At 53.7% G+C, this 57,671-nt stretch carries 56 protein-coding genes and 3 pseudogenes (2 of these 59 only partly in view); 35 read left to right on the forward strand and 24 right to left on the reverse strand.

Features of this window, described 5'->3' with window-relative positions:
* The 6 genes from BMY01_RS11155 to BMY01_RS11180 all read left to right on the forward strand — a co-directional run.
* Positions 1 to 285 carry the 3' portion of a response regulator gene (locus BMY01_RS11155; protein ID WP_074747170.1) on the forward strand. Its footprint begins 135 nt before the window's first position, so 285 of the gene's 420 nt are visible here — the last part of the coding sequence; the start codon falls outside the window, past its left edge; the stop codon is at positions 283 to 285.
* Positions 286 to 630: 345 nt separating this feature from the next.
* Entirely contained in the window at positions 631 to 954 is a 324-nt protein-coding gene (locus tag BMY01_RS11160; RefSeq protein WP_074747173.1) for a hypothetical protein, read from the forward strand.
* A 247-nt stretch (positions 955 to 1,201) separates the two neighbouring features.
* Positions 1,202 to 1,744 (forward strand): chorismate--pyruvate lyase family protein, encoded by a 543-nt coding sequence (locus BMY01_RS11165; RefSeq protein WP_074747175.1) that lies wholly within the window; start codon positions 1,202 to 1,204, stop codon positions 1,742 to 1,744.
* Complete coding sequence (ubiA, locus tag BMY01_RS11170; RefSeq protein WP_074747178.1) at positions 1,741 to 2,613, forward strand: 4-hydroxybenzoate octaprenyltransferase; 873 nt, start codon at positions 1,741 to 1,743, stop codon at positions 2,611 to 2,613. The genes BMY01_RS11165 and ubiA overlap by 4 nt, the downstream gene beginning before the upstream one ends.
* Before the next feature lie 38 nt (positions 2,614 to 2,651).
* On the forward strand, positions 2,652 to 4,115 hold the full coding sequence (gene ubiD / locus BMY01_RS11175) for a 4-hydroxy-3-polyprenylbenzoate decarboxylase (RefSeq protein WP_074747180.1): 1,464 nt from the start codon (positions 2,652 to 2,654) through the stop codon (positions 4,113 to 4,115).
* Positions 4,116 to 4,397: 282 nt separating this feature from the next.
* Entirely contained in the window at positions 4,398 to 5,336 is a 939-nt protein-coding gene (locus tag BMY01_RS11180; RefSeq protein WP_081353888.1) for a DNA-methyltransferase, read from the forward strand.
* A gap of 81 nt (positions 5,337 to 5,417) precedes the next feature.
* Here BMY01_RS11180 and BMY01_RS17460 read toward each other — a convergent pair whose 3' ends face one another.
* The 9 genes from BMY01_RS17460 to BMY01_RS11215 all read right to left on the reverse strand — a co-directional run bounded on the left by BMY01_RS17460 (position 5,418) and on the right by BMY01_RS11215 (position 13,282).
* On the reverse strand, positions 5,418 to 6,272 hold the full coding sequence (locus BMY01_RS17460; RefSeq protein ID WP_368086238.1) for an O-methyltransferase: 855 nt from the start codon (positions 6,270 to 6,272) through the stop codon (positions 5,418 to 5,420).
* Positions 6,273 to 6,370: 98 nt separating this feature from the next.
* Complete coding sequence (locus BMY01_RS11190; RefSeq protein WP_074747184.1) at positions 6,371 to 7,711, reverse strand: ATP-binding protein; 1,341 nt, start codon at positions 7,709 to 7,711, stop codon at positions 6,371 to 6,373.
* Between the two features lie 329 nt (positions 7,712 to 8,040).
* Positions 8,041 to 9,492, reverse strand: a complete 1,452-nt coding sequence (locus BMY01_RS11195; protein WP_217638658.1) for a putative sulfate exporter family transporter — start codon at positions 9,490 to 9,492, stop codon at positions 8,041 to 8,043.
* Between the two features lie 27 nt (positions 9,493 to 9,519).
* Positions 9,520 to 9,798 (reverse strand): DUF5395 domain-containing protein, encoded by a 279-nt coding sequence (locus tag BMY01_RS11200; RefSeq protein WP_074747188.1) that lies wholly within the window; start codon positions 9,796 to 9,798, stop codon positions 9,520 to 9,522.
* Positions 9,799 to 9,803: 5 nt separating this feature from the next.
* Positions 9,804 to 10,001, reverse strand: a complete 198-nt coding sequence (locus BMY01_RS11205; protein ID WP_074747342.1) for a hypothetical protein — start codon at positions 9,999 to 10,001, stop codon at positions 9,804 to 9,806.
* 470 nt (positions 10,002 to 10,471) lie between these two features.
* A complete protein-coding gene (locus tag BMY01_RS18100) occupies positions 10,472 to 10,717 on the reverse strand; it encodes a GtrA family protein (RefSeq protein ID WP_217638659.1) in 246 nt (81 codons plus the stop codon).
* Entirely contained in the window at positions 10,714 to 11,262 is a 549-nt protein-coding gene (locus tag BMY01_RS18105; RefSeq protein ID WP_368086239.1) for a hypothetical protein, read from the reverse strand. Before BMY01_RS18105 ends, BMY01_RS18100 begins: the two co-directional genes overlap by 4 nt.
* Positions 11,263 to 11,278: 16 nt before the next feature.
* Entirely contained in the window at positions 11,279 to 11,623 is a 345-nt protein-coding gene (locus BMY01_RS18110) for a glycosyltransferase (protein ID WP_217638661.1), read from the reverse strand.
* Between the two features lie 6 nt (positions 11,624 to 11,629).
* Complete coding sequence (locus tag BMY01_RS11215; protein ID WP_081353889.1) at positions 11,630 to 13,282, reverse strand: ArnT family glycosyltransferase; 1,653 nt, start codon at positions 13,280 to 13,282, stop codon at positions 11,630 to 11,632.
* Positions 13,283 to 13,487: 205 nt separating this feature from the next.
* On the opposite strand from BMY01_RS11215, the pseudogene BMY01_RS11220 reads away from it, so the two are divergent.
* Together BMY01_RS11220 and BMY01_RS11225 are read left to right on the forward strand one after the other, a co-directional pair.
* A pseudogene (locus tag BMY01_RS11220) lies at positions 13,488 to 13,771 on the forward strand (transposase); the annotation flags it as partial.
* A gap of 94 nt (positions 13,772 to 13,865) precedes the next feature.
* Positions 13,866 to 14,227, forward strand: a pseudogene (locus BMY01_RS11225) (IS5 family transposase); the annotation flags it as partial.
* Positions 14,228 to 14,319: 92 nt separating this feature from the next.
* On the opposite strand, the gene BMY01_RS11230 reads toward BMY01_RS11225, so the two are convergent.
* From BMY01_RS11230 to BMY01_RS11255, 6 genes are all read right to left on the reverse strand, one after another.
* Positions 14,320 to 14,760 carry a YjjA family protein gene (locus BMY01_RS11230; RefSeq protein ID WP_074747192.1) on the reverse strand — a complete coding sequence of 147 codons (441 nt, stop codon included), beginning with the start codon at positions 14,758 to 14,760 and terminating at the stop codon, positions 14,320 to 14,322.
* 175 nt (positions 14,761 to 14,935) lie between these two features.
* Positions 14,936 to 18,061 (reverse strand): error-prone DNA polymerase, encoded by a 3,126-nt coding sequence (locus BMY01_RS11235; protein WP_074747194.1) that lies wholly within the window; start codon positions 18,059 to 18,061, stop codon positions 14,936 to 14,938.
* Positions 18,062 to 18,066: 5 nt separating this feature from the next.
* The gene (locus tag BMY01_RS11240) at positions 18,067 to 19,587 is read right to left on the reverse strand and encodes a Y-family DNA polymerase (protein WP_074747196.1); all 1,521 of its coding nucleotides are present in this window, start codon (positions 19,585 to 19,587) and stop codon (positions 18,067 to 18,069) included.
* Positions 19,588 to 19,597: 10 nt separating this feature from the next.
* On the reverse strand, positions 19,598 to 20,320 hold the full coding sequence (imuA, locus tag BMY01_RS11245) for a translesion DNA synthesis-associated protein ImuA (RefSeq protein ID WP_074747198.1): 723 nt from the start codon (positions 20,318 to 20,320) through the stop codon (positions 19,598 to 19,600).
* Positions 20,321 to 20,341: 21 nt separating this feature from the next.
* Complete coding sequence (locus BMY01_RS11250; RefSeq protein WP_074747200.1) at positions 20,342 to 20,974, reverse strand: LexA family protein; 633 nt, start codon at positions 20,972 to 20,974, stop codon at positions 20,342 to 20,344.
* A gap of 181 nt (positions 20,975 to 21,155) precedes the next feature.
* On the reverse strand, positions 21,156 to 21,869 hold the full coding sequence (locus BMY01_RS11255) for a PEP-CTERM sorting domain-containing protein (RefSeq protein WP_074747202.1): 714 nt from the start codon (positions 21,867 to 21,869) through the stop codon (positions 21,156 to 21,158).
* A gap of 156 nt (positions 21,870 to 22,025) precedes the next feature.
* Between BMY01_RS11255 and BMY01_RS18365 the strand changes: the two genes are divergently transcribed.
* Entirely contained in the window at positions 22,026 to 22,211 is a 186-nt protein-coding gene (locus BMY01_RS18365; protein ID WP_074747204.1) for a response regulator, read from the forward strand.
* Between the two features lie 464 nt (positions 22,212 to 22,675).
* Complete coding sequence (locus BMY01_RS11265; protein WP_175463250.1) at positions 22,676 to 23,113, forward strand: VanZ family protein; 438 nt, start codon at positions 22,676 to 22,678, stop codon at positions 23,111 to 23,113.
* A gap of 23 nt (positions 23,114 to 23,136) precedes the next feature.
* Here the strand turns inward: BMY01_RS11265 and BMY01_RS11270 are convergent.
* A pseudogene (locus tag BMY01_RS11270) lies at positions 23,137 to 23,629 on the reverse strand (IS5 family transposase); the annotation flags it as partial.
* 1,071 nt (positions 23,630 to 24,700) lie between these two features.
* Here BMY01_RS11270 and BMY01_RS11275 point away from each other — a divergent pair.
* Complete coding sequence (locus BMY01_RS11275; protein WP_074747206.1) at positions 24,701 to 24,988, forward strand: filamentous haemagglutinin family protein; 288 nt, start codon at positions 24,701 to 24,703, stop codon at positions 24,986 to 24,988.
* Positions 24,989 to 25,056: 68 nt separating this feature from the next.
* Here BMY01_RS11275 and BMY01_RS11280 read toward each other — a convergent pair whose 3' ends face one another.
* A complete protein-coding gene (locus BMY01_RS11280) occupies positions 25,057 to 25,641 on the reverse strand; it encodes a hypothetical protein (RefSeq protein WP_139176883.1) in 585 nt (194 codons plus the stop codon).
* A gap of 259 nt (positions 25,642 to 25,900) precedes the next feature.
* Positions 25,901 to 26,206 carry a DUF5132 domain-containing protein gene (locus BMY01_RS11285; protein WP_074747210.1) on the reverse strand — a complete coding sequence of 102 codons (306 nt, stop codon included), beginning with the start codon at positions 26,204 to 26,206 and terminating at the stop codon, positions 25,901 to 25,903.
* Between the two features lie 267 nt (positions 26,207 to 26,473).
* On the opposite strand from BMY01_RS11285, the gene BMY01_RS17815 reads away from it, so the two are divergent.
* Positions 26,474 to 26,761 (forward strand): hypothetical protein, encoded by a 288-nt coding sequence (locus BMY01_RS17815; protein ID WP_074747212.1) that lies wholly within the window; start codon positions 26,474 to 26,476, stop codon positions 26,759 to 26,761.
* A gap of 256 nt (positions 26,762 to 27,017) precedes the next feature.
* On the opposite strand, the gene BMY01_RS11295 is transcribed toward BMY01_RS17815, so the two are convergent.
* From BMY01_RS11295 to BMY01_RS11305, 3 genes are all read right to left on the reverse strand, one after another.
* Entirely contained in the window at positions 27,018 to 27,221 is a 204-nt protein-coding gene (locus tag BMY01_RS11295) for a hypothetical protein (protein WP_074975159.1), read from the reverse strand.
* Between the two features lie 385 nt (positions 27,222 to 27,606).
* A complete protein-coding gene (locus tag BMY01_RS11300) occupies positions 27,607 to 29,700 on the reverse strand; it encodes a PhoX family protein (protein ID WP_074747217.1) in 2,094 nt (697 codons plus the stop codon).
* 491 nt (positions 29,701 to 30,191) lie between these two features.
* A complete protein-coding gene (locus BMY01_RS11305) occupies positions 30,192 to 31,517 on the reverse strand; it encodes a glycerophosphodiester phosphodiesterase family protein (protein WP_074747219.1) in 1,326 nt (441 codons plus the stop codon).
* Between the two features lie 228 nt (positions 31,518 to 31,745).
* On the opposite strand from BMY01_RS11305, the gene BMY01_RS11310 reads away from it, so the two are divergent.
* The 18 genes from BMY01_RS11310 to pnp all read left to right on the forward strand — a co-directional run bounded on the left by BMY01_RS11310 (position 31,746) and on the right by pnp (position 50,605).
* Positions 31,746 to 32,489: a DUF2341 domain-containing protein gene (locus BMY01_RS11310; RefSeq protein WP_074747221.1), complete on the forward strand. Its 744-nt coding sequence runs from the start codon at positions 31,746 to 31,748 to the stop codon at positions 32,487 to 32,489.
* Positions 32,420 to 32,806, forward strand: coding sequence for a LamG-like jellyroll fold domain-containing protein (locus BMY01_RS18370; RefSeq protein ID WP_074747223.1), 387 nt, complete (start codon positions 32,420 to 32,422; stop codon positions 32,804 to 32,806). Before BMY01_RS11310 ends, BMY01_RS18370 begins: the two co-directional genes overlap by 70 nt.
* Positions 32,803 to 33,264, forward strand: a complete 462-nt coding sequence (locus tag BMY01_RS11320) for a hypothetical protein (RefSeq protein ID WP_074747225.1) — start codon at positions 32,803 to 32,805, stop codon at positions 33,262 to 33,264. The genes BMY01_RS18370 and BMY01_RS11320 overlap by 4 nt, the downstream gene beginning before the upstream one ends.
* A 67-nt stretch (positions 33,265 to 33,331) precedes the next feature.
* Positions 33,332 to 33,487, forward strand: a complete 156-nt coding sequence (locus BMY01_RS17820) for a hypothetical protein (RefSeq protein ID WP_175463251.1) — start codon at positions 33,332 to 33,334, stop codon at positions 33,485 to 33,487.
* Positions 33,488 to 33,642: 155 nt separating this feature from the next.
* A complete protein-coding gene (locus BMY01_RS11330; RefSeq protein ID WP_074747229.1) occupies positions 33,643 to 34,116 on the forward strand; it encodes a hypothetical protein in 474 nt (157 codons plus the stop codon).
* 297 nt (positions 34,117 to 34,413) lie between these two features.
* Positions 34,414 to 34,977, forward strand: a complete 564-nt coding sequence (locus BMY01_RS11340; protein WP_074747233.1) for an anthranilate synthase component II — start codon at positions 34,414 to 34,416, stop codon at positions 34,975 to 34,977.
* An 85-nt stretch (positions 34,978 to 35,062) separates the two neighbouring features.
* Positions 35,063 to 36,115, forward strand: coding sequence for an anthranilate phosphoribosyltransferase (gene trpD / locus BMY01_RS11345; RefSeq protein WP_074747235.1), 1,053 nt, complete (start codon positions 35,063 to 35,065; stop codon positions 36,113 to 36,115).
* A 2-nt stretch (positions 36,116 to 36,117) separates the two neighbouring features.
* Positions 36,118 to 36,951, forward strand: a complete 834-nt coding sequence (gene trpC, locus BMY01_RS11350; protein WP_074747237.1) for an indole-3-glycerol phosphate synthase TrpC — start codon at positions 36,118 to 36,120, stop codon at positions 36,949 to 36,951.
* Between the two features lie 247 nt (positions 36,952 to 37,198).
* Complete coding sequence (locus BMY01_RS11355; protein WP_074747239.1) at positions 37,199 to 38,491, forward strand: porin; 1,293 nt, start codon at positions 37,199 to 37,201, stop codon at positions 38,489 to 38,491.
* A 191-nt stretch (positions 38,492 to 38,682) separates the two neighbouring features.
* A complete protein-coding gene (locus BMY01_RS17825; protein WP_175463252.1) occupies positions 38,683 to 38,832 on the forward strand; it encodes a hypothetical protein in 150 nt (49 codons plus the stop codon).
* A gap of 167 nt (positions 38,833 to 38,999) precedes the next feature.
* A complete protein-coding gene (hpnH, locus tag BMY01_RS11360) occupies positions 39,000 to 40,109 on the forward strand; it encodes an adenosyl-hopene transferase HpnH (protein WP_074747241.1) in 1,110 nt (369 codons plus the stop codon).
* A 338-nt stretch (positions 40,110 to 40,447) separates the two neighbouring features.
* Complete coding sequence (locus tag BMY01_RS11365; protein WP_074747243.1) at positions 40,448 to 41,077, forward strand: HpnM family protein; 630 nt, start codon at positions 40,448 to 40,450, stop codon at positions 41,075 to 41,077.
* Positions 41,078 to 41,442: 365 nt separating this feature from the next.
* Entirely contained in the window at positions 41,443 to 44,115 is a 2,673-nt protein-coding gene (locus BMY01_RS11370) for an MMPL family transporter (protein WP_074747245.1), read from the forward strand.
* A gap of 123 nt (positions 44,116 to 44,238) precedes the next feature.
* Positions 44,239 to 45,009 carry an MlaA family lipoprotein gene (locus BMY01_RS11375; protein WP_254772707.1) on the forward strand — a complete coding sequence of 257 codons (771 nt, stop codon included), beginning with the start codon at positions 44,239 to 44,241 and terminating at the stop codon, positions 45,007 to 45,009.
* 206 nt (positions 45,010 to 45,215) lie between these two features.
* On the forward strand, positions 45,216 to 47,177 hold the full coding sequence (shc, locus tag BMY01_RS11380; protein WP_074747250.1) for a squalene--hopene cyclase: 1,962 nt from the start codon (positions 45,216 to 45,218) through the stop codon (positions 47,175 to 47,177).
* On the forward strand, positions 47,129 to 47,920 hold the full coding sequence (locus BMY01_RS11385) for a phosphorylase family protein (RefSeq protein ID WP_254772708.1): 792 nt from the start codon (positions 47,129 to 47,131) through the stop codon (positions 47,918 to 47,920). Before shc ends, BMY01_RS11385 begins: the two co-directional genes overlap by 49 nt.
* Before the next feature lie 167 nt (positions 47,921 to 48,087).
* Positions 48,088 to 48,357 (forward strand): 30S ribosomal protein S15, encoded by a 270-nt coding sequence (rpsO, locus tag BMY01_RS11390; RefSeq protein ID WP_074747254.1) that lies wholly within the window; start codon positions 48,088 to 48,090, stop codon positions 48,355 to 48,357.
* Between the two features lie 142 nt (positions 48,358 to 48,499).
* Positions 48,500 to 50,605, forward strand: coding sequence for a polyribonucleotide nucleotidyltransferase (gene pnp, locus BMY01_RS11395; protein WP_074747256.1), 2,106 nt, complete (start codon positions 48,500 to 48,502; stop codon positions 50,603 to 50,605).
* A 224-nt stretch (positions 50,606 to 50,829) separates the two neighbouring features.
* Here the strand turns inward: pnp and dksA are convergent, their stop codons facing one another.
* Complete coding sequence (dksA, locus tag BMY01_RS11400) at positions 50,830 to 51,252, reverse strand: RNA polymerase-binding protein DksA (RefSeq protein ID WP_011381840.1); 423 nt, start codon at positions 51,250 to 51,252, stop codon at positions 50,830 to 50,832.
* A gap of 445 nt (positions 51,253 to 51,697) precedes the next feature.
* Between dksA and BMY01_RS11405 the strand changes: the two genes are divergently transcribed.
* The 5 genes from BMY01_RS11405 to BMY01_RS11425 all read left to right on the forward strand — a co-directional run bounded on the left by BMY01_RS11405 (position 51,698) and on the right by BMY01_RS11425 (position 55,643).
* Positions 51,698 to 52,111: an EF-hand domain-containing protein gene (locus BMY01_RS11405; protein ID WP_074747258.1), complete on the forward strand. Its 414-nt coding sequence runs from the start codon at positions 51,698 to 51,700 to the stop codon at positions 52,109 to 52,111.
* A gap of 6 nt (positions 52,112 to 52,117) precedes the next feature.
* Positions 52,118 to 52,972 (forward strand): HvfB family MNIO-type RiPP peptide maturase, encoded by an 855-nt coding sequence (locus tag BMY01_RS11410; protein WP_074747260.1) that lies wholly within the window; start codon positions 52,118 to 52,120, stop codon positions 52,970 to 52,972.
* On the forward strand, positions 52,953 to 53,711 hold the full coding sequence (locus BMY01_RS11415) for an HvfC family RiPP maturation protein (RefSeq protein ID WP_074747356.1): 759 nt from the start codon (positions 52,953 to 52,955) through the stop codon (positions 53,709 to 53,711). Before BMY01_RS11410 ends, BMY01_RS11415 begins: the two co-directional genes overlap by 20 nt.
* Before the next feature lie 71 nt (positions 53,712 to 53,782).
* Positions 53,783 to 54,424: a class I SAM-dependent methyltransferase gene (locus tag BMY01_RS11420; RefSeq protein WP_074747262.1), complete on the forward strand. Its 642-nt coding sequence runs from the start codon at positions 53,783 to 53,785 to the stop codon at positions 54,422 to 54,424.
* Between the two features lie 34 nt (positions 54,425 to 54,458).
* Positions 54,459 to 55,643, forward strand: coding sequence for a BaiN/RdsA family NAD(P)/FAD-dependent oxidoreductase (locus tag BMY01_RS11425; RefSeq protein WP_081353901.1), 1,185 nt, complete (start codon positions 54,459 to 54,461; stop codon positions 55,641 to 55,643).
* Between the two features lie 375 nt (positions 55,644 to 56,018).
* Here BMY01_RS11425 and hslU read toward each other — a convergent pair whose 3' ends face one another.
* Both hslU and hslV read right to left on the reverse strand, forming a co-directional pair.
* Positions 56,019 to 57,350, reverse strand: coding sequence for an ATP-dependent protease ATPase subunit HslU (hslU, locus tag BMY01_RS11430; protein ID WP_074747264.1), 1,332 nt, complete (start codon positions 57,348 to 57,350; stop codon positions 56,019 to 56,021).
* Between the two features lie 127 nt (positions 57,351 to 57,477).
* Positions 57,478 to 57,671, reverse strand: partial view of an ATP-dependent protease subunit HslV gene (hslV, locus tag BMY01_RS11435; protein ID WP_074747266.1) — the end only. It continues 343 nt past the right edge of the window; only the last 194 of its 537 coding nucleotides appear in the window; the start codon falls outside the window, past its right edge — the gene reads right to left on this strand; it ends in the stop codon at positions 57,478 to 57,480.

A 57,671-nucleotide genomic window follows, 5' to 3' on the forward strand; every position in this document is an offset into this window, starting at 1 on the left:
GAGGGATTGAAGCAACTGCAGGCGCACAGGCTGGATGTGATCGTCAGTGACATCATCATGCCCCACGTCGATGGCTACCAGTTCATCCGGGCCGTGCGCAACCTGCCCGCAGACAAAGGCAGGGATATTCCTGCGATTGCGCTCTCTGTACTGAGTGAGGGAGAGGCGCAAGTCAAGGCGATCAATGCAGGTTTCCAGAAGTATCTTTGCAAGCCTGTCCGGTTCGCCGCGCTGATTGAAACGGTTGCAGCTGTAGCAGGCATCCATCCCAATAATGCCCGTTAATGAGGTCCCGGTGACAAGCACAATCCTGCAAGAGATCAAGGAATTTCCCGCCTTTTCGCCATATCATCCGTTATCGCACCCTCTACTTACTCTATTCATAGATTCTCTCGCGGGTTGCCCCTGGACTTATCACCGCTCCTCTAAGCGTCCTGACGGTTCGCTGACTCGCCTTACTCATAGGTGAGTTTTCCTGAAATTCCTCCGCGCTGATCTACTTTTCATGGTTTTTTATGGTAAAAGACAAATTATGTACTATGGAATGAAAGAGTTTGTGATGACGAGTGCGTGCGGCTTAATTGAGCTTATTGAACAACAAGGGTTGGGAGATTCAGGAGTATTAATGTAATGATGAGACGAGCGTTTATTCCTGCTGTTGTTGCCATACTGGTTACTGGGACTGCCATATCGGGGTTTGCCGCTGTCCTCTATCACAGCCTTTTTTTCTATAAAGCAGATGGAGTTATGTCACGCGAAACCGCAAGACGCTTGGGGCTTATGAAGGATGATGGCGCTCCGTTCCCTGACGAACTGGCATTCAGGAAGAGCGAGACCGGCGGGTATTTCTATAGAGAAGGAGGGATAACTGCCTTCATTGATGAAACAAGCTATACCACTATTGACCTGATTGCTGAATGCGAACGCTTGGGTGGTTGCCAGTTGCGGAAGTGAATACATCACGTCCCCCGGTTGGCCGTACCCATTGCCTGGACTAACCCGCCCAGTGGCGTATTCTGTCGGGATTAGGTTTCGGCAAACATGCGCATGTCGCCTTGATGGCGGATGCCCCGCCTGTCGCATTGGCACGATCCAGTATTGTTCCAAGGGAAAAGTTAAGAGACAAAGGAGGCAAAGGTGGACTGGGGATTCAGCCGGGCTGGATTATGCGGCATAATTCAACCTTTTCAGCTCTTCCGGAATGAATGCTGCCCAGCTATCGGACTGGCATCCTGCACCCTCCTCCATATCGCCCCGCGCCCGGGGCTGGTTGCAAAATCGCGGCTCTCTTACCCAGCTTATTCAACGCCGCTGCTGCGGTGAGTTCAGCGTCAAGCCCGTGTTCCAGTCGCTGGCGACGGTCTGCGACGATGAGCTGGCCGTAATGAATTTACGGCGGGATGAACTGGCCCTGGTGCGGGAAGTGTATTTATATTGCGGCGAGACGCCGGTGGTATTTGCCCATTCCGTGGTGGCACGGAAAGATTTGCGCGGCGCATGGCGCAGTCTGATTGGACTTGGCAACAAGTCATTGGGGACAGTATTGTTTACCAATCCTATCGTCAAGCGTACACCGCTCCGCTTCAAGAAGCTGACTGCAGCTCACCCGCTTTTCATCCGCGCCTGCCGCAAATTGCGGGTACAGCCGGGGAATCTGTGGGCGCGCCGCTCCCTATTCACGCTGCATGGCCAGTCCATATTGGTTACCGAAGTATTCCTTCCTTCCATCCTGGAGCTTGCGTGACACTCACTCAACGTCTCGTGCATTACGAAAAGCTGATGCGGCTGGACAAGCCCATCGGCATTCTGCTGTTGCTGTGGCCCACCCTGTGGGGCTTGTGGCTGGCGGCGGAAGGCGTGCCACGGCTGGATATCCTGTTGATATTCGTGCTGGGCACGGTGCTGATGCGCTCCGCCGGTTGTGTCGTCAACGACTATGCCGATCGCGATTTCGATGGACATGTCGAGCGCACCCGGAACCGCCCTCTGGCGGTTGGAGCAGTGAGCGCCAGGGAAGCGCTGCTGCTGGCAGCGGGCTTGAGCCTCGTGGCGTTCCTGCTGATCCAGCCGCTGAACCGGCTTACCATCGGGCTTTCGTTTGTTGCCCTGTTCCTCGCCGCAAGCTACCCTTTCACCAAGCGGTTTTTCGCCATGCCGCAGGCTTACCTTGGCATTGCCTTCAGCTTCGGCATCCCCATGGCATTTGCCGCTCAGACGGGGGAAGTGCCGTTCCTTGCCTGGTTCCTGATGGGTGCAAACCTCTTGTGGGTGATCGCCTACGATACCGAATATGCGATGGTGGACAAGGTGGATGATCTCAAGATCGGCATCAGAACTTCCGCCATCACGTTCGGACGTTTCGACGTCGCCGGTGTGATGCTGTGCCACGCGGTTTTCCTCGCGGGCATGGTTGCCATCGGCCTGATCCACAATCTCGGTGCCGTTTATTACATTGGTCTTGCAGCAGCGCTGGGGCTGATCCTGTACCAATACGGCCTGATTCACGACCGCGACCGCGGGCGCTGTTTCAAGGCTTTTCTCCACAACAACTGGGTGGGCGCAACGATATTTGCCGGTATCGCGCTGGATTACCTGGCAAGGGCGGCTTATTGAGGCACCGGAGCCGGGGACCCGAAACGTAAAGGGCGTAAATGAAGTACAAGGACCTGCGCGATTTTATGGCGCAACTGGAAAGACAGGGCGAACTGAAGCGTGTAGCGGTTGAAGTCGATCCTCATCTGGAAATGACGGAAATCTGCGACCGTCTGCTGAAAGCGGGTGGTCCGGCCGTGCTGTTCGAAAAAGCCAGGGGGCATGCCATTCCTGTGCTGGGAAATCTGTTCGGCACGCCCAAGCGCGTCGCGATGGGAATGGGGCAGGATTCGGTCGAGGCGCTGCGTGAAGTGGGCAAGCTCCTCGCCTATCTGAAAGAACCCGATCCTCCCAAAGGCTTGAAAGACGCATGGGAGAAATTGCCCGTGCTGAAACAGGTGCTCAATATGGCGCCAAAGGAGCTTTCAAGGGCGTCCTGCCAGGAAATCGTCTGGGAAGGCAAGGACATGGACCTCGGCAAACTGCCGATCCAGACCTGCTGGCCGGGGGATGCAGGCCCGCTGATCACCTGGGGGCTGACCGTTACCAAGGGGCCGCACAAGACCCGCCAGAATCTCGGTATTTATCGCCAGCAGGTGATCGCGCCCAATAAAGTCATCATGCGCTGGCTCGCGCATCGGGGCGGCGCACTGGATTTCCGTGACTTCACTCTCGCCAATCCGGGACAACCCTATCCCATTGCAGTAGCCCTGGGAGCGGACCCGGCAACCATACTCGGCGCGGTCACTCCGGTGCCGGATACTCTGAGCGAATACCAGTTCGCAGGGTTGCTGCGCGGTGCGAAAACGGAAATCGTCAAATGCCTGACGCACGATTTGCAGGTTCCCGCGAGTGCTGAAATCGTGCTGGAAGGATACATCTATCCCGATGAGACAGCAGTGGAAGGTCCTTTCGGCGACCACACCGGCTACTACAACGAACAGGAAACCTTCCCGGTATTCACCATCGAGCGCATCACCATGCGCCGCGATCCGATCTACCACTCCACCTACACTGGCAAGCCGCCGGACGAGCCCGCCATACTTGGCGTGGCGCTCAATGAAGTGTTCGTCCCCCTGCTGCAAAAGCAGTTCACCGAAATCGTCGATTTCTACCTGCCGCCGGAAGGCTGCTCCTATCGCATGGCGGTAGTGAGCATGAAAAAGCAGTATGCCGGCCACGCCAAGCGCGTCATGTTCGGCGTGTGGAGCTTCCTGCGGCAATTCATGTACACCAAATTCATTATCGTCACCGATGATGACGTCAATATCCGTGACTGGAAGGAAGTTATCTGGGCCATCACCACGCGGGTTGACCCCGCGCGGGATACGCTGATCGTCGAAAATACGCCGATTGATTATCTCGATTTCGCCAGCCCTGTATCCGGGCTAGGTGGAAAAATGGGGTTGGATGCCACCAATAAATGGCCGGGTGAAACCAGCCGCGAATGGGGAACACCGATTGTGATGGATGACGAGGTGAAGGCGAAAGTGGAGGAGATATGGAGTGACCTGGGGTTGTGACGGTATTCAGTTTGCACCCGATGGACGACCAGCAATTGTACTTACGTCTATCATAATGACATGTAACGATATGAAGTCACCTATTTATTCTTGGCACCTTTACAGAGACCCTATATTGTCGTCATATGGATGTCCTTAACGACTTAATACTCACATTGCTGTAGGTCGGGAGCGCCTGTCAGAAATAAAAACATTCAGATTGGCCTTGATCCATCCAGTGGAGGCTAGGTCTAACCCGAAAAACCGCTATTGCGCTCACTCTAAGGGGAGCTGCGTCAAAAGATGAATGACCTGATTTTTAAAGACATTGAAACACTCATTACAAGAGTCATTGAGAGTCAGGCCCCAGCTGCCGGACTGTTCGAGGGTGATTGCATTGAGCTTGTTGAACAGCTTCCTAATGAATCGGTTGATCTCACCGTTACTTCTCCCCCTTACTGTATGGGCAAGAAATATGAAGCCTACAGCGACGATATCGAAACCTTTATCTTAGCCCACCGTAGATTACTCCCCGAAATTATCCGTATCACAAAGCCTGGGGGCAGTATCTGCTGGCAAGTTGGTTTTCACGTAAAGAACAATACAGTCATCCCCTTGGATTTTCTTATCTACGATATCCTAAAAGACTTCCAAGAGCTGCAGTTAAGGAACCGTATTGTTTGGACATTTGGTCATGGCTTACATTGTCGTAGCCGGTTCAGTGGTCGTTATGAGATTATTCTCTGGTACACCAAAGGTGCGGCCTATTACTTTGACCTTGATGCTGTGCGAGTTCCTCAGAAATACCCTGGCAAGAGATATTCCAAGGGGCCCCGGAAGGGCGAATTCAGTGGAAACCCCAAAGGAAAGAATCCTAGCGACATTTGGGAAATTCCAAACGTCAAAGCGAATCATGTAGAAAAGACCCAGCATCCTTGCCAGTTTCCCGTCGCCCTAGTCCAGCGATTGGTAAGGGCTTTGACCCAAAAAGAAGGAGTGGTGCTAGATCCGTTTGCCGGCGTTGCTAGTGCAGGCGTAGCGGCTCTTCTAGAGAAAAGACGTTTTGTTGGGGCAGAGCTAGATGAAGGGTACATTAAGACGGCACAGGAGCGATTATTGGATACGTTGCGAGGTACGATTCAAGCTCGCCCTCTAGATCGCGAAATTTATATCCCCAAAACGAACGAAAAAGTTGCAACGAAACCAGACCACTTTTGGACTAATACGTCTCCTGAGATCTGACGGGAACAACTGCTAGATGGAAAATCAGTACTGCTTTTCGCTTAGTCTTCTTCATACTAAAGTATCTAACGTTGTTGTCCCCTACACGATCGTCTCAACGTATCGTGGCAGGTAACGAATTAGATCCTTATAGGTTGCGATTTCCATCTCCTTGAAACCTAGCTTCTTAAGCTGATTGCGCTCAGACGATCTTTTGTTTGGCCGTGTCGCGGCTCGGTCAAATAGTGCCCTCTCGCGTTCAGTGAGATGCAGAGACTTAATCTCATAAAGATCATTACCCTCAGCGCTCAAAAACGGGAGTGCTTTCCTAATACGACGCCTAAAGCCTAAAGCCTGTTCCTCAGTTAACAGTCCCCCGCCCACAGTTATCATTGGCGAGCTATCCGTATATTCAACTTGAAGGAAGGGGATGAACTGGCCGTCCCGACGGACTGAAAAGGCATTGCGAAAAGCAGCAATCAGTACTTTATGAACCGCTGCTGGAAATGAAGACCGCTCGACATCGGCCAGAGAAACGTCACCGGCCACATCGCCGAGTTGATCCTGAAACCAAACAAATCTCGCTTGGTCGTTTTCCCGGTCGAGCACTCTTGGAGGTCCACCAAACAAAGTGACAAAACAGAGATCGCCTACCTGTAATTTAGTTGATAGAGAAGCGATATCGCGAATCACGCGTGGGCTTATCCCTCCATCGTAATCAAGCCAAAGTATTGTTGGAACATTAAAGGTATCTTCATCAATGAAAGCAGTAGCGGTTCTTTCCTGAACATCTATAAAACTGTATGGGCAGTTAAAAACTGCGCGCTTAAACATAATAGGGTCATGTTCAAGACTGATCATATTTGCTATTCCAAGATACTTGTGAATCAGAAGAAAGTCGTAAAATCGATTAGCGCCCATCCCAACGTAGCGTAGTCGGCAATAGGTAAACCGCAATCACTCGCAATCTTTAGAAGGTCGAGGAGAATTCGACGTTCGGATTGTTTCGCAGGTCGGAGGTCATACGAGATGAAATTGGCGGTCGAGCGTCGCATTTAGCTCTCTCCGACTTCGTTACGCAGAAAGTAGTTAAAGGTGTATCTACCTACTTCCGCCCCGCTCATCCCACGGCGACCCAAATATTCCTCAATGCGTTTTACATCATCAACTTTGGCATCAAATTGAATCCTTAGATTTTGGGGTGGAGGACGCTTGGGCGGCTCGAACACTCGTTTTTGCGATACGACCGCGGACATGAGGTTGATTCGGTCTTTGGCAGCTTCCTGTAAATCAGCACTTGCGATTTCCGTACCCTCGTCGGTATACCGACCATCAAGAAAGGAGATCACTCCTCTACCAACGGTAATCATGTACCGTTTGGCTTCCTGCCAGATTGCACTGTCCTCGTTAATGCCAGATTTTGTCGTAGTCCACGGCAGTTTTTCTGCATCTGTAGAAACAAAGAAAACAAAACCGAGAAAGGGTCTATGCTTCGGCTGGAAGATCGGTAGTCCTGTTCCACCCCCACCCCAACCAGTGAGAAGACTTTTGTCTGCGGATATTACGGTACGCCCATTGCAAAATATGAACCATCCGGATGACCTGTCCCTGAAGCTACCTCCCTGCGGAATACCAATCCCAGCAGTGATGGCGCAACTTACATCACCAACTTTAAATTGCTCGAAAGAGTGATTACTGCCAATCTCGATGTTTACACCGCTTATTTTTTCTTCATTCACATAGATGTTAACGAATTTTGAAAGATAAAATGCATACGTCCTACCTATTGCTTCCTTTAACTGGCCCAAAAATACGCCATCCGAAAATCGACGTTTAGAATCTTCATGGAGTTCCGTGACAAGGACCTTAGTGCCAGTTTTATTCTTGGCTGGCTCGCGAGATGTTATAGGAAAGGTCCAAGGCTGTTTTGTATCCTTTGCCCAATCTGAAACATTCAGTTTTAAATCAAAACCGCCATCGGCATGGTCCGATTGTATGATGATCTTGTTTCCAAGTTTGAATATCGCGCGTTTTAGGCCAATCCCGTACACTGACAAACGATCGCCCACGTGCGCTTCATCTGAGGCTTTGCCAAATTTGAAAACTTGTTCCGCAGCTGTTTTGGCCGAGATGCCCAACGCCGTATCTCTAATCTCAACCTCCTCTGGGCTCACGGTTAAAAATATGTCGACTTTCGGTGTTACAGTCTCATCTTGAGAAAGTTTAAGGTAATCTTCGGCTGTAAGCAGTCTATGAGAAGCTGGCTCTACAGCGGCATTAATAGAATTATCAATAAGGTCGAGAAATGCAGCAACAAGAGAAATGTCACGTGTTATCAGGGAAATAAATAGCCGTTTCTCCGGGCTAGCGTCAGCCTCTAACGCTGTTATAGTCATTTGTTATCTCCATTAAAGGGCGGGAGCCATTTCTTTCACGTTTTCTTGTATGTCATTTTATGAATACTCCACAACCGCTGTTGGCTCCCTAATCTACTTGGGCTAACCGAGGGTGGGTATGGCAAAGAGTTCCCTGTAGATTTTACAAAGGTGGGATATGAACTAGAATTGGACTGAAGTACAACTATCCTGCAGAGAATAAGCGACTCGCGTTTCAATCGCTCTGGTTATATTTGCTACTCCTGGTGCCGATAACAAAAACGAACACCCGCAATCCAGCAAATTTAATGCTGAAGTAAACCTGGTTGAAAAGTTGTGCTTCAGCACAGTTAAAGAACCGGCGGCACCATCCCCCTGTGGAATATCCACGCCACCCCATAGGCAATCGGGGCAATGATCCCAAACAAGGCAATCGCATAAAGCAGCGCCAGCCTGCCCATGCCCTTGAGCTTGCTGAAATCGGTTATCGTGCCGATGCTCAGGAAAGTCAGCATGAACATCATGGTACGCATGGAACCTTCCACCGGTTCAGCAGCCTTGTGCAAGGTCCTAGCAATTTCCGGGCCGCTGGAGGCAAGCGCAATATAGGAAAACCAGACGATCAGATAGCCCAGCACAAATTTGGGAAAACGATGCCAGATCTCCGAGAGCCCGATTCTGGATTGCCCTGGCTTGCGCTCCACCTTGTATACCCATACGAGGGCCAGCAGAAAGGCCCAGACGCCGATGAACACATCGATCCAGATTTTGGTGGTTAGCGAGGCCATCAGGATCCAGCCTTCTTTCCACACTATGCCATTAGCCTGGGCATTCGCCCGCATCAGTTCATCGAGTATCGCTCCGGCAGCTGCATCGGCGCCATCGGTTTTGACCGTCAGTCCGAGGGCAGACCCGTTGACGATGGGCTGGGCGGGGGCCACTGCGGCATAAAAGCCGGGCAGGATGATGAGCTCGAACATGGCGAAGATCACCACCAGTATCGAGACGACGACGGGAATGACGGGACGGGCGCGAATAGCGCCGGCGGTAGCAATCGCCGCCGAGACGCCGCAAATGGAAATGCCGGAAGAGAGCACGGCTGAAGCCTCGCGCGACAGCTTGAACCCTTTGCGGGCGAGCGCATAGACGATCGGCCAGAACAGCATGTAGGCAACGAAGGTGGCTGCGATGCCCGTCAGGACCAGTTCACGAATGAAGCTCGCCGCCTCCATGGACATGACGCCGATCTTGATGCCGAGAAACACGATAGCGGTCTTGATGAACCATTCCGGTTTCGCGGCTTCACTCAGAAACGCCGCTGTCCCCTTGAAGAAATTTCCGATAATGAGCCCAGTCGCGAGGGCGAGCAGGTAAGAAAAACCGCCACCAAGAGACAATCCCCAGGATAGGTCATGCTTGGCGAACTCGTGAACAGGTACTTTGAAGTGCGCTTCCTGCCCGATGATCCAGACAACCCAGGTCAGCACAAAAAGCACGGTCCATGCGGCGAAGAATCGCTTTACATCGAGCTTCATCGCCCATGCGGCAATGCAGGTCAGCGTGGTGAATACCAGATAGGTGACCAGCAACGACATGGCGGGATGCAGCGCCACCTTGCCGCTCGGTTTCAATGCCGCCTCGATGGAAAATTTTCCCCATACCCAGGTGCTGGTTTTCGCCATCCAACCAGTGAGATCCCATCCCCAGAGGGAACTCACGCCTGCAAGAAACATGATCAGTCCCAGCCACACGGCCCACCAATCCTCGGTGCTTGCCATGCCCGAATACCATTTTCTGTTCATTTCGCTTATCCCCCTTGTTTGTCCTTGTTATTGCGCTTTTTGCATGGGTGATTTTAGATCCAACCGGATGTAGCGATTGAAATAGTGGTAGGCATATTGCCTTATCCAGGTTGGAATGCAGGTGTAGTCAAAAGCCATGAAGACCATGACCTGATTATTCTGCTGGAAGAGTTGCCGATCGAGCAGGCATCTCGTCACGTCTTCGTCCAGTTCGAGCAAGGTCTTTCCGCACGCCTCAAAGCTGGGGTGGTGCGCTATCCATCTATGACCGTCGTGCGTCAACCGAACTTCGAGATCGGCTTGCATCCGTCTTATTTGGGTAGCAGGAACAAGTCGACCAGAACGCCCAGGATTACCAATCCCGCAATACCGATTCCTATGCTCCACAGGCACAGTTGGGTTTCCCAGCTTTCCCAGGGTTCGGGTTCGCCGAGAATGGATTCGCTGGATAAAAGCGTGCCGGCATTTTCAAGAGACTGATTTTCATTCTCTACGTGATTTATGGTCATGGTTTTCTCCACAAAAACTTCCTTGTTTGCAGAATCTTTGGTTACTGCCCGCTTTTGACGGTGAGCTTCCTCCATGCTATGGCAGATGCTTTGCTTCGCGCTGTCCACTTCTATTATTGGTCAGCCCGTCGCGCCTGATTCAATGTCGAACCCTCGATCGTACGGATCTGCCAGTTATATGCAGGTACACTCTGTTAGAGGTGGCAGATAAAAGATCAGGCAGCTGCGAAGCCATTCGTCAGGCTATAGCTTGAGGAGAGGGCCTTCAAGCTTGTTTTGGAGGGATTTTATGTTATAAGTTGGATGGCGTATAGAACTTCGTACTGGGTTGAAGATCTGGACGATAACTTCCGAGTTTTCGTAACGGTGTTCCCTCAAACGCGTAGTGGAAAGAGGCTCAAGCCCGGTGGCCTCAGGTCGAATGCTCGCAACGGGATGTGCACTAGCTCCGACTTACGGTTCCAGTTGTGCTATTTCGCGCCTCTTAGATTATTCCATGTGTAGATGGATATTACAGCGTAGTTCCATACCGCTCCGACCACAACCCCCGCCAGGGCCGACAAGGCCCATCCCATCGTATTTTCCTTGAAAAGGTAAGTGGCGATGCCAACATTTGAGATTGCTCCAACCGAACAGGCAATCGAGAACGAAAGCCAGCCGGTGACCATTTTCCATCCTTTGAGGCGGTGATCGCGATAGGTTAGCGCATTGTTCATGAAAAATTGGTTGTCATCGCAATCAGGGTCGCTGCACTTTGCCCCACTGCGAAGCTTGTCCCCATTCCCTTGAAGATCACCCAAAGAGCCGTCATGTGTACAGCCACGCCGATGGTGCCGATCAATGTAAAAGGTATAAAACGCACCGGGACATAGCGGCCGACGGTCTTGTCGAGCAACATCATGATGTATTCCCACGCGACCATCGAGTCAAGCTTGCTTTCTCCAGAATGGCGGGGGCGAAAAGTATATCCTCGCTCCTTGAATCGCAAAGGTCTGGGAACGGATGCAAAAATATGGAGCAAGATCTTGAATCCCACTCCCGAAAGATTTCCTATAGCTTCATGCAGCACTTCGCGGCGAAGCATGAAAAAACCGCTCATCGGGTCCTTCAGGTCCGACTTCACCACCAGCCGGGCGAGCTGCGCGGCAAGACGACTCATACGTGCGCGATCCTCCTGCCATTCGCCCGCGCTCCCGTCGTCAACATAACGGCTGCCAACGACAATATCGAGTCCTTCGTCCCCGGCAAAATCAAGATACATTTGCGGCAAAAGTGTTTCATCGTGCTGCAGGTCTGCTGAGGTAGAGTGCGCTCGAGGCCAACATTCCTTCCACACAGGCGGTAGAAAGCCCCCGTCGCCCGATGCGATGAATGATTCGGATATGGATATCTTTTTGGGCCAGATTCCTTACCACCTCAGCCGTGCCATCCGGGGAATTGTCGTCTACAAATACCGCTTCCCATCGCATATCCTTGAGCGCGGCATCAATCCGGCGTACAAGTTCCTCAATGTTGTTCCGTTCATTGAACGTGGGGATTATCACCGATAGTCGAGGCCCCGGTTGCGCTTCGCGCGATGCGTTGCTTGCGACTGGATACGCCGTAGAGAGAGTCCTGTTCAAGAAAGGTTACCTTTGCTTAAGTGTTATGCCAATTCCTACCAATTCCGCGCTCAACGGCTGCGGATTTGCGTCAACCATACCCAAATACTCATATATGACTAGCTCATGATCCGTGTTAGGGTAGTTGGCTTGAGTTGCAATCCGCTGAACTGCCTTGAATCGACTTGTGTCATTCAATAATGCAGTCAACGCTGCCATGGAGGGGAGATCATGCCAGAACCCTGTTTCGGCTACCACATACCGGATTGCATGGCGCTTGAGCAGGCTTTCGATCTTGTTCGCTGTCAGATTGCGATCTTGAACACCCCGCTCCCGCTCGATTGCCACTCGAAGCAGGAGCTTGTCTGCTCGCGCAACACTTACGTCGGTGCGTTCTCCCGCGCGGATGTTGAAGACAAAGCTGCCGTCACGATAACCGGAAAAGAGAACTACGCTGTTTTGCGGAGCTCTTTTCAGCACGAAATCCGCAGCTTCTGAATGACCGGTCACCCAATGAACGGGATAAGCCAGCACGGACCAGGCAACGGACCCGAGTGCAACTGCTCCAGCGAGCGCAAGCCCTGTTTTTTTTAGCCGAGTCTCCGTTATCTTCTTGATCGCCAGCACCGCAAAAATCGGCAGCGGTAATAGCACCATAAGGTCGTGACGAGGTTCGCGAACCATGATATACGAAAAAAAAAGATAGCCAGCGACGAACCATACAATGAGGAATACCATGTGTGGGCGGGGCAATCTCCAATCAGCCCTTACCGTCGCACCGGCCAGGTAAATAATCGAGAGGATTACCGTCGGCCAGCCCAGTTGGCCGGGGAGCTGAGCCGCATAATACGTCCATGCTTCAACCGATGTCCGGGGCAAATCCGAGCGCTGGCTCCCCATCATCGAGCCCATGTTGACCTGGCCGAACTTCAGATGCAGCACGGCGAGCGGAATCACAAGTAGAAGCAGCGTGACTGCCGCACCCCATAACTGCCGATCACGAAGCGCCTGAAGACCCCTCGCAGAGATTAAGCCGGCCAAGAGGGCGAAAAGGACGAATAGGGACGTTTGCTTGGTGTAGAGAGCAGCAACAAACAGGAGTACGGTAAGCCAGAGATAGCGGATTTCACCGCGGTCCATATAGCGCACAAACGTTACTGCCATGAGCGCCAGCCATGCATAAGCAGGAACATCAAGCATCACCTGACGTCCCCAGAACGCGATTTCCGGTGCACTCGCCAGCAGCAAGGAAGCGGCTATCGCGTAACCATGCGGCATCCACCGTCGGGCAAGCATGTAGCCGGCCAATCCTAATATGAGGTGAAAGAATGTTACGGTAGCCTGTGCCACTAGGTGCGAGAATCCAAAGATGGAGTAAGCGATCGCGAGGAATAGGGAGAAGAGCGGTGGATAGAACAAGATGGTCAATGCCGGGTAACGGAGGTAGTAATTCACAGCGTATTGCCGCGGATCTTCCCAAGGCATTGCGATAAAAAAATCACGAACAAACACCCCATTCAGGGCGTGACGAGGAGCGTCGCTCCATGCAAAATCTCCGTTTGTCGGTGCTGTGACAAACATCACCGCAGCGAAGACCGTAAATATGATGACCGCTTCAACGCTCAAACGGAACTTACCCGCCGCGTCATGGTTAGAGGAATTATGGAATTCTTTGCTCATCGGCTGGGCTTGAGAGTGGGAAGGTTTAGGGCTTACGCAGCCTAGAAGAAAGCGACCGTTAACAGTAAAGACACGCAATGAGAACCGGGAAACAGCCAATAAGGAGTGGCAAAAATATAATACTCTAACTCTAGGAGCCTGTCGGACTTTTGGTCATTCACATGAGATAATTACCCATTCAAGTCATTTGACATATCTGTCTGCCATGAGCCATTTTCGTCCGATCGACCGCAAGACTGCCATCTTCTGCCGCCATCAGTTGAGAAATGGCTGCTGGAGGATCACTGGCGCGATTTATTGTCGAGGTGTAGACGGACTGGACTTAAGGCGGCTGGAGCAGGCCTATGGGCCGGGGCAGCGCGGCGTATCACCCTTCGATTGCTGGTTTATGGCTACGCCACGGGTGTATTTTCCAGCCGCAAGATTGAGCGGGCGACCTGTGATTCGGTGGTGTTCCGGTTCATTGCGGGGTGCAGCCATCAGGATCACCCCCCAGCACGTTGTCTCATGGGCACATCGAGAAGATCGAAGCCCACCTCAAAGCCGAGGTACAGGAACTGCTGGCCTTGGCGGAGCAGGGGCCTTGCTGGAACCGCATTTACCCGGACGCAAAGGCGTCTGGGGTGGCATTGCTGAGGACAATCCCCGTTTTATCGGTGCTGTATTCTGGATATTGCGGACAGGAGCGCCGTGGCGTGATCTTCCGCCGGAGTACGGAGGGATGGAGCAACACGCACCGCCGTTTCATATGCTGGCGAGATAAGGATGCCTGGGAGAAGTTACTGGAGATTCTGATTGACGAGCCGGATTACGAGTGGCTGATGATTGACGCGAGCCATTGCAAGGTTCACCCGCACCCTGCTGGAGCCAGAGGGGGGAATCAGGCCCTGGATCGCACAAAAGGGGCTCAACACCAAGATACATCTGGCCGTGGATGCGCGTGGAAAACACCTTTCTATACCTGAAACGCTGGCGAGGCAGGTGAAGTAGCGAAAACCCTTATGAGACTGAAGCAGATTCCATTCTGGATCAGATTTTCAAAGCATGGACTTGCCCTGTTCAAGTATCGTCTCGCACACCTTTTTCACTGCGGAAGCTTTCATGCCCGCCATGCTCAAATCCACGTTCTGGCCAGCACTGCCGCTCACGATACCCTGCGCGCCGTTGATATAGTCGGGATTATTTTGGGCTGGTTGATCTCCGCCGCCGGTAATCTTTCCCATCAATTGATCCCTGACCGAAGAGGCGTTGTCGCCACTCAGATAATTGTTTTTCATGCAGTACTCAATAATTCCTGCGGCATTGCCCGTGCTCCCGGACGTTATGGATGACAGTCCCAATGACGAAGCTGCGCCGCCGAGGCCGCTTCCCGTGATATCTTTCAACTGATCGAAACCCTGAGCTGCAAGGGCACCCGAAAATACGGCGAACCCGATGCCGTAACTCAATAACAAAGGATGACGTCTGAAAATATTCATGGGCTTTCCTCCCGGATTATTTGAACCAAATATCTGAACCAAATATCCCAACTACAATGTAGCACATGATTTATAGCAAATCCTGGTGAAACATGTTTTTGCAAATATTTCCGTCCTTGATTTCCGTCCTTGATGCCCGCAACAAAGTTTCACAAGATTGGAGCTTGATTGAGGCCTAATGAAAATCCCTGCTTTCTACCACAAGGTTGCCCAGCAGATGGCTATGATCCACCAGCCGTTTGGCGATAAGGTGTTTGACGCCGTTTTCGGATTGCCATACGCCATATACCGTCAAGAGCTTTGAGTTCAAGGCTTCGCGGCGGTGCTTCAGGATGATCTGATTCCACAGCACGACGTTCGTTATCCCGGTCTCGTCTTCCAGCGTGATGAACATGACACCACTGGCGGTACCAGGGCGTTGTCTGCAGGTCACGATGCCGGTGGTCCGGACCAACCGCCCAGTAGGGTAATCAGATAACTCCATTGCCGAGCGCAGGTTCATTCTTGCCAGCTTCGGTCGCAGCAGTGCCAGGGGGTGTCTGCGCAGGGTAAGCCTGGTACTGGCGTAATCGGCGATGATTTCCTCTCCCTCTGGCGCGGCTGGAATGACTGGCAACGCTTCCTTCGCCGGAGCATGCCGCATCAGGTCCCGCTGTGTGATATGAGATGCAACTGCCCACAGCGTCTGGCGCCGATGTCCCGACAAGGTTCGCAAGGCATCTGCACGGGCAAGAGCATGAACTTCAGCGGTATTCAAGGAGGCGCGGTTTGCCAGGTCAGTGGGGTGCTCAAAAGGGGCAATTTCTCTTGCTTCAACCATACGGGTGGCGGCTTCCAGTCCTATTCCTTTCACCCTGTTCAAGCCCAGCCGGACAATCGGTTGAAGCGCTTTATCCTCCTGTTCCTCAAGCCTGCACTCCCAATTGCTGATGGTGACGTCTACCGGCTTGATTTGAATCCCATGCCGCTTGGCATCCTGGATCAGTTGTGAGGCACTATAGAAACCCATGGGCAGGCTGTTCAGCATGGCGCAAAGGAAAGCGGCGGGCTCATGGCATTTGAGCCAGGCGGAGACATAAACCAGCAACGCAAAGCTTGCGGCGTGGGATTCTGGAAACCCGTATTCGCCAAAGCCCTCGATCTGTCTGAAGATGCGCTCGGCAAATTGCCGGGAATAACCTCGGCTTGTCATCCCCTCGATCAGCTTCTTCTGGAAAGGACCAAGCCCTCCTTTTCTCTTCCAGGCAGCCATGGAGCGCCTCAACTGGTCTGCTTCGCCTGAAGTGAAGCCGGCGGCAAGCATGGCCACCTGCATCACCTGTTCCTGGAAGATTGGGACGCCATAAGTTCGCTCCAATGCGGTCTTTACTTCGTCACCTGGATAATCGACCTTTTCCACTTCCTGTCTGCGGCGCAGATAAGGATGCACCATGTCGCCCTGAATCGGACCGGGCCGGACAATGGCGACTTCTACTACCAGATCGTAGAAAGTCCGGGGCTTTAAACGCGGTAGCATGGACATCTGCGCACGGGATTCGATCTGAAAGACGCCGATCGTGTCCGCCTTGCAGATCATGTCGAATGTTTCTTTATCTTTTGGCGGGATATCCTGCATCTGAAATGGAATGCCGCGCCGGGTGGAGATCAGGTCGAGGGTACGGCGAATCGCCGACAGCATCCCCAAGGCGAGCACGTCGACTTTCATCAACCCCACCTCCGCCAGGTCGTCCTTATCCCATTGGATGATGCGGCGATTCGGCATGGCGGCATTTTCGATGGGGACAATGCGGCAGAGTTTGTCGCGGGTCAGCACAAACCCGCCCACGTGCTGGGACAAATGGCGCGGATAGCCATACAGGAGAGTGGTCAGCAGAATCAGTTGGTGGATTACCGGGCTGCCGGGATCGAAGCCGTTCTCGCTCAGGCGCTTATTGATATCCGCGCTTTTATCCCACCAGGCAAAGGAGGTGGAGAGGCGTCTGATACGCTCGATATCGAGCCCCAGCGCTTTACCCACATCCTGAACGGCCGAGCGGGTACGATAGGTGATGACAGTTGCGGCAATGGCGGCCCGATCATAGCCATATCTCTGGTAGATGTACTGAATGACTTCCTCGCGACGCTGGTGCTCGAAATCGACATCAATGTCGGGAGGTTCGTTGCGTTCCTTGGAAATAAAGCGTTCGAACAGCAGGTTGCTGCGCTCCGGATCGATCTCGGTAATACCCAGGCAATAGCAGACTGCGGAATTCGCTGCCGATCCACGTCCTTGGCACAAAATCCCTTGTGAGCCGGCGAAGCTTACGATATCGAATACTGTCAGGAAATAAGGTTCATACTTGAGATCAGCAATCAGCTTCAATTCATGCTCGATCTGTTTCCTCACCTTGATTGAGGCGCCTTTGGGAAAACGCCACTTCATGCCATTTTCGACCATGCGCCGCAGATAGTCGGTATAAGTCTCGTCAGTTCCCGTTAATTCATCAGGATATTCATAGCGCAGCTCATTCAGTGAAAAGGTACAGCGCGCGGCAATGGAAAGGGTTTCCTGCAGGAGTTCCAATGGATAGAGTTGTGCCAACTCCAATCGGGTGCGCAGATGCTGTTCTGCATTAGACTGCAACGCATAACCGCATTCCGCCAGCGGTTGGCCCAGCCGAATTGCGGTCATCGTGTCCTGCAAGGGCTTGTGGGCGCGATCGTGCATATGCACATCGCCTGCCGCCACCCGCGGCATGCCGACGGTCTCCGCTGCCTGCCATATTCTTTCGAACAGCACCTCTTCCCCGGCATGAAGCAGCCGTTCGACAGCAGTCCAGCAGCGGCCGGGAAACAGCGACTGCGCCCAGCGCATGTCCTCGACCAAGGAGCCCCCTGCTTGATCCCTGCGAGGAATCAGCAGGATCAGGCAATCGGGCAAGCGCGCAAGGTGAGGCACATTCGTGCAGCTTTCAAAGTCCGCACGCGTAATGCGATAAGTCCCTTTCGCGCTACGTTGCCTTGCCAGCGTGATCAGTTCACACAGATTACCATAGCCTTCCCGGTTCATGGCGAGACCCACCAGCCGCAGCCCATCCTCCAGCACGAATTCGCTGCCGATCAGAAGATGCAATCCCGTTTTTTTGGCTTCCGCATGCGCTCTTACCACCCCTGCCATGGAGCATTCATCCGTGATAGCGAGGGCGCTGTAACCCAGGGTTACGGCACGTTCGACCAGCTCTTCCGGCATGGAAGCGCCCTTGAGGAAGCTGAAGCTGGAACAGCAATGAAGTTCAGCGTAATCCGGAGCAGAAGAAGGCATGGAAGCTATCCAAACAGTCCTTGCAAATACCAGTTTCCGCCTTTGTTCCCCTTATCTTTTTCTACCGGATTGTGTTCGCGGTAAATCCATAACAATTGGCCCTGGTTGTTCTCCGCAATGAAGTAATCCCGAGCGACCGCGACCTCATCCCACCAGCCGGCTTCGATTCGCTCAGGCCCTGCAAGCAGTTTCAGTGGCGACTCATACACCGGCCGGCCACGTTGCACCTTCAGTTCCAGCGGGATTTTCATCAGCCAGGCTGGACGGGGCGATTCCGGCGGAATGATTTGCGAGTTTGCCTCTCGCTTCGAAAAGCAATTCAAGCCGCCCGTTCCTGAAAGTTCCAACCTTTGGCTGTATTCAGGGCGATGATCGGAAATAACCTTTAAACCGGTGATGGCTTCCGGTCCCAGGCGGGAAGAAAGTTTCTCGATGAAGCGATTGAGTGAAGTAGTCCCGGATTGCACGGTGGGGAACAATTCCAGATTGCCGTCTGCTCCCGCCGCTATTTCATCTGCCGTCAGTTCCAGTTCACATACTGGCGCCACTATTTTTGTACGTTCCAGGTGTTCGCGCAGCAACAGCATTAAATGCGCCGGATCGCTGCTTTGCTCGGAAAGGCGTATGTTTACGGATGTGAATTTATGGGGTTGCCGCAGGGAATATTCGTGATGCAGCACGAATGAAAAGGCGGATACCGCCGCATGACGCAAAGCCAGCCAGCCGCACATCTGCTCGACCATTCGTTGCGCAGGAACCAGCAGCAATTCGGCATTTTCAATCAGCCCCATCATTTTTATTTTTTGCTGGAAATCTTCCGGCGCCTCAAACCACTTTTGTGGATCGGGCGAGTCGCCGTAGGCGCGATCGAGTTCTACCGGCAGGTCCGGACCAAATCGACGCGCTACTCCGCTGCGAGGCAATCGTCGCAAATCGGCCAGCGTTTTACAGCCGATGCCGCGAATGACTTCAAGGTGAGGCTGAGCCGATTCCAGCAAACCGACAGGCAGGGCGTCGAGCAATATCCGGAATTCCTCACCCTTTCCATTGATGACAGTGCCCTGCTGGGCGGAACGCGCCAGCAGCCATGCCGCCGTTGCGGTGGGCGCAATCCCGGCGCTGAGTTGCAAACCTTGCGCAGTCACTACCCGATTGAGTGACTGGCAGAGCTTTTTCAGGCTGCCAAACAATTTCAGGCTTCCGGAGACTTCGGCAATCAGGCCGTTGTTCTGCACCGCTATATTGGGTGTAAAGCGTAATGCGGCATACACGGCTTGCTGCAAGGCTTTTCCTTCTTCACGCGGGTCCTGTTCCATGATCACCAGATCCGGGAAAACAGCCAAAGCACTGGCGAGAGGCTGACCGGCCATTACTCCCCGCGCCTGCGCCGGTTTATTGGCTTGTTGAATACAGATCTGGTTCCCTTTGCGGACAGTTACCCCGATTGCGGGAATGAGCGCTTCCGGAAAACGGCGTTCAATCCAGTCAAGCGATAAAGCGGGAAAGTAAAGGGCAATCCACAGCATGGATTCAGCTTCAGCAGTAAGAGTGGATGGGAGGGGATTTCAATTCAGCGGAGCGGGAAAAGACGGCAGCTTGAGGCAGGGGGATGCGAATAGGCAGGACGAACGGAGCGCCACGGCGTTTCAACAGATACAAGGAAAGCGTGTGGGAATGCCCTCGCACGGGACTGAGCAGTATCCTCAGCGGGGCTGCGGAGGGTTCGAATCGCGCTCTCGCCGGCCTGAAGAGAAAAACGAGGCTTGCCGCAGTCCGGGAAAGAATTTGCAGCTTTCGCGTTGCCTGCTGACTTGCTTCCGGTAGCCAGCCGATAATGGTCCCAAAGGCGGCACTCCTGATGCCCTGTTCAAGCGTCCATAATCGCTCGGCAGGCTTGCAAGCTCTTACCATCACGATATGGCGCCCATCGATTCCCAGATGCTCCCAGGCATGCATATAGGGAATATAAGGTGGCGCGATCAGCAGGATATTTCTTTCGCTTCGGGTAATCTCCTCCAGGGCGTAGCTCAACAGCCTTATTTCCCCCAGCCCCTCTGTCGGTAACAGCAGTTCCGTCAGGTTGCGGGTAGGCCAGCCTCCTCCGGGCAACTCCTTATCCAGTCCCTGAAAGCCGCTGGAAATGACCGGATCATCGGAGGCGCCCAATGCATCCCCTCGCCATATCCTGTTCCTGAAGCGGGTTTCGATTTGCGAAAGCGATAAGGGCGCCGGGGACCCTGAAGGCGGAGAAGCAGGCATGGAAAGGCACGCCCCATTGATTCAGCGGTCCAAACCAGGGTGATGGAGGCGGGGTGCTGGAACCTGGGCTTTCCGGAACAGGCCTACATAAAATCCGTAGATTTCCAGTTTCTGCTGAGGCCGGATAGGCGGATATTCCTTGCTTCGTGCTTCGTTGCGCGCTTCCAGGTAGTAGCCCTCCTTATCCCTGGCGAGGACCTTGAGCGTGAATTCGTTGTCCACAATCGCCAGTACCACTTCGCCAGGCGAAGCCGAACTGCTGCGTTCAATGATCACCATGTCGCCCTCAAGTATTCCCAGATCGATCATGGAATCGCCTTTGACTGGAAACAGAATGGTCTGAGAAGGTTTTTCGATCAGGTAATCGTCTATACGCAACAGTTCAGGCTGGACGTCGGCAGTCTGTTGCGGCCTTCCCGCCCGAACCCCGGGTCCCACCGTCCGTTCGAAAAAGCGGGGTCCGGGGCGAAGACGGCTGCCAGGTGCATTTTCAAGAAAATTTTCTTCTTTTAAACGCTGAACGATCTGATGCGTCCAGGAGCGCGCTTTCACATTCCATAGCATGGATAACTGCGTGGTGGAGGGAATGATTTTTTCCCTCGCATAGTAATCCTGAAGCCTGCCAAGGTAAGAGGAAATGTCGAGCGGTTGCATGACCGGGGGTAAAACTGAGAGCAGTTGTTCTTATTATAGAGAACGAATGTTCTGAATTCAAGCCGGCTCATATCAGTGCGCTTTCCAGCGGTGGCGTGCGGAACATTGATTTCGGGGCCAGTCAGTTTTTCAAAAAACAAACCCGCTTGAAGCGGGTTTGTGGCATACAAAAAACGGGAAGTTACTTCTTGCGTTTACGTATCCACGTAAGAGAGGCCATCCCCAGGCCCAGCAATGCGAGTGTCACTGGCTCCGGAACTGTTTCCGGATCCTCCTGCGGGGGAGTGGTGCCTTCGCTGCCAACGTATTTCAAAGAACCCGATCCTCCCGGCCCGGCACCTATCTGCTGGATATGCACCATTGCAAGCGAAGCGGGTTTATCGCCACCGTCACTCGCATTAACCAGAACTGCAAAATCGCTAACCAGAACAGCTGATACACCGTCTGCCGCACTGACCGTCCATGTGCTGTATTCGCCATCGGTAAACCGGAGCGTGGGGTTGTTGTTGCTCGTGGGATAGTCCAAGTCCAGGTAAAAATCGTAACCTGCATCTTTTCCCGGGGGATTTATTCCGAAATCAGCGGCAGCTACCAGTTGCGTCCCGCCGAAATTCCAAAACGAACCACTATTAAGTGCAGGTGAGCCATCGTAGGAGAACAACAGGCCGGAAATAAACGCGTCATCTCCGATTGCACCGAGATTACTCACGGAGTTCTCGAATTTGAAATCCACGTTGTTCCCGTTTTGGGTGAGTGTCAGCGTGGCAACCGTGACATTGCTGCCGGCGGGATTGCCGCTGAGATACGTATTGATGTCGATGACGAGTGCAGAAGCCGCTAACGGTATTGTCATCAGTGCAGCACCCGTGAGCGCTCCTGTGATAAGTTTATTCATGTTTCCCTCTTGTATTGATATTTTTCTTGAATGGTCAACCACACAGGAAGTGTGGTTGTATCAATAACAAGCATGAAACGTGCCAGGATTTAATAGATTGATTAAGGGGGGGAAAAACAAGTCGCTTCCATTCCGTGTAAGTATCATCGACAGCTCGTGAATCGCGCGAGTGCATGGAAAGGGGTTATCGCTCCTGCTGCTGCCGAGGGACTCGAAAAGGTGCAGACATATGTACCTGATATAATTATCAGCGATATCAGCATGCCTCAAATGGATGGCTATCAGTTTATTCGCGCTGTACGGAATCTACCCGCGCATAAGGCAGGAATACTCCGGCGCTAGCACTGAGCGCATTCAATCGTTCCAGGGCTCGGGCAAGTGCGCTGGATGCCGGTTTTCTGGCATACCTTTCCAAACCGGTCTTACTACAGGAGTTGATTACCGAGATTATGACCACCATAAACTCGGCGGCTCCTTAGGAAAAAGCAATGACAGCCCTGAATTTCTCCTGAAGGATCAAGAATTTCGCATACGCGAAACTCCCCTGATTCCCGTTCCTGTTTGTCATAGGGGCTATGACAACCGCCCATTACTTGAGGTAGTGCACATCGCCTCTCACGGCCTGGGATTCTGCCCCAGTCACCCGCAAGTCCTAAGTGATCAAGCCATCGAGGGCGCAGATGGGGACACTAGTATCCCGTTTCTGGCGATTTACGGCGGTTCACTGCAACTGTTGATCAGAGGGCCAAACAGCTTCTTGATCAATAGACCAGATGCCTGGACAAATAAGTAAATTAGCTTGCCTAATGAATGTCAATCAGGAATTGGATTTCATCTTGCACCTGCAGCGCTTAACATATCGTCATTTTCCTGCTATCGCCATATTGGCGGCACTCGGCATTGTAGCCGTCCTGTTTATCGGGGGACGGCAATCTATAGCTGTCGGTTTGATACCCCCGCCTTGGGATAAACTGGTTCATGCCACTGTTTTTGCCTTGCTTGCTTGCACAATCGGTTTGTCGAGCAATCTGCGCGGATGGCACAAACTAGCCGTTGCATTTTTTAGCGCCCTACTGATTGGCGCGCTCGATGAATTGCATCAGATGTATCTCCCGGGCCGTGAGGCAGGGTTCGCCGACTTCATTGCCGACATTATTGGGAGCATTTTCGGTACGGCATTTTTGGCAATGAAAAGCTGGCGTTCGTTGCATACCCCATCCAGACACAGGGGGGTTTCGCGCTGATGAGGGACTAGGCTCAGGACTCATTAATTGAGATAGAAGATGACGGTAGAGGCGATACAGATGGCGGAGAAGAAGGTGTGGGGGCAACGGTCATAACGCGTGGCGATGCGCCGCCAGTCCTTGAGCCTGCCGAACATGTTTTCCACCTTGTGGCGTTGCTTGTAGAGTGCTCTGTTGTACTCGATCTGGGTTTTACGGTTCTTCCTGGGCGGAATGCAAGGCGTAATACCCTTTTTTCCAAGGACTGCCCTGAACCAGTCAGCATAACCGCGATCCGCCAGTAACTCTTTTGCCTTGAGCAGGGCAGGCAACAACAGGCCCGCACCCTTGTAATCGCTCATCTGGCCTTCGAAGAGCAGCAGAGCAACAAGCTTGCTTCTGCCGTCGCACACGGCATGGGGTTTTGAATTCAAGCCCCCCTTGGTGCGACCGATACGGCGGGGAACATCCCCTTTTTTAAAAGGCTGGCTGCCGTACGTGCGCCTTGAGATGCGTGGCGTCAATCATCAGTTGGTCCGGCGGGCCAAATTGGTTGTTTCTTACCCATGATAACGTCCTTTATCACTCATGATTTGTAGCAAAAGAAACTCCTTTTGCAATGGCTATTAACAGCCTCGCCGGGCTACGCTATTAACTTACCCCAATTTATGAGGCTGAGTTTCGGCATCAGTTCTCGCAAGTACAGAATATCCTCGCGAGAATGGAGGATATGGCTTACTTTTCGCCCGTTCAGGTGGTGGTGATGTCCGGCTTTAGATTGGAGCCGCCGAAACTGTAGGGAATATCTCTGACGATCGCCTTCTTTTGACCCGAGGGACCGGATAAGTGACGGAGAGAGGAGGCAATAGGAAACAACAATAAAAAACAATAACAATAGAGAGTGAAGTAGGGTCGGGGAGAAATTTATTCCTATAGTTTGTTATCCCAATATTCACTGATTCTGATTTGCGGCCGATTGGGCTTATGGGCACTTCGAAAGTCCTGCTGGCCGCAACAGCCTTTGGCAACTTCCTTAGTGACGAAGTTGAAATGAGAATGAGGCAGGCTCGTGAAACAAGATAGTAAAAAGCGATCCGGTACTTACCTAGCGCATACGCTCTATATCGAAAAAGATATGGCGTGCTGCTGACGAGGCCATCGCTGTCCATCATTCTGGCAATGATGCTTATCAGATTGATCTTAGGAATGGGGCAAGTATTTGCGCCCACCAGGTTGTTCTGGCATTAGGACATTTTCCTCCGCTGCCCCCCGCGCCTGTGACCGAGTTTTACAAGGCTCCAGCCTATATCAATAACCCTTGGGATTCGTCGGCATTGGAGCGTATCCTCGGCAATGCACCTGTGGCGCTCCTCGGTATGGGACTCACCGCCCTTGATGTCCTGTTTCGTCTTACCAGCAGCAGCGATACAAGAAAAATATACCTCATCTCTCGCCGACTGCGATCCAGCTGCAGTTCCCCCTCGTGAACCTTCTCGAGGGTAACGTAACCCAGGAACTGCAAGGCGCCGCTTCCGGTAGCGGAATTGGCGCGTCTCGAGCGGAGGAGTCAAGGCAGGCGACATCGATCTGATCGCCCCCAGGGGGACGGTGAACGCGGGAGATGCCGGCATTCGCGCCAATAACCTCAATATTGCGGCACAGGTCGTGCTGGGTGCGGATAATATCGTGATGGCAGGTACTTCCACCGGCACCCCGGTAGCCGATGCCAGCGTGGTCACAGCCACCACCTCCGGCGCTACCCAGCAGGGGGATGACGTTTCCAAGGCAACGGCTGCCTTATCGCAAAATCTGTCGGAAGCGGCGCGAACATCCGATGAGATGAGGAAACTCAAGCCCACCTTTATCTCGACCGAGGTGATCGGGCATGGGGAATAATGGACCCGAAGGCTGGAACGAGGGATGCGACAGGACCAGAGCGCTGCGCGCCCCAGTCCTCGTAGCGGTTAAACGGGCTCCTTGTATTTCGCAGGGGGAACATGCTCTGGCGGCCGCGTACGGTCCGAGGGAGGAGTATATTCCGGGGGTGTGCGGTCTTCAGGAGGAATGCTATCTTCCGTACGATAGGAGGAGCGCGGCATTGCCGCAATCGCTACGTCTTTTATGCCTCCGACGACGCTGACAAGAATGTCGCGCACGCTCGTGACAGCGGTAGTGCCAATCTCGCCTATCCCTTGAGCTGCCGCATTTACCGTTGTCCTTGTGACATCGACAGCTTCCGTACCGACCGCGCGCGTGGCTTGCAGCGTATGGGATATCGTGTTACGCACCAGGTTGACAATATCAGCTTCGATTTCATCGATGCCTCTTAAGCCGCTGGCAATGCCTGTCTTTACGGTATTGCCTGCATCCTCCACTGCGCGGGCAGTGTCCGAGTGATAAGGGAGCGTCGTATCGACGTACCTATCATCTCCGCGGACATACCTTTCAGAGGGGCGAGGGGTTTCATCTCTGGGAGGCGTCCCTGCCTCGGTATATCTTTCTTCCTCCGCGGTGCTGTGCAAGGGTTCTTCATCTATGGGTGTTTCCATATGTCTCCGCTTTTTTTCATCGGGATGCGGCTTTTCCCCAGGGTGCTTATCTGATTTCGGCGTATTCATTTCAAATTCCTCCTAGGCATAGTTACAAATCGCACGTTATGGCCGTGTAAATGCGTCTCGCGTTCTGCTGCATTTTGCTGCTTTTCTGCGGAGCCCTGGCCGGAACTCCGCAACCCCTTGGCTCGCTCGTTTTCTGCAACAGGTTTTTATTTGGCGAGAGTTTCAGAACTGCTATTCCCGCATTTCGGATCTAGGAGGGCGTGGTTCTTCCTTGCGCATTGGCGGCTTGAGTTTTCGAGGCGACCACCGCGCTTCCCTCCCCGCCAGTTTCCATCTCTGATCTGACCTCGGCCATCAGGTCATCCACTGTTTCGCCCAACTCTGCGAATGATTCCCGCCCCTTCTCGTAAAGACGGATGCTGCCCTTGATGGTCGCTTTGGTAAGCGACCGGGAGGCATTGGTCAGGAACGGACGCAGCACTGGCGCGAGCAGTGTGGCGCCAACGCCAGCAACCAAGCCAACGATCAGGTTGCTCTTGAAATTTTCGGAGGCCATGCTCTCTCCTGTCTCACAGTTCATAGTTATTTCTAGACAGATTTTGCATTTTTACAAGTCCTGTCATAACACTTTAATATTCGAAACACCTGCTCCCGAAGCAGCGGTCGAGATGAATGATTCCTATCTTTGCATGTTCTACTTGTTCAGAGCTTGCTTTGGTCAAATGCTTCAGGCCCGGAAGCGTCCTTTCCCGGAAAGGAGATTTCCGAGGAATCGTGGATAGGGTGCGGAAATTTGTTGATAAGGAAAGAATCCGGAGGAAGCATGGGACTCTTTACAGTCGCTCACGGTCATCTACTCACACTACCGCAGCCGGATATCAAAGTGGGTGAAGTGTGGGTGATCAGGATAACGCAACTCCCCGCCCCGCACCTACCTGCTGGATACGCCCCCTGCCCTCTTGCAGGCGAAGCGGGTTTGCCATTAGCAATGACCAGGGTAGTGAAGTCGCTTACCAGAACAGTGGATACGCCGTCTGCCACGCTGACCGTCCACGTGCTGTATTCGCCATCGATAAACTGGAACGCCGGATTCTTGTTGCTGGTAGGGTAGTCCAGGTCCAGGTAAAAATCGTAACCTGCATCTTTCCCAGGCGGATTTATTCCTGTTTTCCCAATAGCACAATGCTTGGAATAAGGCTTATATTTTGATGATGTCCAGTCCAGGTGGAATAAACATTTCCCCTAACGTGAAAAGTGGCGCGATCTTCGCGCCACGCTCTTCATGAGAGAACAGGGTATTGACTCTGAATGTCTTGAAAGGCGCCCAGAAATTCCACCGGATTAACGGGGATCTGAGAAGCCGGAGATCAGGTGGCAGTGCGCATTTCGCGCAGCCTACGGCGGGGAAGTTTGCGGGTTTCGTCGTGATAAGCCGCAAAGACAGTGTGCATGTCTAATTCCGACCTGGATTTTCCGGCAGAACGAAGCTTTTTGTTAATACCTTTTTCCAGCCAGTGATCAAACTCATCCTGGGTGTAACCGTACAGATCAATGTATCTTCGTTTCTTCATATTTAATATTTCTCTCGAAATGGAAAACATGTCAACCAAAGAGGACTGGTGATTTCAGAAAAGGAATCTCCGATAAAGCCTGGGGACCGCTTGTACGTCGAGACGCATTCTGACAATCCTTAGGTAAAAGATATGTTCGGTACCGCACCTTCGCCAAGGGGCAAGCAAACGATTTTTCATGGACGAAGGCGGCTCGATCAGCTTACAAGCGCTCGCTCCGCGAGGCCGCAGATGCGGCTGGGCGCGGACGTGCGGCGGAAGGATCCGGGAGCAGACTTGCGTAACCTTCTTCATAGGTTGTTCGAATAAGCGCCCATGTTCTGCAGGAGGCTTCCCATGGAGGCCAATCAAAGATTTTTGAGCTGCTGCCCCAGACAACGGCAAGTCAGGTGCCAATCACGCCGCCATCATCTTTAGTGATGACCACCACAGCGGAGCGTGGCTTGGAGGGGGAACCGCTGGCCGTAGTGGGACCGTTTTGACCGCTGTCGGGCCAGGTCGAGTTCTGGGTAAAATGCGTTTCCCAATCCTCCCCGGGGTGCTGGATGCCGACGAACAGGGTTTTGCCGTCCGGGGAACTTGTAACCCCGGTGACCTCGCAGTACTTCGGCGCAGTGAGGAACCTGCGCGTCTCGCCCGTGGAAGGATCCGCGCATAGCATGACATTTCCCCCGATATTGGCCCAGTCGCCAGTGGCATCACCTGCCTGGTCGGTCTGTATCCACAGGCGGCCATCCTGATCGAACCAGAGGCCGTCGGGAGCGCCGTAATCATCGCCCTTAATATTGCCTCGATGATGCGGCTGTGGGTCCAGCTTGTCACCGCATTCAACGAAAATGTCCCATTCGAAATCCAGGGCGTCGACCTTGCCCATGTTTTCGCGCCAACGGATGATGTGACCGTAACGGTTGTCCAGCCTGGGGTTTGCGGCATCTACGGGAGGACGCGCATTGCCGGCGGGCCTACTTCCGTCGATGCTGTTGCTGGACGGCAGGTTGCTTCCACGACGGTTGTTGTTGGTAAGCGTCATATAGACTTCACGCGAGGCGGGGTGCGCTGCTATCCATTCCGGACGATCCATCATTGTGGCGCCTGCGCGATCCGCCGCCTGGCGCGCCTTGACCAATACTTCGGCTTGATCGGCAAAGCCATTTTCCGGCGTCAGTCCATTCTGGTTCCAGATCAGTGGCAGCCACTTCCCGCCGCCATCCGCATTGAACCTTGCCACGAAAAGCGTGCCGGAATCCAGCAGATCGCGGTTGGCCGCGCGGTTGCGGGGGTTATATTTGTTGGCGCAGACAAACTTGTAAAGGTACTCGTTGCGCTCATCATCACCCATATATATGACGACCGTATTATCGGGATCCACGACGCAACTGGCATTTTCGTGCTTGAAACGTCCCAGCGCAGTGCGCTTCATCGGTGTGCTCCTTGGATCCCATGGATCGATTTCCACCACCCAGCCGAAGCGATGCGGCTCATTCGGGTTAAGGTCGGCACGGAAACGTGCATCCATTTCGTGCCAGCGGTAACCGGACCCGCCCTTGCCGATACCATAGCGCGCTTGCCCGTTTAGAATCCGACGCTTCTGCTCCGGATCGTTTACGCCTGCCACATCTCCGGTCTCATTGGAGAAATAGCCGTTCCAGTTTTCCTCGCACGTGAGATAAGTGCCCCAGGGGGTATGGCCGTTGGAGCAGTTGTTGAGTGTGCCGAGAACATTCATGCCGCCGGGGTCGGCGGCCGTTTTCATCAGATCATGCCCAGCGGCGGGTCCGCTCAGCTTGCAGAGGGAGTTGCCGGTAATGCGGCGGTTGAAGGCGGAAGTACGCTTGACCTCCCACATGCCGTTCTTTTTCCATACCTCGACCACGCTGATGCCATGCGCGGCCTGCTGTGCGCGCACCATATCGAGAGTGATCGAGTTAGTCGTATAGCTGGATGCGGGAGTGATGTTATTGACCAGAGGAGGATCGACATACTCATGGTTCGTCACCAGCAGGCCACGGATATTGGCGACGCCGGGTGACCCGGATGATCCCATGGGAGGAAAGGGAAACAGATGCATCCCGTCCACATGGGCACCGAAGGTGTGCAACTGTATCGTCTCGGTCATTGCGCTTCCCGGATTCCAGTGTGGCGCCTGGGTAAGGGAGTCCCCCCAGGCGATCAGTATGCGCGCGGTATAGCCGGCGGGAACGGTAACGGCGTCATCTCCGGGTGAAAGATACAGGTTGGCAGGCACTGAATCGAAACCAATGCCGTTCACAGGCGCCGGTGCTGCGTAAGCAAACTGCACCAGACCATCGAGCAGGGGGCCGCCGAATGCGACAGCCGTAAGGCCCAGCGAACGTTGGAGGAAGGCCCGGCGGGAAAGCCTGCCGGCTTCGATCAGATCATGCAGTGATGCATTGCCGGATTCGTTGCTGCTGGTGCGATCGGGATTGTTCTTTCTATCAGCGTGGAGGGTGCTACTCATCATGTTTCCTTGTTTAAATGGGTTCAGCCGGCTTTATTCCCATGTTGGGAATTGATGCGAGTCACTGTGCCTGGATGAGCTTCAGCAGAGAACCCATTATTACGGTTTTGTGTTACAGAATTTGTATTGGCATATTCAGTCAAAAAACTGAGCCGAACGTACCTGAACGGTTTGGTTGCGCGGCCAGCTCTGCAGATCAGGAGCGGAACCGGGGCTGCCTCGAAAGGGGTTCTTGTTTACACCGAGAGGCGATGCATGAAAGGAGGCTGTGTCTTATTCAATTCGTAGGGAGCGTGTCAGCAAAACGAAGAAAATGAATCCGACATAACCGAGCGATGAAGGAGGGTCAGGCGAACAGGATTAACTGATGAAATAACTGATGAGATGAATGGGCTAACATTCATCGACGTTGCGCACATAGGGGAGAGCGGGGGGTCTTGGCGGGCTCGAATGAGGGAGTTTGACCTGAGCGGGTTGTTGCCAAAGAACTTCTACTTCAGGCCCATGCAGTTGGCGTAATAGGTCACTGTGGCAGGCCAATCGCTGAAGATGCCCAGAATACCTATATCCCGGTTCAGGACGTCCAGTACTTTCATCACATCGCCTTCGCGCCTTATCGCCGAATCGAAAGTCTGGTAATAAAAGCCGTTATCGCCGTCACCCAGTATTCCGGAGCGCTCCAGTGTCCAAGTGATGAGGCCTAGTCCTGCGGCCCTGGCCTGCATGGCGTAGCTGGACGGAATGATATTGCCGCTCCCATCGATATCCAGCAGCGCGTATATGGGAGGGGCGACAATATTGATGCCCTCGGCTTTGTAAGCGGTCAACTGGCTGGCATTGGGAAGATCAGCGACCGTATTGGCATCGTCGAGATAAACTGCCTGCCTCCCGAAATCCGGCTCATTGGCGATCCAGTAGCGGATATCGCGGATATCGAAGGACTGTGGAAAGACGTCGCGAGGTTTGATATCCGCAGCCTTGTACTCGTCGATCATCTGTTGAGCATAATGTTCCTGCGTGTAGTCGCTGACTCCGTCCCCATCGCTGTCATAAGGCATTGCTACCTCTGCGCTCTTGAGTTCGGGTGTCATTTTTGCCCCCAGCTTGCTGAAGAGTTCGATACTCTCCCGGTGGCTGAGCAGAGTTCCACTGGTAGGGCCGGCGTACAAGTCAGTGCGCCATGCAGGTGTGCCGCCCACGTATTCCGCCACATTCCTTGCGCCGGGGTTGAAGGCGTCCATCTTGCCTTTCAGGCTCTTGAATTCTTCCACGGTGATGTCGCTCGTGCAGCACTGGGCGGAAGCTTCCTGAATCAGGTTTCCAGAAGCATCGAACTGTGCGGGCGCAAAAGGCCGCGTGCATTTTTCAGCCAGAGGTGTTTCCAGAATATTTGTGGTGGTGTGCAGATCGCACTGCGAATGGCGGCACACCAGTTCCTTATCCCTGGTAAACGTTACATCGCACTCCAGAATGCCGGCACCCATGCGAGCGGCTGCCCGATAGGATTCCGCCGTATGTTCGGGAAACTGCAATGGCGCACCCCGATGACCGATGGAGAAGTATGTTTTCCTGAACGGGCTGGTACTGCAACGCGTGAGCTTGCTCTTGAGTTTGCCGGGCTCCATATCCTCGACAAGGAAAAAAGGACGAGGGCCGAGTTGAATATTGCCGCCGGAATTGTCAGGAGAAGCATCATGGAAGGGAGTTCCTTCCATGCCGTCGTTTTTTCCGCTGGCCAGGGCGGGCGCAATAATCAGCAAGACAAGGAAGAAAAATAAGATTATCAGTACGGGATGGAAGAATGTTCGGCGGGTCATGTTGTCATTTCTCCTTTGTTCCGGGGACGGATTTAGCCGCGAGGTGAGTTGGGCAAACGTTAGCCGGCTTCTTTTTCATTTTGATGAGAGATTTGTTAAACCTGAGTCATGACCTCCAGAAGTCTTTTCCTGCAGACAGTCACATGATCCGTTCGGATCACGGTTCATTACCAATGGCTGTAATCAGATGCATGGATAATTCCCCGCTGTTTATTGGGGTTAATTTGCATGCGCTTCCTGCCGCTTCTGTTCGCCTTTGTGTTGTCGACGTGGTCTTTTTTCAGTTATGCGTGGTGGAATGAGGACTGGACAAGCCGCAAGAAAATCACGCTGACAGGCCCATCAAGCGAGGTAACGGACGTACCCGTATTAATCCCCCTGCATACAGGCAACTTCGACTTCTTCTCGGCAAGCGATAATGGCGGTGATGTGCGCCTGGTCGCCGGAGATGACAAGACCGCGCTCAAGTTCCATTTTGAAAAATGGGATGTTGCAAACGAGTTGGCGCTCATCTGGGTGAAAGTACCCAGACTCTCGGCCCAAACCGAAATTTTCCTTTACTACGGTAATGAAAATGCGACATCGGCAGCCGACCCCAAAGGGACGTACGATGCCAGCAGCGCGATCTATCATTTTGCCGAACCGCAGGGAAACCCTCAGGATAGCGGCTCCAACAACTTGCACGCACAGTCCTCTGCGCATGTAGCGGCATCATTTTCGAATGGCGGCGCAGGGTTCGATGGCGCACAAAGCCTGATTCTCCCCCCAATACAGGCAGCAGGAGGCTACAGCTTCAGCGTATGGGTCAAGCCCACCTCCCCTAGCGGCATCATTTATCAGTCCGATAACGTGAGCGTCTCGCTCGATGACGGCCTGATCAGGATGCAATCAGGGGGGCGAGCGTGGTTTCCGACCAGCCTTTTGCTGCCGGGCAGTGGCATCACGTCGGTTTCACGATTTCGGATGCGCTAAGCCTGTATATAGATGGCAAGGCGACTGGCGAAGCCCGGAATGTGGTATTGCCCGCGGGCAGCGTGACCTTGGGGGGGAGATTCAAGGGCGAGATGGACGAAGCGCAGGTGTCGGGGCTTGTGCGGCTAGCCGAATGGATTGCGGTTCAGGCTGCACTGGGACCGGACGGCAAGCTGGTTGTGATGGGTGAAGAAGAGACCATCGAAGGTGACTCCGATGCCTCGCACATGAGCATCATCCTGAAATCGCTGACCGTGGATGGATGGGTTGCGATTGGTCTCCTGACGGTGATGCTGCTGATGAAAAGAATATCATGAGCCGCCGGAAAAAAAAGATTCTGCCGCTTCTGGCCCGGGGGATGATCGTTGCTCTGTTGGTAGCCCCCTGGCCTTCCACCAGCGCAGCGGGCACTGCCACCGACAGGAATGCTAAGAAAGAGCGACAGATGCTGCGGCGCATGCAACAGCAGTTGAACGAAATGCAGCAGCAGAAATCGGCACTCGATCAGGAGAAAACGGCGCTGGAAGAAACGCTGAAGAATGCCAGCAAGGAAACGGAGTCTCATAAAAAGTCTGCGGCCAGTGCCGCAGCCAAGGCATTGCGGCTCGAAAAGGATATCGAAGCGGCAAGCCGGGAAAAAGCGGAATTGGGCGTCCAACTCAAGGAAGGGCAGAACAGAACCAGGAGCTCACCTCCAACGCAAACAGCTGGAACAGGATCTGAAGGTCAAGGCAGCGGCGCTGGCAAAGGAGGGGGAACAAAGAAACCTGTGTGAAACGAATAACGGCGAGCTCTATCGCATCGGGCGCGAACTGGTGGATTGGTATACCAGCAAGGGGCCTTTGAACGCGATTCTGGAGGCCGAACCGTTCACAGGGATGAAGAGCGTCGAAGTGGAAAATCTGCTCGAAAGTTATCGTGAAACGCTTGAAACCCGGCATCTGGAACCTTCTATCAGCCGCGAAATCCGCGAGGTCCACGGGCATCTGCTACCATAGGGAAGCGAGCGGATGAGCCTTATGTTTCCCGATGTTCCCGGCGGTACCGCGCCTGCCAGTCCTGCTTGACTGGTAAATATTGCATCAAGGGAAAGCACTATCGTTTGTTTATGGCTTTAGGATGTATATCCCCTTGGCCCTCTTCAGGAGAAATCATGACGTCAACAGCAGGCAAGCAGAATTCAAGAAAACAGAATTCAAAAAAACCTGGCCGGACAGCAAAGGAAGCGGCAATATCACAAAATGACCCGCCGGCTTCCGTCCTGACGGGGACGCCAGCGGAAGTTGTCAGACCTCGCAGGTCGAGGGCATCGGACAAGACCGGTTCGCACAGCCCGAAAGAAGACAAACCGCGGAAGCGCGTAGCGGAGGCAAGATCAGAGAAGGAAATGGAAATGGACGCGAACGCGGAGGAATTTTCCAATACCGCCACGCCGAAGAAAAATAAACGGATACGCGACAGTTATTCTATCCCTGAGAACGAGCACAAGCAGATTTCCATGCTTAAGAAGCGTTGCCTGGATCAGGGCCGGCGGGCGAAGAAGAGCCAGATTTTGCGGGCTGGCATTCTCGTGCTGGCGCAAATGGACGACACCGAACTTCTCGCTGTCATGGAACGGATCGGGTGACCGCGTAGCGATTTTTCATCAGCGATTTCTCATCGCTCGCTGACCGCGTCGCTCCTGACAACAGAGAATTTCTTTCCGCCTCTTTCCGCCTCTTGCCGCCCCATGGACGTCGATTCTTTGCTCGAAAGAGCCGGCGTATCAAACCTTTTTCCGTTGGCCTTGCCCGTCGGATTTGGAGAAGAGATAATATCGGTCTCTTCGCTATCCTGGTTGTATCCGTCAGCTTCGGCGTAAAATAAGATATGAGCGACGTGCATATGTCTTTCAGGGTGGACTTCATCGGGTGGATTTCTTACTATGCTGTTGATGATCGATAATTACGATTCCTTCACTTATAATCTGGTCCAGTATTTTGGCGAACTGGGCGAGGAAGTGAAAGTGTTTCGCAATGATGAAATCACTCCTCAAGAAGTTGCACAGTTAAAACCTGAGCGCATCGTGATCTCCCCAGGCCCGTGCACGCCGAGCAAGGCTGGAATATCCATACCCCTGATCGAGCGCTACAATGAACAGATTCCCTTGCTGGGTGTCTGTCTCGGTCATCAGAGCATAGGGCAGGCCTTCGGCGGAAAAATAATTCATTCGGTACGACCGATGCATGGCAAGACCTCCCTTATCTTTCATGATGGGGCAGGAGTGTTTCGTGGTTTGCCTAACCCGTTCACCGCAATCCGTTACCACTCTCTCGTCATTGAACGGGAAACTCTGCCCGACTGCCTGGAAATCACCGCTTGGACCGAAGATGGAGAAATCATGGGGGTGCGTCACAAGACCCTGCCCATCGAAGGTGTGCAGTTTCATCCGGAATCCATTCTGACCGAGCATGGGCATACATTGCTCGGGAATTTTCTGAACCAGTGAAAACTGAAGGAAGTGGTATGAATCCCAGCCAAGGGGTTGAAACGGTTGAAAGAGTTGGAGCGGTATCAGTCAGTAGCAGGCCCCTGTGAGTCCGCAGGAAGCACTGACACGCCTCATCGAGCGCCGTGAAATCTTTCATGATGAAATGCTGTCGCTCATGCGACAGATCATGCGCGGAGAACTCTCCCCCACGCTGATTTCAGCGATTATCACCGGGTTGCGTGTGAAGAAGGAAACCGTGGGCGAGATCGCTGCTGCGGCACAGGTAATGCGCGAATTTGCCGCCCGCGTGGAAGTACAGGATGATCGCCTCGTCGATACATGCGGAACAGGAGGGGATAGTGCCCATACTTTCAACATTTCCACCACCGCTGCGTTTGTCGCCGCGGCTGCCGGCGCACGGGTGGCGAAACATGGCGGACGCTCTGTTTCCAGCAAATCGGGAAGCGCCGATGTGCTCGAAGCACTGGGTGTCAATCTCGACCAGACACCGGCGCAAATAGCGGAGAACATAAGTGAAATCGGTCTCGGTTTCATGTTCGCACCCAATTTCCACAATGCCATGAAACATGCTGCCCCCGTACGGCGCGAGCTGGGGGTGCGCACCCTGTTTAATATCCTCGGGCCGCTGACCAATCCCGCCGGAGCAAAAAATCAACTGCTGGGCGTATTCCATCCCGATCTCGTGGGCATCATCGCACGCGTTTTGCATCGGCTGGGCAGCCGTCATGTCATGGTGGTTCATGGCGGTGCCAGCAACCAGGGCGGGCTGGATGAGATCACGATAGCTGGCGAGACCCTGGTAGGTGAACTCAGGCACGGCGAGATCCTCGAATATACCGTCAGGCCGGAAGATTTCGGCATGAAAGCGGCTCCCATTGAAACAATACAAGCGCATGACACCACTCAGTCTGCAGAGATGCTGAGAGCGGTATTGAATAATCAGCCGGGGCCGCCGCGGGATATCGTATTGCTGAATGCGGGTGCGACGATTTATGTGGCTGGTATCGCAGAGTCGCTCGCGCAAGGTGTAAAAAAAGCGCATGCCGCTATAGAAAGCGGTGCTGCGAGGGAAAAATTGCAGGAGCTGGTGGAATTCTCAAACCGGCAGAACCGCGGTGAGGTTTCTTTTGTTTGATCATGGCTAATATTCTTCAGGAGATTCTGGCGATAAAGCGACAGGAGATTGCGGCATTGAAAGCGCAGGGTTCTCTTGCCGTGCTTCGCCGCCAGGCGGAGGCGTTACCGCCCCCAAGGGATTTCGTTGGCGCGCTTCGCAAGAAACTTGCCCTGGGATTACCGGCCGTCATTGCGGAAATAAAGAAGGCCAGCCCCAGCAAGGGTGTGTTGCGTGAGCAGTTCGACCCCGCAGCTATCGCAGTGAGCTATGCCCAGCATGGCGCGGCCTGTCTGTCGGTTCTGACAGACCAGCAATATTTCCATGGCAGTGCGGAATATTTGAAGCAGGCCAGAAGCGCTTGCGATCTGCCGATCCTGCGCAAGGATTTTATGCTGGACGAATATCAGGTCGCCGAAGCGCGGCTCATGGGTGCGGATTGCATCCTCATCATTGTCGCCGCCTTCCGCGATCCTTTCATTTCGGCCGGGAGCTACCGGCAGGAGGAAGAAGCGGTAGTGGAAATGCGCAAGCTGGAGTTGCTGGCTCATGCGCTCGGGATGGCCGTTCTGGTTGAGGTTCATGATGGTGCGGAACTCGAGCTGGCGCTGGAACTGGCGTCTCCCCTGATCGGCATCAATAACCGCAACCTGCATACGTTTGAAACCCGCCTGGATACGACCCTGCATCTGCTTGACCGCATTCCGCCAGACCGCATGACCATCACCGAAAGCGGGGTACTCACATCTGATGATGTTGCGCTGATGCGCGGGCACGGAGTAGGCATCTTCCTCGTAGGCGAAGCCTTCATGCGTGCTTCTGATCCCGGGGCCGAGTTGGCGAGGTTGTTCGGGTAATTCATCAATCGTCCGGGTTGCATTCAACCCACAGGGTTCCGAAGGTTCCCATGCTTTGTTGCAAAAAAGCAACACATATCCTTATCCAGTTCCCAAACTCTCTTTATTTCCTTGCTAGGCGTTGTTACGTTAGGCACAATCTCTCAACCCTCTCATTTTCGGGAGGTCCAGGCAGCGGGAATAAACTCCCACCGAAATAGGGTCGGTGCGAGGCCCCACCGTTTCAACTTTAAAGGAGATTTTCCACATGAAAAAGAAACTGATTGCGCTGGCCGTCGCCGGTGCACTCGCGGCCCCGGTGGTTGCATCCGCTCAGGGGACAAACGTTACGCTTTTTGGTCGGGCACAAGCCGAATACAGTCTCGTTGATTTTGCTAGCCAGCCCAGCCAGGGGGCACTCCAGGACAATTCCCGCTCTTCCCGCTGGGGTCTGCAGGTTACAGAAGATCTGGGCAACGGCCTGAAAGCAAATGCCCGCCTTGAATTCGGGCTTAACACCGGCTCCGGTTCCGCCACCACGCCTCGCGAGCAGTGGGTCGGTCTCTCCCACAGCCACTGGGGTGATATCAGGTTTGGCCGTCTCCAGTCCCCCTTCAAGGACTTCGCCGGGGGTATGACAATCGATCCGTTCGCCTACACCACCCTGCAAGCGAACGGTGCCGGTGGAACCATGTCCGGTGCAGCTAATGGCATGGGGTCTGGTGCGAATACTTTCGTCAACAGCGCCATTCGTTATGATTCCGCAAGCATCGAAGGATTCACCTTCTCGGGTATCTTGATGCCCGGTGATGCCAATTCACTCAACCCGCTTCAAAGTGGCAGCATCATTTCCGGCTTCCTTCCCGGCGGCCTGGGCAGCAATGGCAATACTGGCGGGCGAAATGGTGAATTCGATGGACAGGCGGCGGCCAAGTACCATGCCGATTTCATGGGCATGGGCCTCGATATCTTCGGCGGTTATTCGCGGGACAATGCCAGCGGCATCCAAAAAAGCCTCGGTCTCAGAACGGAAGAAATATGGCGTGTCGGTGCTTCCTGGGCCTGGGAAAACTTCAAGCTGAGCGGCCAGTATGAAGACGTCAACAATGCGCTTGGGGCCGCCACATGTAGCACTGCCGCTTCCCTGACGGCGAATCCGCTCGATTCCGGACTGGTTTCCGGTCAGTGCAACTCCGCCATGAACTGGGGCGGAGACGGAAATCTCTGGTTTGCCAGCGCCCAATACAGATTGGGCAACACCACGCTGGTGGCGCAGGGCGGTATGACCAAGGCCCATGCTGGCGGCGTGAATGCCGCGGCTGCGCGCAAGGCTGACAGCTTTACTGTCGGTGCGATTCACAACCTGAGCAAGCGGACGAGCATTTTTGGTGGTTATCAACATGTTTATCTTGATAACCCCAATGGACCGGCAGCCAATAACCTTATTGCTACTGGTGCGGGCGCCCCTCTTCTTGGAACTGTTGGATATACAGCACCTAACTATGTAAATGGTGGTGCTAACCGTTCGACCTTCACGATCGGTCTTCGCCACAACTTCTGATTGTTGTTCAACAGAAAAAAGGGGCGCTTCGGCGCCCCTTTTTTTCCATCTTCGATTAAATGTCAATTGCATTGAACCGCGACTTCTGACGAACCCGTTTGACCAGCCACTGAGCAGCCTTGTCGGGCCAAATTATGTTCTCTGTGCAGTTTAACCCTGGATGAGTTGTGAGTTTAGTTTGGGAAATATACGTGTTAACATGCTTACAGGACAAAACGTTACAGCAATTCGATCAAGAAGAATGGCAAGTAACTGCCGGATCGAAAGACAGGATGAAAGCAGTAGAAGGGGAAAGTACAGGTAGTTTCAGCAAGGCTTATCGCCTGATTGCCCTATTCTAAGGGCGAACCCAGATCATTTTTTTCGAGGTTTCGCAAAAACGAACCAGCATTGAAGTGTCCCGCTGCAACTTCAGACACCTTCAGCACCTGCAAAACAATAGGAAGAAATCAGGTGACCCCAACCTGACATTAATAAAGTTTACGGAAGTTTTTTGGAGGATTTATACATGGGAGTTCCTTTACGTCAACAGATAGCTGTCGGCACTTATCTGCTCAAGCAAAAGTTGGGAGGAGTAAAAAAATATCCTATGGTCTTGATGCTGGAACCCCTGTTCCGGTGTAATCTGGCCTGTGCCGGCTGCGGTAAGATCGATTATCCCGATCACATTCTGGACAAGCGGATGTCGTATGAGGAATGCATGCAGGCGGTCGATGAGTGTGGAGCCCCCATGGTTTCCATCCCCGGCGGGGAGCCGTTGATACATAAGGAAATGCCGGAGATTGTCAGAGGCATCATTGCGCGCAGGAAATATGTTTATCTGTGTACCAATGCGCTTTTGTTAAAAAAGAAGATTGACGACTATACCCCTTCGCCTTATTTGACCTTTTCCATCCATCTGGATGGCCTGAAGGAAAGGCATGACGCCTCTGTCTGTCAGGACGGGGTGTTCGACCGCGCGGTTGAGGCTATAAAACTGGCGGTTGCAAAGGGATTCAGGGTTACCGTCAATTGCACTCTGTTCCAGGGTGAAACACCGGAGGATGTTGCGGAGTTCCTCGACTATGCGATGGAGCTGGGGGTGGAGGGTGCGACGATCGCGCCCGGATTCAGTTATGAGCGCGCTCCCAGGCAGGATATCTTCATTAAGGGGAAGGATACCAAGAATCTCTTCAGGGGCATTTTCAAGATAGGCAAGACCCGTAAATGGAAGCTGAATCACTCGTCGCTTTATCTCGATTTTCTCGCGGGCAACCAGAACTATCAGTGCACGCCCTGGGGTAATCCGACGCGCAACATTTTCGGTTGGCAAAAGCCCTGCTATCTGCTTCCGGATGAAGGATATGCATCCAGTTTCCAGGAGCTGCTGGATGATACTCCGTGGGATAAATATGGCAACAGCAGCAACCCGAAGTGTGCCCAATGCATGGCACATTGCGGCTATGAAGCCACAGCCGTGGAAGATATGCTGCAGCATCCGCTGAAAGGACTGATCACCTCCATCAGAGGGCCGAAAACAACGGGACCGATGGTGGCGGAGCCTACACCGAAATGGGCGCGAGAGGAGCTGAAAACCCCGGCGACGCTTGCGGGAATTCCGGTCAAGATAGAGCGATAGCGTTGCCCGTTGCCGAAACGGCGACACTGCGTTGATCAGCAACCGTAAAAGTCAATGCGCGCTGGGTTTGGTCGAAACAACTTTACCACGAGCGGGTCTGATCGGGCGATCGGGCTGACCCCTCCGATCCTGCCAAATACTCAGGCGCGAGCGGCAAAAGGCTAAAGGGGTTGGGATGTAATCATAGAACGTCACGATGGGGATATCTGATTTCCGAGGTGTAGAAACTATCGGCCACTCGATGCAGAACCCACATGGCCGGATATTGCAACGAATATTGCCGCATGGACCCTCTGACAAACCATGTGCATGAATAAACTGCTATAAAGATTATCAACATGAAGATCCTGAGTGCACTGAAATTACTGCTGCAACTTCAAATAATTGCCGGGATGCTTCTGGTGGCGTCTCCCTCCTGGAGCGAAACCCAAGAGTCGGGAACGCCGGAGCAAGTCGTCAAACAGTTGCAGGAAGCACTCATCAAGGCGATGCGCGAGGGCGCAAAGCTCGGCTATGAGGGACGCTATGAATTGCTGGCTCCTGTCATCAATCAGACACATGATCTTGATTTTATCGCGCGCACCTCGCTGGGAGCGAACTGGACGCAATTGAGTGCTGAACAGCAGCGTACCTTTACAGACACTTTTCGCAAGCTGAGCATAGCTACTTACGCAAGTCAGTTCAAGGAATATGACGGCGAGCGGTTTGAGTTTCTCGAGCGTCAATCCATGCCCCGGGAGCAGGTAATGATACGCAGCAAATTGATTCAATCCGGCGGCGAACCAGTACGCTTTGACTACATGCTGCGGCAAGGAAAGGACGGGTGGCGTATCGTGAATATTCTGGCCGACGGTGTCAGCGATCTGGCACTGAAACGTGTCGAGTATAGGGCGATTCTTCAGCGCGATGGTTTTCCAAAGCTCGTCGACATGCTCAAGCAGAAGATCGAGCAGGCAGGAAAAGACTGAACACTGCAAATCTCACGACAAATCTTGAGCCAACTCATCCGGAATAAATCGGTGACATCCAGAGAACTGCATGGGCAAAAGGGGCCGGTTTTGTAATAAGAGGCAGAAACCTTCGGGCAAAACCTTGATCGTCATTTCCGTGAAAGCGGAAATTCATCGATTTATAATATTATTGCGTTGAAAAACCGGATACCCGCTTTCACGGGTATGACGGCATCTTGATGAGCCCGAGGAAAAACCCCTACTTCAGGTTTCCCTTTTTGCATTCTGTCTCGCCAACGACCCGGGATTCTTTTTTACCTCGCTGCTAACCCCCGAAACCATCCTCTGATGACGGATCGATTCTCCGACATTGCTTCCCCAGCATGACCACAACAAACAACGACTCGGAAAGCCGCATCTACCGTATTTTTGCAGCTTGGGCCACTGTTTGCTATCGTCATAGCGCCTGGGTTCTTTTTACAGCACTGCTGATTTCCGCAGGATGCAGCGTCTACGTCTGGCGCAATCTCGGCATGAATACCGACACAACCGACATGCTCTCCAAGGATCTGCCGTTTCGTGTCAACATAACCCACTACAACAAGACATTTCCGCAGGATGTCGACACGCTTCTGGTAGTGCTGGAAGCACCGACGCCTGAGCAGGTCCATCAGGCCACCGAACGCCTTGCCGCGCGCCTGAAAAAAGACACTTTCAATTTCGAGGATGTCTATCCACCGACAACAGGCGATTTCTTCACGCGCAATGGCCTGCTCTATGAAAGCGTTCCGGAACTGCAGCAGATAACCGATCGTGTGGCTGCTGCGCAGCCGTTAATGGCCCATATTGCCAGAAATCCTACGCTCGCGGCTTTCGTCGATGTGCTGACGGGCGCGATAGAGGAATTGCAGAAGGGCCGCGCCATGGAGCTCAGCCCGGTGCTTGGCGCAGTGAGCGACACGGTGGGAGCGAGACTGGGAGGAGCGCCGCGTGCGTTGTCGTGGCAAGCCCTCTTCAGCGGCGAATCGCAAAAAAGCAAATACCAGGAACTGATCATAGCCAAGCCGAAGCTCAATTATGATCAGATGTTTCCCGGGGAGCAGGCCATCAAGGCGCTATCCGCGGCGGCAGGCGATGCCGGAATTACGGAGGACGGAGCAGTCCGCCTGCGTATTACCGGGGAGGTAGCGTTATCGCACGACGAACTGAGCAGTTCGCTGCTCGGCATGCAATATGCAGGAATAATCACCTTCATCCTGGTTGTCGTGGTTCTTTATTTTGCGATGCGAGCAGCCGGACTGATCATCAATGTCCTGGTCTGTCTCGCCATGGGTCTGGTTCTTACCGCGACATTTGCTACAGCCGTGGTGGGTCATGTCAACCTGATCTCCATTGCGTTTGCCGTGTTATACATTGGTCTGGGTGCCGACTTTGCAATCCACTTTCTGCTGCGTTATCGCGAAGTTCTGGAAAGCGGCAACCCATCTACCAAGGCCCTGCATGTGTCGGGCGGGGATGCAGGTGCCGCCCTTACCGCTTGCACCATCACTAACGCAATCGGCTTCTACGCGTTCATCCCTACGGATTACAGCGGCGTGGCGGAACTGGGCCTCATCTCCGGCACCGGCATGATTATCAGCCTTCTGGTAACCCTTACAATTGCACCAGCCCTGCTGCGCTACCTTCCGAAACGACAGCAAGCCGTGCCAGATACCCCTCCGAAAGCGTCGGTTGGCAGAGTACTGGAGTTATCCCTGAAATGGCACAGGCTGACCTATGTCCTCACGTTTGCCGCTTCAGTTGGCGCCCTTTTTTTGCTGCCTCAGGTACGGTTTGACTACAATCTCCTGAATCTGCAGGATCAGAAAGGCAAAGCGATACAGGCCTTTCGTGAACTCCTTGCGCAACCCGATCTTTCACCCTGGCATTCCATTGTCCTCGCAAAAGATCGGCACGAAGCAGGACGCCTGGCGCTCGCGTTGAGCGAGCTTCCTGAAGTGGATAAGGTGGTCAGTCTCCTCGACTTCGTGCCGGCGGATCAGGAAGAAAAGCTGCAACTCATCGAGGAAATGGCGTTGACCGTGGGACCGATCGAGGGGGTGGGGCAGGATCGCCGCGTGGACAGTTCCATCCAGAAACAGCGCGAGGCGCTCGACGCATTGACCGCCGCGCTGGATAGTTTTATTGCCGCCCGCCCGGAGCATGCGGCAGTTCCGGCCGCACGCAAGCTCAGGTCATCCCTGAGTTCCCTGTTTGAACAGCTTGATACAGCCAGTCCTGCCGACCAGGTCGCCTTGTTGCGGTCCCTGGAGGGAGATCTGCTGGTTACGTTGCCTGCGGCGCTGGAGAACCTGCGTACGGCGACGGAAGCCAACCTGTTTGGCGAGCAGGATTTGCCGGCATCGTTGAGCAGCCGCTGGCATGCCCAGTCAGGCGAATATCGCTTGGCAATTTATCCATCAGAAGACCTGAACGACAATGATGCATTGCGGCGCTTCGTGCGAAGCGTGCAGAAAGTGGCGCCCGAAGTGACGGGAGCGCCAGTGGTGACCCTTGAAGCAGGCGAAGCGGTAGTGCAAGCATTCGTACAGGCGTTTTTGCTTGCGCTCGTTGGAATTATCGTTGCCCTGCTGGTGTTATTGCGCAGTGTAAAGTACATGCTGCTGGTCCTGCTCCCGCTGTTGCTGTCCAGCCTGTTCACCGCTGCGTTCACAGTCCTGCTGGATGTTCCGTTCAACTTTGCCAATATCATTGCTCTCCCACTTTTGCTTGGCCTGGGGATCGATAGCAGCCTGCATATGGTGCACCGCAGTCTGAATAATGAACTGGTAAGCGAGATGCTGATCCATACCAGCACTGCGCGGGCGATTTTTTACAGCGCGCTGACTGCGCTGGTGGATTTCGCAAGCCTGATGTTCTCGTCGCACAGAGGCACTGCGAGTATGGGAATAATGCTTACCGTGGGGCTGGCTTTTACGCTTATCTGTACGCTGGTAATACTGCCTGCATTGCTGCGCGCGCCGGCCAAAGGGGCAAAGGCTCAATTTGTGCGTTAGTCCGGCAATAATTGTATACTTCGCACCTGTAGCGGTTTGTGGGCATCCCCCTTCCATGCGGATTCTGATTCTGGCGGACAGATTAACAGGGACGTAGCCTTCCCTTTACGGATGGTGGCAAATATGCGAACTTCCTTCCTGTTGTTGGCATGCATATCACTGTTTACCGGTTGCGCGACGCTGCATAAGAACGATGCGAGTATCGATACGATCGATCCGAATGAAAGAGCCAATCGACAGTTTTACAATTTTACCGACAAGGTGGACCGGGCGGTTCTGGCGCCGGTTGCGGATGCCTATATAAAGCATGTGCCCGACCCCCTGCAGCGCTCGATCGGCAATTTCTACGACAACCTTGCATATCCCAACGTCATTCTTAATGATTTCCTCCAAGGTAAAGTACGGCAGGGATTCCAGGACACCCTTCGTTTTGCGGTCAACTCGACCATTGGTCTGGGCGGGCTCTTCGACATGGCAGGCCCCATGGGGTTGCCACAGCATGATGAAGATTTCGGGCAGACACTCGGCGTCTGGGGCGTTGATACCGGCTCCTACCTTTTTGTCCCTCTGATCGGCCCCAGCAGCTATCGCGATGCGCCCGGCATTCCTGTGAGCGTTTTCAGCAACCTTTTGTTTTATGCGGGTACTGTCGCCAGCAGCGCAGTTGTAGCTCCAATCACGGTTTTAAGTATCATAGACAGGCGGGCACGGTTGTCCGGCCCCATGCGTATTCGGGACCAGGCGGCGCTGGACCCTTATCTTTTCGTTCGCGAAGGTTTTTTACAGCAGCGCAAGCATTTGATCTATGATGGCGACCCGCCGCCCGAGAGCCTGGACGAATTCGCAGATGAGGATTCCGTACAGAACGAGGCGACGTCCGAGCCCTTGCGATGAGATTTTAATCAAATCTCAACTGCTGCTTCCATACTCGTCCAGCGGTGCGCTGCATTGCCATAAACATCCTTGCATGAATCTCGACGATGTACCGGTTCCGGGGCCGAATCGAGTAAAATCATGCTTTTAATAGTTTTTATGGCTACACTCACACCCCTGCGATGTGTTCTTCCCTGAAACTTTAAAGAGGCGCTAGGTAAAAATACATGAAAAAATTCGGAGGTATGGCGAGAACTTCTTTGCAAGCTCAATCCCCGGGCTCAAACAATACTCCCGCAATGGACGAAAAAATGCTGAAAGCGGGACTGGAAGCGGCACGCGGTGCGCTGCTGGCTCAGCAGAGGGAGGATGGCCACTGGTGCTTTCCATTGGAGGCCGATTGCACGATTCCCGCCGAGTACATACTGATGATGCACTTCATGGATGAAGTGGACCTGGACCTGGAGGTCAGGATTGCCCGCTTTATTCGTGAAAAACAGGATGCAGCGCACGGAGGCTGGCCGCTCTACTACGGCGGTGAGTTCGATCTGAGTTGCTCGGTCAAGGCCTATTATGCTCTGAAAATTGTGGGGGACTCACCGGACGCGCCCCACATGGCGCGTGCGCGTGCAGCAATTCTGAAGCATGGCGGCGCAGCGAGAGCAAACGTATTTACACGCCTGTTGCTTGCCATGTATGACCAGCTTCCCTGGCGAGGCGTGCCATTTGTGCCGGTTGAAATCATACTGTTTCCCAAGTGGTTCCCATTCCATACCAGCAAGGTCGCGTACTGGTCGCGGACAGTAATGGTTCCGCTGTCTATCCTGTGTAGCCTGAGGGCGCGCGCGGTGAATCCGCGCAAAGTCGCCATCCGTGAATTGTTCACGGTTCCCCCGGAGGAGGAGCGGAATTATTTTCCGGTACGTACTGCGCTCAATCGCGTGTTTCTGCTGATCGAGCGCACTCTCTCCCTGCTCGAACCCTTCATACCCAAAGGAGTGCGCAGATTGGCGCTGCGGCGGGCGGAAAGCTGGATCATGGAAAGGCTGAACGGCGATTCAGGTCTGGGGGCGATCTTTCCTGCCATGGTGAATGCCAGCGAAGCTCTGGCATTGCTTGGATACCCGTATGATCATCCCGCACGGGTGCAATGCCGCAAGGCGCTGCGCCTGCTGCTGGTGGAGGAAGGCGAGCGTACTTGGTGCCAACCCTGTGTTTCCCCAGTATGGGATACCGTCCTGACCTGTCTCGCTTTTCAAGAGGATACGGAGGTCGATCAGAGGCCCATCCGGAAAGCGCTCGACTGGCTGGTTCCCTGCCAGGTGCTCGATGCGCCGGCGGACTGGCAGGAAGATCATCCCGGATTACCGGGGGGGGGCTGGGCTTTCCAGTACGCAAATCCCCACTATCCCGATCTCGACGACACGGCTGCGGTGGCTTGGGCATTGTACCAGGCCGACCCCAAGGCTTATCAGGAAAGCATCAGCCGGGCTGCCGATTGGCTGGCAGGGATGCAGTCCAGCAATGGCGGGTTTGCGGCTTTCGACAGCGACAATACGTATTACTATCTCAACGAGATCCCGTTTGCCGATCATGGGGCGCTCCTTGATCCTCCGACCAGTGATGTTTCCGCCCGCTGTGCAGGTTTTCTCGCCTTGTACGGCCAGTCCAGGCATAAACAGGCGCTGGAACGAAGTCTGGCATACCTCTTCAATGAACAGGAGGCCAGTGGCGCCTGGTTCGGCCGCTGGGGCAGCAATTACATCTATGGAACGTGGTCCGTGCTGGAGGCCTTCCGTCTGGCCGGGACAGATACCGGTCATCCTGCCATCCGACGCGCGGTGCACTGGCTCAAATCCGTGCAGCGGGAGGATGGCGGATGGGGAGAAAGTAACGACAGCTACCTTTCCCCCCAGCAGGCAGGCCAGTTTCATACCAGTACTTCTTTTCATACCGCATGGGCATTGCTTGCACTGATGGGAGCCGGCGAATGGCGCAGTCATGAGGTTCACCGGGGAATTGGTTACCTCTTGCGGGAACAGGACAGCGATGGGCTCTGGCATGAACCCTGGTTTACCGCTCCCGGCTTCCCGAGGGTTTTCTACCTCAAGTACTACGGGTATACGAAATATTTCCCGGTATGGGCATTGACCCGATTTCATGCATTGAACCGGAAGTTCCCCGCGTGACGGGGGTCGGCATCATAGTCGCCATGCGGGTGGAGGCGCGTTGCATAACGCCATTGCGCCTCTTCTTCAATCAAAGGACAGATCTCGGGAATGGCGCTGCCGTCTGGCTTTGTGGAGTGGGGGCAGAGGCGGCCGGCGCAGCCGCAACCGGGCTGAAGAATGCAGGAGCTGCTGCGCTGATGAGTTTCGGTTTTGCGGGCGCATTGCATTCCGTCCTGCATTCCGGAGCGCTGATGCTGCCTGAGTCGATCCATACGGGCGGTTGTCTCCTGCCAGTCGATTTGAATTGGCGTACTCGCCTGCAGCGATGCCTGCCCGATCAGCTGAGTGTAGCAGGTGGAATCCTGGCTGCCAGCAGCAAGGTCCTTACCTCCACTTCTGCAAAGCGCGACCTGGCCGAATCCACCGGCGCGAATGCAGTAGATATGGAAAGCGGTGCAGTCGCCGAAGTTGCCACGAATGCCGGATTGCCATTCATGGCGGTACGCGCTATTTCAGATCCCCTCGACTTCTCACCTCCGCGTGTTCTGCTTGAGGCAGTACGGCCGGACGGAAGTCCTCACCTGGGACGCTTGCTGGGGCTGTTACTGAAGCGCTCGTTGACTCTCGGCACGCTACTGCGGCTGGCCTCGGACGCGCATGCCGCGCGCTCTACCTTGTCGATGGTGGTACGATATGCCGATGCGGAAATGCGGGCCGTTCATTCGCCCGAGCCCTCGCTGGGCGGATATATCGCCAAGTAGCAAGCCGTTGGCTCTGATCGTTCTTGAGGTGGGTGATCAGCGTGTAAACTTCCCCAGTGGGATGTGCAACGCCTGCCGGTGCGCTGGAAATCCAATAATATCTTGAGAATTCACCCTGTTAAAGAGTAAAATGTCGCCCTTTCGCATCAGGCGTAATGGAGAGTAGCATGGCAGTCACAACCGATCAAAAAGCAGAGGTGGTGCGCGATTATCAACGGGCCGCAGGAGACACGGGTTCTCCCGAAGTGCAGGTGGCGTTACTGACCGCTCGTATCAACGATCTGGCCGATCATTTCAAAACGCATGTCAAGGATCATCACTCCCGCCGCGGTTTGCTGCGGATGGTAAGCCGTCGGCGCAAGCTGCTCGATTATTTGAAGCAGAACAGTGTGGAGAGCTACCGGACGCTGATAGAACGGCTTGGCCTGCGTAAATAAAAGTAAATCCCCGATTGAGATAGCAGCGGAATAACCTATTGCTCCTTGAGCATCGGAATGGCTTCCGCTTGTATCGGTTGCGCGACCGCGGCTATGGTGCCGGGAGCGAAACCGGAATGATTTAATCGAAAAGGGCAGTTAATTGAAAATCAAGAAAAGTGTTACGTACGGGTCTCATCAGCTAACATTCGAAACCGGAGAAATAGCAAGACAAGCCCATGCCGCCATTATGGTCAGCATGGGCGATACCGTTGTCCTGGTTACCGTGGTAGGTGCAAAAAGCGCCAAGCAGGGGCAGGATTTCTTTCCCCTGACGGTGGACTATCAGGAAAGGAGCTACGCGGCTGGCAGAATACCCGGTAGTTTTTTCAAACGTGAAGGCCGTCCCTCCGAAAAGGAAATTCTTACCTCCCGTTTGATCGATCGCCCGATCCGTCCCCTTTTTCCTGAAAATTTCTACAACGAAGTGCAGGTGGTAGCCACCGTCCTGTCTTCCGATAACGAAGTAGATGCCGATATTCCCGCCATGCTGGGCGCATCTGCCGCGCTAGTGCTCTCGGGCATTCCGTTCAACGGGCCTATCGGCGCCGCGCGGATTGGCTACATCAATGGCGAATATGTATTGAATCCCGATACCAGTGCACTGAAGCAGACACAGCTGAATCTGGTCGTGGCTGGCACGCGGCAGGCTGTGCTGATGGTGGAATCCGATGCGATGGAGCTGTCGGAGGACGTCATGCTGGGCGCCATCGTTTATGGTCATCAGCAAATGCAGGTTGCCATCGATGCGATCAATGAACTGGCGGATGAGGCGGGCGTGACCGCATGGGACTGGGAGCCGCCTGCAAGAGACCCTGCACTGGCCATTAAAATTGCGGAAATGGCAGAGAATGATTTACGTGCCGCTTTCCGCCAGAAGCAGAAGCAGGTAAGGTCCGAGACCATAGACAGCATCTGGACAAGAGTCTTTACCGAACTCGGCGTCGAGGACGGGGAAGGTCCCGATGCCCAGGCGGTGAAGGAGGCCTGTTTTGCCCTGGAATCGAGAATCGTGCGCTCGCAGATTCTGGACGGCGAACCGCGCATCGATGGACGCGATACCCGCACCGTCCGGCCAATAACGATCCGGACCGGCCTCCTGCCGAGGACCCACGGTTCAGCATTATTTACCCGCGGAGAAACCCAGGCGCTGGTAGTTGCAACGCTGGGAACCGGTCGCGATGAGCAGAAAATCGATGCTCTCCAGGGAGATTACTCCGAGCGTTTCATGCTTCACTACAACATGCCTCCCTATGCCACCGGAGAGACGGGACGGGTTGGAACACCCAAGCGGCGTGAAATCGGGCACGGACGGTTGGCAAAACGAGCCCTGGTTGCAGTTCTGCCTTCCCCGGAAGAGTTTGGCTATTCGCTTCGCGTGGTTTCTGAAATTACCGAATCCAATGGCTCCAGTTCCATGGCATCCGTTTGCGGCGGCTGCCTTGCATTGATGGATGCCGGTGTACCTCTGAAGGGGCACGTAGCAGGTATCGCCATGGGGCTCATCAAGGAAGGCAATCGGTTTGCCGTGCTCAGTGATATTCTGGGTGATGAGGATCACTTGGGCGACATGGATTTCAAGGTGGCGGGTACCGAAAATGGCATTACTGCCCTGCAGATGGATATCAAGATTCAGGGGATCACCAAAGAGATCCTGCATGCTGCCCTGGTACAGGCAAGGGAAGGACGGATACATATTCTCACGATCATGAAGCAGGTGTTGCCGGCCAGACGCGAGGATATCTCGGAGCATGCTCCCCGTATCATCAAGATCAGAATCAACCCCGAGAAAATACGTGACGTCATAGGGAAAGGGGGCGCAGTGATCCGTGCGCTTACCGAAGAGACAGGCACCACCATCGATATTACGGACGATGGCACCGTCATGATTGCATGTGTCAACGCGGAGGGCGGTGAGCTGGCGAAAAAACGTATCGAAGACATCACGGCCGAAGTTGAAGTGGGGCGGGTATACGACGGAACAGTACTGAAGCTTCTGGATTTTGGCGCCATCGTCAGCGTCCTGCCCGGCAAGGACGGCCTGCTGCATATCTCGCAAATCGCCAATGAGCGCGTCAACAATGTCGGCGATCATCTCAAGGAAGGACAGGTAGTTCGGGTGAAGGTCCTGGAAGCTGACGACAAGGGAAGGTTGCGTCTCAGCATGAAAGCGGTTGCCACCGACGTGGCGGACAACGCCGCCACCTGATGGCGGAACAGAGAGAAGAATTTCCTACAAAGAGCAGCGTCGCCATTTTTTCCTGTGCGGTTCCTCGCCCTCTTATCCCAGCCTTTTCTCCTGTATCTTCCGGTTTTTTTGAAGTCAGCTTAGTTAGTGGCTTCCTGGAATAAAAGACTCCTCTCGATGGGGCTTTTATTCCAGGAATGAAGTACTTCGTTATCTGCAGAACCTAAGTGAAAAGCAGGCAGGTTTTATTTCGCGACTTGCTTTTCCCTTATTTCATCCAAGGTCTTGCAGTCGATGCAGAGTGTAGCAGTGGGACGGGCTTCAAGGCGCTTTAAACCGATTTCCACCCCGCAGCTTTCGCAATAGCCGTAATCTCCAGTATCTATTTTTGCGATCGTTTCCTCTATCTTCTTGATCAGCTTACGTTCGCGGTCACGATTTCTTAATTCAAGCGCCATGTCCGACTCCTGGCTGGCGCGGTCGTTAGGATCAGCAAATATTGTGGCTTCATCCTGCATAGTGTGAACCGTGCGATCGATATCCTGTCCCAATTCAAACTTGATGCCTTCCAGAATATTGCGGAAATGCATAAGCTGCTTGGCACTCATGTAACTTTCTCCCTTCGAGGGTATGTAGGGAGTGGCTTGTTTATACATTTCTTGCGGCATAGTCAGTATTTCCTTTCCATTGCTGGGTGACGTGTAACAATGCAACTGCTATTTAAAAACAACCCATTATACAGATAACTCATTTCCGGTTCAGTTGATGCGCTCTGAGAGCAAGACGGTTGGCAGAAACTTGTCAAGGTTTCGCCAGGAATGGAAATCCCACAATTTAGCTTAAGAACGAGGCTCTCATCCTCCTGTTCATGACAAAACCGCAGCCTCTTCACATTCAACTCCCTGTGAAACATATAGGGGGCACATGGGGCACACGAATTCTTGCAGAATTTTTAGTCCTTGAATACCCCCGCAAGAAATAAATACATTATTTTGCTGCAAGCCTCTCCGGGAGAGTTCCTTGTTCCCGATGCGCTGCAGGATCAGTGGAATCGGCTCCCGTTCCTGTCAAACTGTGACATAATATTTTTTCCAGACTCAAGGAGAACCAACTGTGCAAGACAAAAAATCCACGCTTTCCATCGTCATAGGTTCGGTCCTTGCTACCGGCCTCAGCGCCTCTCCCATTGTTTTTGCGGGCGACAGTGAGGCGGACAGCAAGGCAAGCAATCCTTTCGTCATGCAGTCGTTAAACGAGCGTTATGTAGTGGCTTACGCCGACCGGGTGGACCCCAGCAAATATGGGGCAGGCGCAAAAGCGGCGGAGGGAAATTGCGGCATGTCGCTGGCGGACAAGAACAAAGACAATAAAGTGACCAAGGAAGAATTTATCAAGCATCACGAAGGCATCTTCGACAAGATTGACGCGAACAAGGATGGAGCCGTCGACCCGGCGGAAGCGGACAGCTTTGCAAAAAGCAAGGCCGGTGGCGGAACAGCAGCGCCTCATGGCCAGATGAAGAAATAATTCGACATGCAACAGTTCCCACGCCTCGCCCGCGTGGGGCTGGGCTTCCGGCGGGAGCTCATTCCTGCGCTGAAAAGCGGTGTCCCCGACACCATCAATTTTTTCGAGATCGCCCCCGAGAACTGGATCGACCTTGGCGGAGGTGCGGCACGGGATCTACTTTTTTTTACCGAGCGCTACCCTTTTGTCTGTCATGGCCTTTCCCTTTCAATCGGTGGTCCTGCTCCCCTGGATGAAGTGCTGCTGCAAAAGATTCGCCGGTTCCTCGATCAGCACCGGATACTTCTTTATACGGAACATCTTTCCTACTGCTCTGATGACGGTCATCTGTACGATCTGCTTCCGATCCCTTTTACGGAGGAAGCGGTAAGATATGTCGCTGAACGCGTTCGCCGTACCCAGGATATTCTCGAGCGGCGTATCGCATTGGAAAATGCATCGTTTTATGTCGCTTCGCCTATCAACGATATGAGTGAATTGGACTTTATCCGGGCTGTGTTGCTGGAGGCGGATTGTGATCTTCATCTCGATGTCAATAACGTTTACGTCAACAGCATTAACCACGACTACGATCCCGTGGACTTCATCCGTGCCTTGCCTTCCGATCGCATCGCGTATATGCACATGGCCGGGCATCATAAGGAGGCGGAGAATCTTATCATCGATACTCACGGCGCCGATGTAATTGATCCGGTATGGTCGCTGCTGGATCAAACCTACGGAATGCACGGTGTTGCGCCGACTTTGCTCGAGCGTGATTTCAATATTCCTCCGCTCGACCAGTTGATGCGGGAAGTGCAACGCATCGCGCTGATCCAGGCGCGGCATGGGCATTCAGGCGATGTCTGTTCAGCTACCTGAATTTCAGCGCTTCCAGTATGCCTTCACTGCGCACCTTCGCAATCCCCGGGCAAAGCCCGTTCCGCCTGGACTCGACGCGCGGCGGATGCGCATATACAGCAGACTGGTTTACGAGAATCTCGATGGCTTTCTTCTCAAATGCTTCCCGGTGACTCGGGATGTGCTGGGGTCGCGGCGATGGTCGAGGCTGGTGCGCGCCTTTCTCATTGCGCATCGTAGCCGTTCTCCTCTTTTTCATCAGATAGCCGGTGAGTTTATAGAATTTCTGGGGAGTAAAGGCGTCATCCCTGAAAAATATCCGTGGTTTCTCCTGGAGCTTGCGCATTACGAATGGGTGGAACTGGCATTATCCATTTCAACGGACATGCCCGATTGGAAGACGATCGATCCCGCCGGTAATCTGCTCGAGGGGCGGCCTCTTTTGAATCCGGTGCTTGCCAATCTTTGCTATCACTGGCCAGTCCATCATATCCGTCCACGCGCTCGCATCGCCCCGGCAAAAACTTACTTGCTGCTGTTTCGTGACGCGGATGACGAGATTCAATTTTCAGAAATCAACGCCTTTACCGCGCGTCTGATAGATCTGCTTGCGCTGGAAGAGCATACCGGCCATGCCGCTCTTGAAATCATCACGACCGAAAGCAGGCATCCCTCACCCGAAGTCGTGATGCAGGGCGGCGAGAAGATCATGATTGATCTTCAGGCTCGGGGCGCATTGCTGGGTATTGCCAGAGAGTAAGTGTTTTCGTTCGGCTCACGCGAGACAGGCAGAATATCCGCCTGATTTTTATCCTATTTGTGTAAGTTGCCGTGAAACCCGATTCAGCGGATCTCAGAAAACTCTCCTATCTTATCCTCAACAGTTACAACGAAAGAGCCGAAGCGTTCTGGGAGGGTACTAAAGACCACGATGTCAGCCAAAATATTGCTGCATTGCTGCGCCACATCGAAAATCCTCCACCCTTAAAGATACTGGATCTGGGCTGTGGTCCCGGACGTGACCTGAAGTCTTTTACCGATCTCGGTCACATAGCGATCGGATTGGAAGGGGCAATGCGGTTTGTCGAAATGGCGGCTAACCATAGTGGTTGCGAGATATGGCAGCAAGACTTTCTTCGGCTCGATCTGCCTGAGGAACACTTTGATGGCATATTTGCGAATGCCTCCCTGTTTCATGTTCCGAGTGTTGAACTGCCGCGCGTGCTGAAAGAACTGTGGTCAACGCTGAAACCGGGCGGAGTGCTGTTCAGCTCCAACCCCCGCGGGAATAACGAGGAGGGCTGGAATCACGGGCGTTATTGCGTATATCACGATATTGATGGCTGGAGGCGCTATATGTCCGGCGCGGGTTTCGTCGAGCTTGCTCATTACTATCGTCCGGCAGGTCTTCCACGCGAGCAGCAACCCTGGCTGGCCAGTGTATGGCGCAAGCCTGCAACAGAATGCGCGTAACTCCACAAGGCTCATTTTCCCGCAAGCATCGCAATTGAAGAAAGATGTTGTCGTAATAGGCGCTGGCGCAGCCGGCATGATGTGCGCAATGGAAGCGGGAAAGCGTGGCCGAAGCGTGCTGCTGCTCGATCATGCCAGCAAGCTAGCGGAAAAAATCCGTATCTCGGGAGGGGGGCGGTGTAATTTCACGAATCGCCACACTGTTCCGGAAAATTTTCTGTCGCAAAATCCACATTTCTGCCGATCCGCGCTGGCACGCTTCACTCCCCGCCACTTCATAGAGCTGGTGGAAAAGCACCGCATCCGTTATCACGAAAAAAAGCTGGGACAGCTATTTTGCAATGAGGCTTCGCGGCAAATCATCGACATGCTGCGCAATGAATGCGAAGCCGCGGGAGTTATCTTTCAAATGCCCTGCGGGGTAAGCCGCGTAGACCGGGGCTCCGGCGATACTGGATTCGTATTGGAAACCAGTTGTGGCAAAGTGATGGCAGATGCGCTGGTAATCGCAACCGGAGGTCTTTCCATTCCGCAAATCGGTGCCAGTCCTTTTGGCTATCGCATCGCAGAACAGTTTGGCATAAACGTTACGGCGCTACGTCCCGCCCTGGTACCGCTGACCCTTGCGCCGGAACAATTGGCCGCTTTTTCAGGGCTCTCGGGAATTGCGCTCGACACAATAGTGAACTGTAACGGTGCACATTTTCGAGAAAATCTGCTGATCACGCATCGGGGCCTGAGCGGTCCTGCAATCCTCCAGATTTCCTCATACTGGCGACCGGGAGATCCGATCCATATCAACCTGTTACCTGAGCTGGATGCAGGCGGTTGGTTGCGCGATCGCAGGCACAGCGGCGCCCTGCTATCCAATCTGTTAGCGCAGCATCTGCCCCGGCGGTTTGCAGAAGCGTGGCTGAGCGCAATGATGAGTACGCCCCCGGAAACACCTGTAAACCAGTATGGCAACAAGAGCTTGAGGCAATTGGCCTCTCAATTGCATGCCTGGCAGGTTATTCCGAGCGGCACCGCAGGCTACAAAAAGGCGGAAGTAACGCTGGGAGGCATCGATACTGCCGAACTTTCTTCCAAAACGATGGAATCGAAAAAAGTACCCGGCCTTTATTTCGTGGGTGAAGTCGTCGATGTCACGGGCCAACTGGGAGGGTTCAACTTCCAGTGGGCTTGGTCATCGGGTTATGTGGCAGGGCAATCAGTGTAACCGCGCTTCTATCGGTAGAGCGGTATCTGTACGTGACGAGATAATCTTCTTACTTATGGGGATGATAGACTGCCTGAAGATGGAAGCCTTCAGCGACTTCTTAAGAAATCTCTGAACAGGTTCCCGGAGGCGCGACGCACTTTGCAGGATGGGATGCGCGAAAGGCGACGACGCGAATGGTGATCCCCTTCGCTAGGAGCCTGACAAAGCAGACCGCCTGCAAAGTCCCGTCCCATAACGGTTGCTGCAAAATTGGGCGCTCACTTCTTTGAACTCCTTAGTATTGTAGTTTGGGTTACGACCTTCGAACTGTGCCTTGTGATCATCCCAATTTTAACAGCAACGCGCTCTGCGGAGAACTTGTTCCGAGATTCCTTAAAGCACGTAGCGGGCGAGATCCTCGCTCTGCGCCAGGTCGCCGAGCCGTTTATCCACATAGGCGGCATCAATGACAACCGCATCTCCATGGTGTTTCTCCGCATTGAACGAAACATCCTCCAGCAGTTTTTCCATGGCGGTATAAAGACGCCGTGCTCCAATATTCTCTGTTTTTTCGTTGACTGCAAAGGCGATCTCCGCCAGACGTTTGACCGCATCAGGGGTAAATTCCAGTCTCACCCCTTCGGTTTCCAGCAACGCTTCATATTGACGTTTCAAACAGGCATCGGTATTGGTGAGGATTTGTACAAAATCGCCGGCGCTGAGACTGGTGAGTTCGACCCGAATTGGAAACCGGCCCTGCAACTCGGGAATCAGATCGGAAGGTTTGGCGAGGTGAAAGGCCCCGCTGGCGATAAACAGAATATGATCTGTCTTGATCATGCCATATTTGGTGGAAATCGTGGTACCTTCGACCAGAGGCAGCAGGTCCCGCTGAACGCCTTGGCGCGATACGTCTGCGCCCGAAGTCTCGGAACGGCTCGTGATCTTATCGATTTCATCCAGAAATACGATGCCGTTCTGCTCGACATTCTGCACCGCGCGCAGTTTCAATTCCTCGTCATTAACCAGCTTCGAGGCTTCCTCATCGATAAGGAGCTTCATCGCTTCGCGGATTTTAAGCTTTCGCGTTCTTTTTCTTTCTGCACCCAGATTCTGGAACATGCCTTGAATCTGCGTCGTCAGCTCTTCCATTCCGGGGGGAGCAAAGATTTCCATATGGGTATGCGGGGTCGCCAGTTCGATTTCGATCTCCTTATCGTTGAGCTCTCCCTCACGCAGCTTCTTTCGAAATTTCTGGCGGGTAACACTTTCCGCCTCGATGGATTCCATCTGCAGACCCGTTTCTCTGGCAACAGGCAGTAGCACATCAAGTATGCGCTCCTCGGCATGGTCTTCCGCACGTGCGCGCATCTTTTGCGTTTCACGCTCCCGGGACTGCTTGACCGCGGCTTCCACAAGATCACGGATGATCGAATCCACGTCACGCCCAACATACCCTACCTCGGTAAATTTGGTTGCCTCGACCTTGATGAACGGCGCATCCGCAAGTTTCGCGAGCCGACGCGCTATTTCCGTCTTGCCAACACCCGTCGGACCGATCATCAAAATATTCTTAGGCGTGATCTCCTGGCGCAGTGGATCCTGTACCTGCTGCCGGCGCCAGCGATTCCTGAGCGCGATGGCAACCGAACGTTTGGCGGCATCCTGACCTATGATGTGCTTGTCAAGCTCGTGGACGATTTCCCGGGGAGTCAGTTGAGACATGATCAGGTCAGCGATAAAGGCAAGAGGTGAGAGAAATCAAAGCAACAGTACAAACGATACAAGGCATAAGGTTATACCGGAATAGAGGTGCCAGTCCTATCTTGTCCGGATTCATTTTCTTCGGCTGCTACTCCAGAACCTCGATTACATGGTTCTGATTGGTGTAGATACACAAATCCCCGGCTATGGTAAGCGCCTTCTTGACGATTTCCGGCGGTGTAAAATCAGTATTTTCCAGAAGCGCGCGTGCCGCTGAATGCGCGTAGGAACCGCCGCTGCCGATTGCCGCCAGCCCGAACTCGGGTTCTATTACATCTCCCG

The sequence above is a fragment of the Nitrosospira multiformis genome (assembly GCF_900110185.1).
Lineage (GTDB): Bacteria > Pseudomonadota > Gammaproteobacteria > Burkholderiales > Nitrosomonadaceae > Nitrosospira > Nitrosospira multiformis_A.

What these genes read in the sequence shown, in the direction of transcription:
- BMY01_RS11330 (WP_074747229.1), top strand. Translation starts at nt 33,643, where the DNA reads ATGACGTCAACAGCAGGCAAGCAGAATTCAAGAAAACAGAATTCAAAA.
- BMY01_RS11250 (WP_074747200.1), bottom strand. Translation starts at nt 20,974, where the DNA reads ATGCAACCGCTCGACATTTCCTCTTACCTTGGCAGGCTTCAGGATTAC.
- BMY01_RS11375 (WP_254772707.1), top strand. Translation starts at nt 44,239, where the DNA reads ATGCGAACTTCCTTCCTGTTGTTGGCATGCATATCACTGTTTACCGGT.
- BMY01_RS11370 (WP_074747245.1), top strand. Translation starts at nt 41,443, where the DNA reads ATGACCACAACAAACAACGACTCGGAAAGCCGCATCTACCGTATTTTT.
- rpsO (WP_074747254.1), top strand. Translation starts at nt 48,088, where the DNA reads ATGGCAGTCACAACCGATCAAAAAGCAGAGGTGGTGCGCGATTATCAA.
- BMY01_RS11205 (WP_074747342.1), bottom strand. Translation starts at nt 10,001, where the DNA reads ATGACCATAAATCACGTAGAGAATGAAAATCAGTCTCTTGAAAATGCC.
- BMY01_RS11195 (WP_217638658.1), bottom strand. Translation starts at nt 9,492, where the DNA reads ATGAACAGAAAATGGTATTCGGGCATGGCAAGCACCGAGGATTGGTGG.
- BMY01_RS11265 (WP_175463250.1), top strand. Translation starts at nt 22,676, where the DNA reads ATGAATGTCAATCAGGAATTGGATTTCATCTTGCACCTGCAGCGCTTA.
- hpnH (WP_074747241.1), top strand. Translation starts at nt 39,000, where the DNA reads ATGGGAGTTCCTTTACGTCAACAGATAGCTGTCGGCACTTATCTGCTC.
- BMY01_RS11285 (WP_074747210.1), bottom strand. Translation starts at nt 26,206, where the DNA reads ATGGCCTCCGAAAATTTCAAGAGCAACCTGATCGTTGGCTTGGTTGCT.
- BMY01_RS18100 (WP_217638659.1), bottom strand. Translation starts at nt 10,717, where the DNA reads ATGAACAATGCGCTAACCTATCGCGATCACCGCCTCAAAGGATGGAAA.
- dksA (WP_011381840.1), bottom strand. Translation starts at nt 51,252, where the DNA reads ATGCCGCAAGAAATGTATAAACAAGCCACTCCCTACATACCCTCGAAG.
- shc (WP_074747250.1), top strand. Translation starts at nt 45,216, where the DNA reads ATGAAAAAATTCGGAGGTATGGCGAGAACTTCTTTGCAAGCTCAATCC.
- BMY01_RS11305 (WP_074747219.1), bottom strand. Translation starts at nt 31,517, where the DNA reads ATGACCCGCCGAACATTCTTCCATCCCGTACTGATAATCTTATTTTTC.
- BMY01_RS11235 (WP_074747194.1), bottom strand. Translation starts at nt 18,061, where the DNA reads ATGCCTTCTTCTGCTCCGGATTACGCTGAACTTCATTGCTGTTCCAGC.
- BMY01_RS11415 (WP_074747356.1), top strand. Translation starts at nt 52,953, where the DNA reads ATGTCTGTTCAGCTACCTGAATTTCAGCGCTTCCAGTATGCCTTCACT.
- trpC (WP_074747237.1), top strand. Translation starts at nt 36,118, where the DNA reads ATGGCTAATATTCTTCAGGAGATTCTGGCGATAAAGCGACAGGAGATT.
- BMY01_RS11165 (WP_074747175.1), top strand. Translation starts at nt 1,202, where the DNA reads ATGAATGCTGCCCAGCTATCGGACTGGCATCCTGCACCCTCCTCCATA.
- BMY01_RS11295 (WP_074975159.1), bottom strand. Translation starts at nt 27,221, where the DNA reads ATGAAGAAACGAAGATACATTGATCTGTACGGTTACACCCAGGATGAG.
- BMY01_RS11230 (WP_074747192.1), bottom strand. Translation starts at nt 14,760, where the DNA reads ATGAATATTTTCAGACGTCATCCTTTGTTATTGAGTTACGGCATCGGG.
- ubiD (WP_074747180.1), top strand. Translation starts at nt 2,652, where the DNA reads ATGAAGTACAAGGACCTGCGCGATTTTATGGCGCAACTGGAAAGACAG.
- BMY01_RS11310 (WP_074747221.1), top strand. Translation starts at nt 31,746, where the DNA reads ATGCGCTTCCTGCCGCTTCTGTTCGCCTTTGTGTTGTCGACGTGGTCT.
- BMY01_RS18105 (WP_368086239.1), bottom strand. Translation starts at nt 11,262, where the DNA reads ATGTATCTTGATTTTGCCGGGGACGAAGGACTCGATATTGTCGTTGGC.
- BMY01_RS11180 (WP_081353888.1), top strand. Translation starts at nt 4,398, where the DNA reads ATGAATGACCTGATTTTTAAAGACATTGAAACACTCATTACAAGAGTC.
- BMY01_RS11365 (WP_074747243.1), top strand. Translation starts at nt 40,448, where the DNA reads ATGAAGATCCTGAGTGCACTGAAATTACTGCTGCAACTTCAAATAATT.
- BMY01_RS11320 (WP_074747225.1), top strand. Translation starts at nt 32,803, where the DNA reads ATGAGCCGCCGGAAAAAAAAGATTCTGCCGCTTCTGGCCCGGGGGATG.
- BMY01_RS11280 (WP_139176883.1), bottom strand. Translation starts at nt 25,641, where the DNA reads ATGGAAACACCCATAGATGAAGAACCCTTGCACAGCACCGCGGAGGAA.
- BMY01_RS11300 (WP_074747217.1), bottom strand. Translation starts at nt 29,700, where the DNA reads ATGAGTAGCACCCTCCACGCTGATAGAAAGAACAATCCCGATCGCACC.
- BMY01_RS11410 (WP_074747260.1), top strand. Translation starts at nt 52,118, where the DNA reads ATGCAACAGTTCCCACGCCTCGCCCGCGTGGGGCTGGGCTTCCGGCGG.
- BMY01_RS11340 (WP_074747233.1), top strand. Translation starts at nt 34,414, where the DNA reads ATGCTGTTGATGATCGATAATTACGATTCCTTCACTTATAATCTGGTC.
- BMY01_RS17815 (WP_074747212.1), top strand. Translation starts at nt 26,474, where the DNA reads ATGGGACTCTTTACAGTCGCTCACGGTCATCTACTCACACTACCGCAG.
- BMY01_RS11255 (WP_074747202.1), bottom strand. Translation starts at nt 21,869, where the DNA reads ATGAATAAACTTATCACAGGAGCGCTCACGGGTGCTGCACTGATGACA.
- hslU (WP_074747264.1), bottom strand. Translation starts at nt 57,350, where the DNA reads ATGTCTCAACTGACTCCCCGGGAAATCGTCCACGAGCTTGACAAGCAC.
- BMY01_RS11240 (WP_074747196.1), bottom strand. Translation starts at nt 19,587, where the DNA reads ATGCTGTGGATTGCCCTTTACTTTCCCGCTTTATCGCTTGACTGGATT.
- BMY01_RS11385 (WP_254772708.1), top strand. Translation starts at nt 47,129, where the DNA reads ATGGGCATTGACCCGATTTCATGCATTGAACCGGAAGTTCCCCGCGTG.
- BMY01_RS11355 (WP_074747239.1), top strand. Translation starts at nt 37,199, where the DNA reads ATGAAAAAGAAACTGATTGCGCTGGCCGTCGCCGGTGCACTCGCGGCC.
- BMY01_RS11215 (WP_081353889.1), bottom strand. Translation starts at nt 13,282, where the DNA reads ATGAGCAAAGAATTCCATAATTCCTCTAACCATGACGCGGCGGGTAAG.
- BMY01_RS11190 (WP_074747184.1), bottom strand. Translation starts at nt 7,711, where the DNA reads ATGACTATAACAGCGTTAGAGGCTGACGCTAGCCCGGAGAAACGGCTA.
- BMY01_RS11200 (WP_074747188.1), bottom strand. Translation starts at nt 9,798, where the DNA reads ATGCAAGCCGATCTCGAAGTTCGGTTGACGCACGACGGTCATAGATGG.
- BMY01_RS11160 (WP_074747173.1), top strand. Translation starts at nt 631, where the DNA reads ATGATGAGACGAGCGTTTATTCCTGCTGTTGTTGCCATACTGGTTACT.
- imuA (WP_074747198.1), bottom strand. Translation starts at nt 20,320, where the DNA reads ATGCCTGCTTCTCCGCCTTCAGGGTCCCCGGCGCCCTTATCGCTTTCG.